This window comes from Sphingobium xenophagum NBRC 107872 (assembly GCF_000367345.1).
GTDB lineage: Bacteria > Pseudomonadota > Alphaproteobacteria > Sphingomonadales > Sphingomonadaceae > Sphingobium > Sphingobium xenophagum.
The window spans coordinates 172618-226929 of sequence record NZ_BARE01000006.1 but is presented as its reverse complement, the minus strand read 5'-3'; the positions used below and the strand labels follow the sequence as shown (position 1 = coordinate 226929).

Annotated in this window: 54 protein-coding genes and 1 tRNA gene (1 of these 55 only partly in view); 27 read left to right on the top strand and 28 right to left on the bottom strand. The window is 64.3% G+C overall.

The window, feature by feature from the left end:
• The first annotated feature begins 61 nt into the window (after positions 1–61).
• Positions 62–766 (top strand): hypothetical protein, encoded by a 705-nt coding sequence (locus SX1_RS03730; RefSeq protein WP_255209691.1) that lies wholly within the window; start codon positions 62–64, stop codon positions 764–766.
• Here the strand turns inward: SX1_RS03730 and SX1_RS03725 are convergent, their stop codons facing one another.
• Both SX1_RS03725 and recQ read right to left on the bottom strand, forming a co-directional pair.
• Positions 767–1195 (bottom strand): protein tyrosine phosphatase family protein, encoded by a 429-nt coding sequence (locus SX1_RS03725; RefSeq protein ID WP_017183772.1) that lies wholly within the window; start codon positions 1193–1195, stop codon positions 767–769.
• 160 nt (positions 1196–1355) lie between these two features.
• Positions 1356–3128 (bottom strand): DNA helicase RecQ, encoded by a 1773-nt coding sequence (gene recQ / locus SX1_RS03720; RefSeq protein ID WP_019051984.1) that lies wholly within the window; start codon positions 3126–3128, stop codon positions 1356–1358.
• A 271-nt stretch (positions 3129–3399) separates the two neighbouring features.
• Between recQ and SX1_RS03715 the strand changes: the two genes are divergently transcribed.
• Complete coding sequence (locus SX1_RS03715; RefSeq protein ID WP_167539633.1) at positions 3400–3783, top strand: hypothetical protein; 384 nt, start codon at positions 3400–3402, stop codon at positions 3781–3783.
• Between the two features lie 604 nt (positions 3784–4387).
• On the opposite strand, the gene SX1_RS03710 is transcribed toward SX1_RS03715, so the two are convergent.
• The gene (locus SX1_RS03710; protein WP_019051982.1) at positions 4388–4708 is read right to left on the bottom strand and encodes a hypothetical protein; all 321 of its coding nucleotides are present in this window, start codon (positions 4706–4708) and stop codon (positions 4388–4390) included.
• Between the two features lie 38 nt (positions 4709–4746).
• Between SX1_RS03710 and SX1_RS03705 the strand changes: the two genes are divergently transcribed.
• Entirely contained in the window at positions 4747–5871 is a 1125-nt protein-coding gene (locus tag SX1_RS03705; protein WP_019051981.1) for a serine hydrolase domain-containing protein, read from the top strand.
• Here SX1_RS03705 and SX1_RS03700 read toward each other — a convergent pair.
• Together SX1_RS03700 and SX1_RS03695 are read right to left on the bottom strand one after the other, a co-directional pair.
• Positions 5868–6656, bottom strand: a complete 789-nt coding sequence (locus SX1_RS03700; RefSeq protein WP_019051980.1) for a PhzF family phenazine biosynthesis protein — start codon at positions 6654–6656, stop codon at positions 5868–5870. The genes SX1_RS03705 and SX1_RS03700 overlap by 4 nt on opposite strands.
• Before the next feature lie 80 nt (positions 6657–6736).
• A complete protein-coding gene (locus tag SX1_RS03695) occupies positions 6737–8518 on the bottom strand; it encodes an SLC13 family permease (RefSeq protein WP_019051979.1) in 1782 nt (593 codons plus the stop codon).
• Positions 8519–8736: 218 nt separating this feature from the next.
• Between SX1_RS03695 and SX1_RS03690 the strand changes: the two genes are divergently transcribed.
• The 3 genes from SX1_RS03690 (at position 8737) to SX1_RS03680 (ending at position 11153) form a co-directional block, all read left to right on the top strand.
• Positions 8737–9258, top strand: a complete 522-nt coding sequence (locus SX1_RS03690; RefSeq protein ID WP_019051978.1) for a TadE/TadG family type IV pilus assembly protein — start codon at positions 8737–8739, stop codon at positions 9256–9258.
• A 1-nt stretch (position 9259) separates the two neighbouring features.
• Positions 9260–9808 carry a TadE/TadG family type IV pilus assembly protein gene (locus SX1_RS03685; protein ID WP_019051977.1) on the top strand — a complete coding sequence of 183 codons (549 nt, stop codon included), beginning with the start codon at positions 9260–9262 and terminating at the stop codon, positions 9806–9808.
• Between the two features lie 82 nt (positions 9809–9890).
• Positions 9891–11153, top strand: a complete 1263-nt coding sequence (locus SX1_RS03680; protein ID WP_255209697.1) for a TadE/TadG family type IV pilus assembly protein — start codon at positions 9891–9893, stop codon at positions 11151–11153.
• A 211-nt stretch (positions 11154–11364) separates the two neighbouring features.
• On the opposite strand, the gene aroC is transcribed toward SX1_RS03680, so the two are convergent.
• The 5 genes from aroC to SX1_RS03655 form a co-directional block, all read right to left on the bottom strand.
• Complete coding sequence (gene aroC, locus SX1_RS03675; RefSeq protein WP_017183542.1) at positions 11365–12450, bottom strand: chorismate synthase; 1086 nt, start codon at positions 12448–12450, stop codon at positions 11365–11367.
• Positions 12447–12830 carry an endonuclease domain-containing protein gene (locus SX1_RS25045; RefSeq protein ID WP_026149483.1) on the bottom strand — a complete coding sequence of 128 codons (384 nt, stop codon included), beginning with the start codon at positions 12828–12830 and terminating at the stop codon, positions 12447–12449. The genes aroC and SX1_RS25045 overlap by 4 nt, the downstream gene beginning before the upstream one ends.
• Positions 12831–12933: 103 nt before the next feature.
• Positions 12934–13740 (bottom strand): enoyl-ACP reductase FabI, encoded by an 807-nt coding sequence (fabI, locus tag SX1_RS03665; RefSeq protein WP_017183545.1) that lies wholly within the window; start codon positions 13738–13740, stop codon positions 12934–12936.
• A gap of 17 nt (positions 13741–13757) precedes the next feature.
• Positions 13758–14693 (bottom strand): YihY/virulence factor BrkB family protein, encoded by a 936-nt coding sequence (locus SX1_RS03660; RefSeq protein WP_026149482.1) that lies wholly within the window; start codon positions 14691–14693, stop codon positions 13758–13760.
• Positions 14694–14708: 15 nt separating this feature from the next.
• Positions 14709–15614 carry a DnaJ C-terminal domain-containing protein gene (locus tag SX1_RS03655; RefSeq protein ID WP_026149481.1) on the bottom strand — a complete coding sequence of 302 codons (906 nt, stop codon included), beginning with the start codon at positions 15612–15614 and terminating at the stop codon, positions 14709–14711.
• Between the two features lie 180 nt (positions 15615–15794).
• On the opposite strand from SX1_RS03655, the gene SX1_RS03650 reads away from it, so the two are divergent.
• From SX1_RS03650 to SX1_RS03640, 3 genes are all read left to right on the top strand, one after another.
• On the top strand, positions 15795–17138 hold the full coding sequence (locus SX1_RS03650; RefSeq protein ID WP_019051972.1) for a hypothetical protein: 1344 nt from the start codon (positions 15795–15797) through the stop codon (positions 17136–17138).
• A 101-nt stretch (positions 17139–17239) separates the two neighbouring features.
• Positions 17240–17815, top strand: a complete 576-nt coding sequence (gene pdxH, locus SX1_RS03645; RefSeq protein ID WP_019051971.1) for a pyridoxamine 5'-phosphate oxidase — start codon at positions 17240–17242, stop codon at positions 17813–17815.
• A gap of 179 nt (positions 17816–17994) precedes the next feature.
• Positions 17995–19326, top strand: a complete 1332-nt coding sequence (locus SX1_RS03640) for a dicarboxylate/amino acid:cation symporter (protein WP_026149480.1) — start codon at positions 17995–17997, stop codon at positions 19324–19326.
• Between the two features lie 86 nt (positions 19327–19412).
• Here the strand turns inward: SX1_RS03640 and SX1_RS03635 are convergent, their stop codons facing one another.
• On the bottom strand, positions 19413–20297 hold the full coding sequence (locus SX1_RS03635) for a bestrophin family protein (protein WP_019051969.1): 885 nt from the start codon (positions 20295–20297) through the stop codon (positions 19413–19415).
• Positions 20298–20442: 145 nt separating this feature from the next.
• On the opposite strand from SX1_RS03635, the gene SX1_RS03630 reads away from it, so the two are divergent.
• Both SX1_RS03630 and SX1_RS03625 read left to right on the top strand, forming a co-directional pair.
• Complete coding sequence (locus tag SX1_RS03630; RefSeq protein ID WP_019051968.1) at positions 20443–21753, top strand: dicarboxylate/amino acid:cation symporter; 1311 nt, start codon at positions 20443–20445, stop codon at positions 21751–21753.
• Entirely contained in the window at positions 21750–22346 is a 597-nt protein-coding gene (locus SX1_RS03625) for a Pr6Pr family membrane protein (RefSeq protein WP_019051967.1), read from the top strand. The genes SX1_RS03630 and SX1_RS03625 overlap by 4 nt, the downstream gene beginning before the upstream one ends.
• Here the strand turns inward: SX1_RS03625 and SX1_RS03620 are convergent.
• Together SX1_RS03620 and SX1_RS03615 are read right to left on the bottom strand one after the other, a co-directional pair.
• Positions 22343–22522: a hypothetical protein gene (locus SX1_RS03620; protein WP_017181657.1), complete on the bottom strand. Its 180-nt coding sequence runs from the start codon at positions 22520–22522 to the stop codon at positions 22343–22345. The genes SX1_RS03625 and SX1_RS03620 overlap by 4 nt on opposite strands.
• Positions 22523–22570: 48 nt before the next feature.
• A complete protein-coding gene (locus tag SX1_RS03615) occupies positions 22571–23860 on the bottom strand; it encodes an adenylosuccinate synthase (protein ID WP_017181658.1) in 1290 nt (429 codons plus the stop codon).
• Between the two features lie 236 nt (positions 23861–24096).
• On the opposite strand from SX1_RS03615, the gene SX1_RS03610 reads away from it, so the two are divergent.
• Positions 24097–24963: an alpha/beta hydrolase gene (locus SX1_RS03610; RefSeq protein ID WP_026149479.1), complete on the top strand. Its 867-nt coding sequence runs from the start codon at positions 24097–24099 to the stop codon at positions 24961–24963.
• Here SX1_RS03610 and SX1_RS03605 read toward each other — a convergent pair.
• The 3 genes from SX1_RS03605 to SX1_RS03595 form a co-directional block, all read right to left on the bottom strand.
• A complete protein-coding gene (locus SX1_RS03605) occupies positions 24960–26090 on the bottom strand; it encodes an ATP phosphoribosyltransferase regulatory subunit (RefSeq protein WP_019051965.1) in 1131 nt (376 codons plus the stop codon). The genes SX1_RS03610 and SX1_RS03605 overlap by 4 nt on opposite strands.
• A gap of 132 nt (positions 26091–26222) precedes the next feature.
• On the bottom strand, positions 26223–27803 hold the full coding sequence (serA, locus tag SX1_RS03600; protein WP_017181661.1) for a phosphoglycerate dehydrogenase: 1581 nt from the start codon (positions 27801–27803) through the stop codon (positions 26223–26225).
• A gap of 127 nt (positions 27804–27930) precedes the next feature.
• Positions 27931–29091: a phosphoserine transaminase gene (locus SX1_RS03595; RefSeq protein WP_019051964.1), complete on the bottom strand. Its 1161-nt coding sequence runs from the start codon at positions 29089–29091 to the stop codon at positions 27931–27933.
• 191 nt (positions 29092–29282) lie between these two features.
• On the opposite strand from SX1_RS03595, the gene SX1_RS03590 reads away from it, so the two are divergent.
• The 4 genes from SX1_RS03590 to dapD all read left to right on the top strand — a co-directional run bounded on the left by SX1_RS03590 (position 29283) and on the right by dapD (position 32576).
• A complete protein-coding gene (locus SX1_RS03590; protein ID WP_019051963.1) occupies positions 29283–29948 on the top strand; it encodes an extensin family protein in 666 nt (221 codons plus the stop codon).
• Between the two features lie 73 nt (positions 29949–30021).
• Positions 30022–30897 (top strand): LOG family protein, encoded by an 876-nt coding sequence (locus SX1_RS03585; protein WP_017181664.1) that lies wholly within the window; start codon positions 30022–30024, stop codon positions 30895–30897.
• 174 nt (positions 30898–31071) lie between these two features.
• Positions 31072–31743, top strand: a complete 672-nt coding sequence (locus SX1_RS03580) for a pyrimidine 5'-nucleotidase (protein ID WP_019051962.1) — start codon at positions 31072–31074, stop codon at positions 31741–31743.
• Positions 31740–32576 (top strand): 2,3,4,5-tetrahydropyridine-2,6-dicarboxylate N-succinyltransferase, encoded by an 837-nt coding sequence (dapD, locus tag SX1_RS03575; protein ID WP_019051961.1) that lies wholly within the window; start codon positions 31740–31742, stop codon positions 32574–32576. The genes SX1_RS03580 and dapD overlap by 4 nt, the downstream gene beginning before the upstream one ends.
• A 7-nt stretch (positions 32577–32583) precedes the next feature.
• On the opposite strand, the gene SX1_RS03570 is transcribed toward dapD, so the two are convergent.
• Genes SX1_RS03570 through SX1_RS03555 form a run of 4 tightly spaced genes read right to left on the bottom strand, consistent with a single transcriptional unit; the run spans position 32584 to position 35794 of the window.
• Positions 32584–33597: a DUF2891 domain-containing protein gene (locus SX1_RS03570; RefSeq protein WP_019051960.1), complete on the bottom strand. Its 1014-nt coding sequence runs from the start codon at positions 33595–33597 to the stop codon at positions 32584–32586.
• On the bottom strand, positions 33594–34529 hold the full coding sequence (locus SX1_RS03565; protein ID WP_019051959.1) for a DUF979 domain-containing protein: 936 nt from the start codon (positions 34527–34529) through the stop codon (positions 33594–33596). The genes SX1_RS03570 and SX1_RS03565 overlap by 4 nt, the downstream gene beginning before the upstream one ends.
• The gene (locus SX1_RS03560) at positions 34526–35194 is read right to left on the bottom strand and encodes a DUF969 domain-containing protein (protein ID WP_019051958.1); all 669 of its coding nucleotides are present in this window, start codon (positions 35192–35194) and stop codon (positions 34526–34528) included. Before SX1_RS03560 ends, SX1_RS03565 begins: the two co-directional genes overlap by 4 nt.
• A 12-nt stretch (positions 35195–35206) precedes the next feature.
• Entirely contained in the window at positions 35207–35794 is a 588-nt protein-coding gene (locus tag SX1_RS03555) for a PAS domain-containing protein (protein ID WP_026149477.1), read from the bottom strand.
• 121 nt (positions 35795–35915) lie between these two features.
• On the opposite strand from SX1_RS03555, the gene folE reads away from it, so the two are divergent.
• Positions 35916–36533: a GTP cyclohydrolase I FolE gene (gene folE / locus SX1_RS03550; protein WP_019051956.1), complete on the top strand. Its 618-nt coding sequence runs from the start codon at positions 35916–35918 to the stop codon at positions 36531–36533.
• A gap of 30 nt (positions 36534–36563) precedes the next feature.
• Positions 36564–37529 (top strand): NAD(P)/FAD-dependent oxidoreductase, encoded by a 966-nt coding sequence (locus tag SX1_RS03545; protein WP_019051955.1) that lies wholly within the window; start codon positions 36564–36566, stop codon positions 37527–37529.
• A 4-nt stretch (positions 37530–37533) separates the two neighbouring features.
• On the opposite strand, the gene SX1_RS03540 is transcribed toward SX1_RS03545, so the two are convergent.
• The 5 genes from SX1_RS03540 to SX1_RS03515 form a co-directional block, all read right to left on the bottom strand.
• Positions 37534–38127: a nitroreductase family protein gene (locus SX1_RS03540; protein ID WP_019051954.1), complete on the bottom strand. Its 594-nt coding sequence runs from the start codon at positions 38125–38127 to the stop codon at positions 37534–37536.
• A 66-nt stretch (positions 38128–38193) separates the two neighbouring features.
• Positions 38194–38364, bottom strand: coding sequence for a hypothetical protein (locus SX1_RS24470; protein WP_019051953.1), 171 nt, complete (start codon positions 38362–38364; stop codon positions 38194–38196).
• A gap of 213 nt (positions 38365–38577) precedes the next feature.
• Positions 38578–38838 carry a hypothetical protein gene (locus SX1_RS03530; protein ID WP_019051952.1) on the bottom strand — a complete coding sequence of 87 codons (261 nt, stop codon included), beginning with the start codon at positions 38836–38838 and terminating at the stop codon, positions 38578–38580.
• 189 nt (positions 38839–39027) lie between these two features.
• Positions 39028–39681 (bottom strand): glutathione S-transferase, encoded by a 654-nt coding sequence (locus tag SX1_RS03520; protein ID WP_019051950.1) that lies wholly within the window; start codon positions 39679–39681, stop codon positions 39028–39030.
• Between the two features lie 58 nt (positions 39682–39739).
• Positions 39740–39829 (bottom strand) — tRNA-Ser (locus SX1_RS03515).
• A 148-nt stretch (positions 39830–39977) separates the two neighbouring features.
• Between SX1_RS03515 and hspQ the strand changes: the two genes are divergently transcribed.
• The 4 genes from hspQ (at position 39978) to SX1_RS03495 (ending at position 43390) form a co-directional block, all read left to right on the top strand.
• Positions 39978–40349: a heat shock protein HspQ gene (gene hspQ / locus SX1_RS03510; protein ID WP_019051949.1), complete on the top strand. Its 372-nt coding sequence runs from the start codon at positions 39978–39980 to the stop codon at positions 40347–40349.
• Complete coding sequence (locus SX1_RS03505; protein ID WP_017181679.1) at positions 40306–41055, top strand: GDSL-type esterase/lipase family protein; 750 nt, start codon at positions 40306–40308, stop codon at positions 41053–41055. Before hspQ ends, SX1_RS03505 begins: the two co-directional genes overlap by 44 nt.
• A gap of 94 nt (positions 41056–41149) precedes the next feature.
• Complete coding sequence (locus SX1_RS03500) at positions 41150–43111, top strand: OPT family oligopeptide transporter (RefSeq protein ID WP_231377672.1); 1962 nt, start codon at positions 41150–41152, stop codon at positions 43109–43111.
• 96 nt (positions 43112–43207) lie between these two features.
• The gene (locus tag SX1_RS03495) at positions 43208–43390 is read left to right on the top strand and encodes a DUF3606 domain-containing protein (protein WP_019051947.1); all 183 of its coding nucleotides are present in this window, start codon (positions 43208–43210) and stop codon (positions 43388–43390) included.
• A 61-nt stretch (positions 43391–43451) separates the two neighbouring features.
• Here SX1_RS03495 and SX1_RS03490 read toward each other — a convergent pair whose 3' ends face one another.
• Positions 43452–45782, bottom strand: a complete 2331-nt coding sequence (locus SX1_RS03490) for a TonB-dependent receptor plug domain-containing protein (protein ID WP_019051946.1) — start codon at positions 45780–45782, stop codon at positions 43452–43454.
• Between the two features lie 119 nt (positions 45783–45901).
• On the opposite strand from SX1_RS03490, the gene SX1_RS03485 reads away from it, so the two are divergent.
• On the top strand, positions 45902–46954 hold the full coding sequence (locus SX1_RS03485; protein ID WP_019051945.1) for a phytase: 1053 nt from the start codon (positions 45902–45904) through the stop codon (positions 46952–46954).
• Between the two features lie 88 nt (positions 46955–47042).
• Here SX1_RS03485 and SX1_RS03480 read toward each other — a convergent pair whose 3' ends face one another.
• Together SX1_RS03480 and queF are read right to left on the bottom strand one after the other, a co-directional pair.
• Positions 47043–49706, bottom strand: coding sequence for a M1 family metallopeptidase (locus SX1_RS03480; protein ID WP_019051944.1), 2664 nt, complete (start codon positions 49704–49706; stop codon positions 47043–47045).
• A gap of 252 nt (positions 49707–49958) precedes the next feature.
• A complete protein-coding gene (gene queF / locus SX1_RS03475) occupies positions 49959–50420 on the bottom strand; it encodes a preQ(1) synthase (protein ID WP_017181686.1) in 462 nt (153 codons plus the stop codon).
• Positions 50421–50509: 89 nt separating this feature from the next.
• On the opposite strand from queF, the gene SX1_RS03470 reads away from it, so the two are divergent.
• From SX1_RS03470 to SX1_RS03455, 4 genes are all read left to right on the top strand, one after another.
• Positions 50510–51760 (top strand): hypothetical protein, encoded by a 1251-nt coding sequence (locus tag SX1_RS03470; RefSeq protein ID WP_019051943.1) that lies wholly within the window; start codon positions 50510–50512, stop codon positions 51758–51760.
• 74 nt (positions 51761–51834) lie between these two features.
• Positions 51835–52680, top strand: coding sequence for a sulfurtransferase (locus SX1_RS03465; RefSeq protein ID WP_019051942.1), 846 nt, complete (start codon positions 51835–51837; stop codon positions 52678–52680).
• Positions 52677–53909, top strand: a complete 1233-nt coding sequence (gene metC, locus SX1_RS03460) for a cystathionine beta-lyase (protein WP_019051941.1) — start codon at positions 52677–52679, stop codon at positions 53907–53909. Before SX1_RS03465 ends, metC begins: the two co-directional genes overlap by 4 nt.
• 4 nt (positions 53910–53913) lie before the next feature.
• On the top strand, positions 53914–54312 hold the start of the coding sequence (locus SX1_RS03455; protein WP_019051940.1) for a mechanosensitive ion channel family protein. 882 nt of this gene lie beyond the right edge of the window; only the first 399 of its 1281 coding nucleotides appear in the window; its start codon is at positions 53914–53916; its stop codon lies off the right edge, out of view.

Genomic DNA, 54312 nt, shown 5'->3' with positions numbered 1-54312 from the left:
AGCCCGGATTTCTGTTCACGCGCTAATGTTTGCATCTGCGCCCCTTCAGGAGGATTGGTCCATGCGTTTCCTGCCTGTGATAGCCGTCCTGATGGCGGCATCCGCGACCCCCGCCATCGCCCAGACGCCGCCCGATGTCGCCGACCTGGTCGGTGCCAGGGCAGCCGGGGGCGAAACCCAGCTGGAGGCGCGGGGCTATCGCTTCGTCACCACCAATGTGGTGCGGGATACGAAATGGTCCTTCTGGTGGAGCGAGCGGCAGCGGCAGTGCATTTCGGTGGCGACGGCCGAGGGCCGCTACAACGCGATCGGCACGGTTCCGGCGGCCAATTGCAATGCCGGCGGCGGCGGCGCGACACCCCGGCCGACACAGCCCTTTGAGAGGATTTCGCTGGTCTGTATCGGCGCGGGCAGCGGCCCTGCGGCGCAAAGCACGTCGGGCTATCGCTACAATCGCAAGTCGCGCAAATTCGAGCCGGAATTTGGCACGACCATGGGCCGCGAAGCTTTCTCGTCCGATCTGGAGATCGAGATTGCCGATGGCGTCGGCCGGGTGCATCCGTCCGGCAAGCTCGTGTCGCCGATCCATTCGGGCGGGAGTGATGGCTGGTGGCCGATCGCCGACCTGCTGGTGACGCCGGACCGGATTACGGGCAGCTATCGCATGAACGGGCTGAACAAGCCACGCATCGACTATGATCGCCGCACGCGCATCGTCCGTGTGCGCGCGGCGACCGACTTTACCGGGCGGTGCGAAGAGCAGTGATCACTCCGCCTTCAGCGCATCCATGATCTGGCGCACCGGGGCGATGTCATAGCCTGCCGCCGCCGCCTGCGCCGCCAGCACGTCGCCATTGTCGCCTGCCCGCGCGCGTGTGAGCGCCCAGAGCAAGGTGCTGCGCGTGCCTGAGCGGCAATAGGCCAGCGTCTTGCCGGTGCCGGCCTGCTCCAGCGCTGCGGCCATGCCGTCGAGCTGCCAGGGGGCAAAGCCGCCATGGGCGACCGGCACGGCGACATAGGCGATCCCCGCCGCCTTGGCCGCCGCTTCGATTTCCGCGCCGTTGACCTGACCCGGCTCCTCATTGTCGGGGCGGTTGTTGACGATCATCGTCACGCCCTGCGCTTTCGCCTCTGCCACCTGATCGATCGTGATCTGGGGGGAAACGAGGATATGGTCGGTCAGCTTGCGGAACATGGCGCGGTCTCCTTTTGCCGCAGCCATGCGCCGACGCAAAAAGGGATTCAAGAATAAACCCCAAAACCGTTCGGGCTGAGCGCGTCGAAGCCCTGCCTTGCCTGCGCGAAGAAAAACGGCCCTTCGACAGGCTCAGGGCGAACGGATGGGGTATGGATTTTTATATAAAAGGCCGGATCGCGGCCAGGAAGGCGTCGCCCCAGGCATCGAGCTTCTTTTGACCCACGCCGCTGATCATGCCGAGATCGCGCAGGCTGGTGGGGCGCTGTTCGGCCATTTCGCGCAGGGTCGAATCGTGGAAGATGACATAGGGCGGCACGCCCGCCTCCTGCGCCAGTTCGCGGCGGCAGGTGCGCAGCGCGTCGAACAGCGGATCGCCGACCGGATTGGCGTCCGCGCCGTTGCGGGCGTTGCGCTTGCGCCGTTCGCGCCTGGGGGGCACGAGGATGCGCACCTCCTCCTCCCCGCGCAGGATGGGCCGGGCGTTGGGGCCGAGCATCAGGCCGCCATGTTCGGTCGTTTCGAGCGCATCGCGCACCAGCAGCGCGCGCGACACCGGGCGCAATAACGCGGTCTCATCGCCCGACACGATGCCATAGACCGAAATCCTGTCATGGCCGCGTTCGCGCAATTTGTCGGTGACGCCCCCGGTCAGCACCGCCTCTATATGGCCGGAGCCGAAGCTTTGCCCGGTGCGATAGACGGCGGAAAGATATTTGCGCGCGGTTTCGGTGGCGTCGACGCTGGCCGGAGGGGACAGGCAATTGTCGCAATTGCCGCAGGTCGCCGGCGGGTTTTCGCCAAAATGGCGCAACAGGATGGCGCGACGGCAGGTGGCGGTTTCCACCAGCGCGCCGAGTGCGGCGATGCGGGTGCGCTCGCCCTGCTGGCGGGACGGGTCGAGTTCCATGATGCGCTGACGGGCGCGGGCGAAATCCTCCGCACCCCAGAAAAGATGCGCGACCGCCGGTTCGCCGTCGCGCCCTGCACGGCCCGATTCCTGATAATAGCCCTCGATCGATTTGGGCAGGCCCGCATGGGCGACGAAGCGCACATCGGGCTTGTCGATGCCCATGCCGAAGGCGACGGTGGCGACCATCACCATATCTTCGCTGGCGATGAAGGCGGCCTGGTTGCGGGCGCGGACGGCGGGGTCGAGCCCGGCATGATAGGCGCGCACGGGGCGGCCACCACGGCCCAGCGTCTCGGCCATTTTCTCGGTCGCGGCGCGGGTCTGGGCATAGACGATGCCAGGGCCGGGATGGGTGGCGACCAGATCAGCGAGCTGGCTCGACAGCCCGTCGCGCGGATGGACGGCGTAGCGGATATTGGGCCGGTCGAAGCCGGAGATGATGAGGCCATCGCGCGGGATGCCGAGCTGGACGAGAATATCATCACGGGTATGCGCGTCCGCCGTGGCAGTGAGCGCCAGGCGCGGGACGTCGGGAAATTCGTCGAGCAGCGGGCGCAACAGGCGATAGTCGGGGCGGAAATCATGGCCCCATTCGGACACGCAATGCGCCTCGTCGATCGCGAACAACGCGACCTTTGCCGAGCGCAGCAGCGACCGAAACCCCTCCTGACTGGCGCGTTCGGGGGCGACATAGAGCAGGTCGAGATCGCCATTGCGCAGGCGATCCTGCGTCTCCCGCCAGTCGGCGTCCACGCTGGTCAGGCTGGCGGCGCGCAGGCCGACCGCATTGGCCGCGCGCAACTGGTCGTGCATCAGCGCGATCAGTGGCGATACGACGACGCAGCAGCCGTCCAGCGCGGCCGACGGCAACTGGTAACAGAGCGACTTGCCCGCCCCGGTCGGCATGATCGCCAGCGTCGGCAACCCCGCCATGACCCGCCCGACCACCTGTTCCTGCACCCCGCGAAAGGCGGAAAAGCCGAATATATCGTGGAGAAGGGTGGGAATGTCGCGCTGCATCGCATGGCCTGTAGCGGCTGAGGCGCAGGGGGGCCAGTGGGTGTTGCGTCATGATGGGGGTGTTGGGCGAGGATGGGTGGAGTGGGAACGGAGTGTTGTTGGGTCGGCATCACTCAAGTCCGGCGTTGCAGAGAGCAGTTGATCTGGCCATCATCGCAACATGCAGTGCTGCTTTATCAGACTCGCTCCTGCCATGTTGTTGGTGACGCAAGGGTGCGAACGGCAACCACAGCAATTCTCGGATAACGCTATTCAAGAGATTCGAGAGGGAATGCCGGGCATCACCGAGCGATGCCTTAGCACGATTAAAAACGGTGGATTCGAAGCGATGCCGTCGGGCACGGATGAATGCTTCGAAATGACACCAGCCCGTCATTGGAAAGGCCTATGGCGGAGAGAATTCGAGAACTCCCGCTTTTGCCCAACGCCTGCTGTTTCCTGCTCCTATCACACCGCTGGCGACCGCATCTGGTTGTCTGGCAAGGCTCTAACCTCTTCGGGCACCGACGAAGGCCTTTACGAAATTGAGTTCGTGGGACGACGAACGGCTCGCAAGGGAAGCTACGGGCACTTGAGCGCATTTGACCATGAGATAATCGTTGATCAGGTAATGGACTTACGTCCGGTTTCAGAGGCGGCAACTTTGACTGAGTAAGGCCGCGAATGGGCGGTTCTGCCCTATCAGCTTACGGCTGATCAATGAATCGGATCGATCTGCCGACGGACTGCGATTGTCGCGCGATGCCAAAAGCGGCAACATCTGCCGATGAGGTTCTATTCGATCATAGGTTTCGCTTTATTCGTGAGTCTCTTTGCGCTGGGGTGCAGCCGCGCGTCACAAAACTATGCCTCCAACTGTTCCACGCCGCGCAAGAACTGGGGTCGGGAAAAGGATGGGATCGGTCATTTGAGGACAGTCCAGCCGATTTACATTGCTTCGGATGGATCGACGCTTTGGAACCAAACGGTCATTTCAGACACCACGCTTCGGCACTATATGGCGCTCATGGGTAACATGAACCCCGAACCTCAAGCCATACTCGAAGTTGCACCAAGCGCGGCGTGCAGTCGCGTGGAGGAGGTTCGCGAAATCATGGACGCCGCGCCGCTCTGCAAACGGCCACATTCGCTGTGCAGCGAGGGATGGAATTGGCGGCAATGGCCCAAATCTAGCGACTCATAAGGTCCGCGATCCGGAAGTGCGATGGTGACAATCACGGGCAAAGATGGTCACTGCCCGACCAGCGAAAACGTCCGCTTCATTCCACCGGGTCGAGCAGGCAGCCCCAGCCGGGGCGGAAGCGGGCGGTGCGGGTGGCCAGGAGGGGGACGCTGGCGTCCACGGCCTTGTCGTCCGGGCGGTCGGTCAGTCGGACCAGCGCCATGCCCGGTTCCTTGTCATCGGCGCAACTGCCCATGGCGCGCCCTTCGACATAGCGGCAGGAACAGGTCAGCCGCGCGCCATAGGCGGCGCCCAGCCGGGCCTGATCGCGCAAGGCATTCCAGTGCCAGCCCAGCGTAACGAGCAGCGCCAGGCAGAGCGCAAGGGCAAGATAAATGATCGTCCGACGACCCGGCATATTCCCGACTCGGTTGGGGATGGCTAAGGCCGCGGCTTATGAAGAGGGAATGGAACAGCGTAAAGCGGCTTGGTCTGGGTGTCGCCGTGGCTGCGCTGGTCGGCGCAGGCGGGATGTGGAGCGTGCGCGCAGCCGATCCGCAACCGCTCTATCGCGTATCATCTGACGCCGTCGTAAGCGAAACCGCGCTGCGCGCCGCGATCGACCCGCTGTTCGATGAAGCCGATATGGGCGACACGCGCGCCTTGCTGGTGATGCGCGACGGGCAGGTCATCGCGGAACGTTATGCGCCCGGCTTTGGCCCGGACACGAAATTATTGTCCTGGTCGATCGCCAAGAGCGTCACGGCGGTACTGGTCGGACTGATGGTGTCGGACGGACGGCTGGCGCTGGACTCGCCGGTGCCGGTCGATGCGTGGCGCCAGCCGGGCGACCCGCGCGGGCGGATTACGCTGCGCCAGTTGCTGACGATGACGTCGGGGCTGGACCATGTGGAGGATGGCGACCCGCTGCCCGCTGGCGACACGGTGCGGATGCTGTTTACCGATGGCGCGCAGGATATGAGCGGCTTTGCCGAGGCCAAGCCGCTAGCCCATGCGCCCGGATCGACCTTTTCCTACTCGACCGGCAGCACCATGATCCTGACCGACCTGATGACGCGGATGCTGACCAATAGCGACGATCCCGACGCGCGGCGGCGGGCGATGCAGATGTTCATCGACGGCAGGCTGAAAGCGCCGGGACGCCTGCCCAGCCTGACCCCGGAATATGACGCCGCAGGCACGATGATCGGCGGCAGCATAGTGCATATGACCGCGCGCGATTATGGCCGCTTTGGCGAATTGCTCCGTCGCCGGGGCCGCAGTCCGACCGGCCACCAGATATTGCCGGAAAAATGGATCGACATCATGACCACGCCATCGGCCCGCAACCCGGCCTATGGCGCGCATCTGTGGCTGAACCGGGAAAGCAGCGAAAGCGCGCTGATGCCGGGGCAGGCCCCCGCCAGCCTGTTCGGCTGCGTCGGCCATAATGGGCAATATATCCTCGTTTCCCCGTCACAGCGGTTGACCGTCGTGCGGATCGGCATGTCGCCGCACAAGGAACAGCGGGTGGCGGTCAAGACGGCGCTGGCGCGGTTGATCGGGCTGTTCCCGGGCTAGAGCAGGAAGCGCCCCTCTATCACGGTGCGGCACCCGCCGGTCAGGATGACCCGGTCGCCCGCCAGCGTGCAGCCCAGCCGCCCGCCGCGCGCCGAGGCCTGAACGGCGCTGATGTCGGTCTTGCCCAGTCGCGCCGCCCAATAGGGGGTGAGCAGGCCATGGGCCGATCCGGTGACGGGATCTTCATCCACCCCGCCGCCGGGCACGAACACCCGGCTGATGATGTCGCTGTCATCACCCGGCGCAGTCGCCATCAGCAGCAGGTCGCCCGCCGGGCGGAGCGCCGCGAAATCGGGCGTCAGCGCGCGGATCGCGGCGGCATCGCGATAGACGAAGAGCGCATAGCCGCCGTCCCGCCAGCGCGTTTCCAGCACATCGCCGCCCATGCCCGCCGCCAGATCAGGCAATGGCCTGACCTCCGTATCCCATGCGGGAAGCGACAATGCATAGCCCGCCCCGGCCCGCGCGACCGTCAGCACGCCGGCATGGCGGGTGCGGAAACGGATGGCGTCCCGATCGCCGATCAGCACATGGCCGCTGGCCAGCGTGGCATGACCGCACAGCTTGACCTCCACCGTCGGGGTGAACCAGCGCAGCGCATAATCCGCATCCGGATCGTCGGGGGCCGGAATCGTGAACGCGGTTTCGGACAGGTTGTTTTCCGCAGCGATCGCCTGAAGCGTTGCATCGTCGAGCCACTGGTCGAGCGGCATGACGGCGGCCGGATTGCCGCTGAAGGGCGCGTCGGCAAAGGCGTCGACCTGGGTGAAGGGCAGGCTGGGCATGGCGGCTCCTCGTTGGACAGGGCGTTCTGATGCCGGGCGGGCCGGGGCGTGAACAGGGCCGCCCGCATGGCATTGGCCGCCTATCCCAGCACCACCAGCGCGCCGCACACCGCCAGCCCGACGACGATGTTGATCGGCACGCCGATCCGCACGAAATCGGCAAAGCGATAGTCGCCCGCGGCATAGACCAGCGCGTTGGTCTGATAACCGATCGGCGTTGCGAAGCAGGCCGATGCGCCGATCATCAGGGCGATGATCAGCGGGCGCGGATCGACCCCCAATTGCTGCGCCAGCGCGATGGTGATCGGCGTCAGCAGCGCCGCCACCGCATTGTTGCTGAGCAGTTCGGACAATATGAGCGCGAAGAAATAGATGACGAACACCAGGGACCAGACCGGCACGATTTTCAACAGCGGCGTGATCCAGCCGACCATCAGCGCCACGCTGCCCGCCTGTTCGAGCGCCAGGCCGACGGCCAGCATCGCGAAGATCAGGATGAGGACGTCGCCGTCAATCGCCGCCCAGGCTTCTTCAGGGTCGATGCAGCGGGTGACGAGGATGATGCCGACCGCAATGAAGGCGGCCATGCCGATGCCGATTATGTTGAGCGCCGACAGCAGCACGACCGCCGACATGGCGACGATGGCGATCCACGCCTTGTTACGGCGAAAGGCGCGGGTGCGGCTGATGTCGACGCCGATCAGATGGGGATTGTCCTTGAGCGATCGGATCGCGTCGTCGCTGCCCGCGATCAGCAGCCGGTCCGCGCCGCGCACCCGCGCTTCCGCCAGCGCTGGACCGGGCAGATGGCGCGAACGGTGAATGCCGATGATGCGGACGCGCAGGGCGTGGAGGAAGGGAATGTCCAGCAGCCGTTCACCGATGGAGGGATGGCTGGGCGCGACCATCGCCTCTATCACCTTGCCTTCGCGCGCTGACGTGGCGGAATCGGCGGCAACGCCCAGATCAAATCCGCCCGATTCACGCAGCGTCATGATGGCGGTGCCATCCGCCCGCACGATCAGCCGATCGCCCGACCGCAACTCCTCGTCCAGAATCTCGCGCCGCCTGATCTCGCTCCCGCGCTTGAGGCCGAGCAGCACGACGGAGGGGCCGAACAGGCCCAGCGAGCCAATCTCACGCCCGATCAACTCGCTATCGTGCGGCACCACCAGTTCGGTCAGATAATCCTGCACCGTGCCGCCCGTTTCCCCGCTGATGGAGGGCGGATCGCTGGGCAACAGGAAGGACAGGCACAAAAGGGCGACGATCCCCGCCGCCGCGCCTGCCAGCGCGTAGGGCGTGATTTCGAAAATGCCAAATGACGCCATGCCCTGATCGGCGGCGATGCCTGCGACGATCAGGTTGGTCGATGTGCCGATCAGCGTCAGGCAACCGCCCAGCACCGCGATCGTGTTCATGGGGATCAGCAGCTTCTTGACCGGATAGCCGGTCGCCTGCGCCAGTTTGAACATGATCGGGATCAGCAGCACGACCACGGGCGTATTGTTGAGGAAGGCCGACAGCACAGCCGCGCCAAGCGCCACTTCGGCAAGGGCCAGCCGGGGATGTATTTTCGCGCGCGCCATGATGAGGTCGGCCACGCGATTGATCACGCCGGTGCGAATCAACGCGCCGGACAGCACGAACATCGCCCCGACGGTCAGCGGTGCGCTGTTGGAAAAAACCGAAAAGAGCGATTTTTCGTTGAGCAGGCCCAACAGTGCGAATGCGCAGGCCCCCACGACCGCGATCACCGTAGGCGAATAGCGTTCGCGCACGAAGGCCACGAACATCAGCGCCAGGATGAGCAGGCCGATTTCCGCGCGATACACGCCCATCAGCGCGATAATGAAATGCATTTGGCCCTACCCCCCGACGGCACAAGCGCCCCCGCTCGCACAACGAGGGAAACCGGACATCGTTGCACGCGAAGCTGGCGGACAGGTCCGCCGGGGGCAAGCGCGCATCCTATAATGATTGAACGAATTCACAACATCATAACCAATATGCATCAATGTTAGCGCAATCATTAGGGACCATCAGCCTTTCCGGGATGCATATGTCGTCATCTTCTTTCATGGAATCCAAGCGATTCCGGCTGCTGCAGGATCAGCGCGGTACCGCAATCATTGAATTTGCAATCGTTGCCGCGCCCTTTATCGCCCTGCTGTTGGCGGTCATGCAGACCACGCTCACCATGTTCACGCAGCAGGTTCTAGAAACCGCGGTCGAAAAAAATGGCCGGACCATTCGCGTGGGACAGGTTCAGGCGGACGGGATCAGCCAGTCCGCGTTCAAGACCCAATTGTGCAAGACATTGCCCAAATATGTCGACTGCGCCGACGTGATGATCGACATACGCACGGCAAACAGCATGGCGGATGTCGACAGCAGCGCCCTGGCATTGACATATGACGGTTCGAACAATGTCACCAACAGCTGGAAATATCTGACCGGCGGGCCCGGTGACATCGTCATCATGCGCCTGATGTATCAGATGCCCGCGATCGGCGGACCGCTGGGCTTCACGCTTGCCAACATGAAAAATGGCCGGCGCCTGCTTGTCGCGACATCGGTATTCAAGAATGAGTCCTACTGAAATGCGCCGCCTCTTCTCATGGTGGCGCCGGTGCGCCAGCGACTGCCGGGCGATCGCGGTGACGGAGTTCGCCCTGATCGCCCCGTTCATGATCCTGCTCTATCTTGGCTGCTTCCAGCTTGCCGACGCCATTTCCGCGTCGCGCAAGGTGACTGTGACGACACGCACCCTTGCCGATCTGACATCCCAATATCGTTCAGTGACGCAAGTCACCACCGACAGCATATTGCACGCCGCCAGCCAGGTCATGGCCCCCTACAACGCAAAGGCCGGCGTCTACACGATCACGCATTTGTCGACCAATCCGTCCGACAAGCCGCGCGTGGACTGGAGCCGCCGCTTTGATGGATCGACCGTGAGCGAGGGGTACAGGCGGAACGAGAAAATCGATCTGCCGGACAGCGTTTCCGAGGAAGGGTCCAGCGTGCTGATGGCCGAGATCACCTACGAATATCAGCCGGTCGTGGCGTCCGCCATGCTGGGAAAGATCACCATGACCGACACCATCTACATGCTGCCGCGTCGGTCCGACTCCATTCCGATGAATTGAGATGATGATGCGTCAATCCCCTATGCTTTCGATGGTCCGCATCGTCCGGCGCCTGCTAAGGCAGGAGCGCGGCAATGTGATCATGATCTTCGCCTTTTCGCTCATCCCGCTGGTGTTTGGCGCTGGCATGGTCATAGACTATGCGCGGGCGGCGCGCTTGCAGACCAAGATGAACGCGATCACCGACGCGACGGCCCTCTACGCCGTCAGCGCGCCGATGCTCAAAAATGACCTGGATGAAACAAAAAAGCGCGCCAATGCCTTTTTCGACGATCAGGTCGTGGGATTGAACGGGCTGATCTATGGCAAGGACGTCAAGATCAACATCACTGAAACGCTGTCCCCCACCCTGCAACGCAATGTGACGGTGAGCTATGCCGCAGCGTCGAACAATCTTTTCGGAGCCATCCTGTCCAGCGCCAGCATAGCGATTGGCGGTTCCGCCAGCGCCAAGAGCGTTACGGCGCCCAATATCGATTTTTACATGGTGCTCGACACGTCGCCGTCCATGGCCCTGCCCGCGACAAAGGCCGGGCTGACGGCGTTGACCGCTGCGACCGGCGGCTGTGCCTTTGCCTGCCATCAAACCAACACTTCATCGACCAATCCGGGCAGAACCCGCATGGTGAACGGTCAATATGTCGATTATTATTATATCGCCAAGACCGATCTCAAACTGGCGTTGCGAAGCGACCTGGTGACGTCGGCGGTCGAAAATCTGGTGGATGTGGCCAAGGAAACGGCCCAGGCCAACGGCGCGACCTACCGCATGGCGCTGGGGCATTTCGACTGGACCTATCATTCCATCGCGGACAAGCCGGTCGATCTGGATACGGCCAAGGGACTGGTATCCCAGGCGCAACTGCTGACCGTTTGCCAGAATAACCAGCGTGTGTGCGGCATCAACGACAGCGACATGCTGACCAACTTCACCACGAGCCTGACCAGCATCAATGCGATCATGCCCGTGCCCGGAGCGGGGACCAAGAAGGGGAGCGATTCGCCCCAGGGCGTCATGTTCCTGATCACCGACGGGATGCGGGACGAAAATGCGGGCGGTCGCAAGCTGGGACCGATGCCGACCGCCATGTGCGATACGATCAAGGCCAAGGGAATCCGGATTGCGGTGCTCTACACGGAATATCTGTGGGAATCGGCGTCCGATGGCTGGTCGATCAGCAATGTACGCACGCCATTCCTCAATCCGCCGGAAAAGATCAGTCCGCCACTGGAAAGCTGCGCATCGCCGGGGCTCTATTACAAGGTGACGACCGACAGCGATATGTCGGCTGCGTTGGCCAGCCTGTTCCAGAAAGCGGTGCAGGCCGCACATCTGACCAAATAGCGAGTATATGAAAAGGGCCAGCCATGGTTGCATGGCTGGCCCGTATCGCGGCGGTATGGGGACATTTTGTCGTCATGTCCGCGCCATGCGTGGTGACGTTCCCCAGGCTTACGCTCTGCCGCTGGCCCTGTGGCGGGCTTGGGTCAGAGCCTATCCTAAATTTGCCGAGTCGTCTCGCCTTTTCGGCGCAGGATCGCTTCGCTTTGGCGTGTCAGTCGGTTTCAGGACGTTCGCCGCATTGGGCGCGGTGGAGCAATTTCTGGTCGGCCAGCACCAGCGCCATCATCGCTTCGACCACGGGCACGCCACGAATGCCGACGCAGGGGTCATGCCGCCCCTTGGTGATGATGTCCGACGCAGCACCATCGCGCGTGACCGTTTCGACCGGAATCAGGATGGAACTGGTGGGCTTGAACGCCACGCGCAGCTTGATCGGCTGACCGGTCGAGATGCCACCCGCAATGCCGCCTGCGTGATTGGCGAGGAATATGGGTCCGTCTTCGCCCGGCCGCATCGGATCGGCATTTTGTTCGCCGCGCAGGCTGGCGGCGGCAAAACCATCGCCAATCTCGACGCCCTTGACCGCATTGATGCTCATCATCGCGCTCGCCAGTTCGCTGTCGAGCTTGGCATAAAGCGGCGCGCCCCAGCCCGCCGGGACGCCAGAGGCGACGCATTCGACCACGGCGCCCAGCGAGGAGCCATCAAGGCGCGCCGCATCGACCAGCTTTTCCCAACGCACAGCGGCCTGCGCGTCCGGGCAGAAGAAGGGGTTTTGCCCGATCAGCGCCGGATCGAAATGCGCATAGTCTATCGCGTCGCCGCCAATGGCGCTGACATAGGCGAAAATATCGACTTCGGGGATGACCGCACGCGCCACCGCGCCCGCCGCCACCCGGCTCGCGGTTTCCCGCGCCGAGGAACGCCCGCCGCCGCGATAGTCGCGGAATCCATATTTGGCGTCATAGGCATAGTCGGCATGGCCGGGACGATAGGCCTTGGCGACGTCCGAATAATCTTTCGATCGCTGGTCGGTATTTTCGATCATCAGGCTGATCGGCGTGCCGGTCGTCCGCCCTTCAAACACGCCCGACAGGATGCGGACCTCGTCCGCCTCGCGCCGCTGGGTGGTGAATTTGGACGTGCCGGGCTTGCGCAGGTCGAGCCAGGGCTGGATGTCGGCCTCGCTCAGGTCCAGCCCCGGAGGACAGCCATCGACGACCGCGCCGATGGCAGGACCATGGCTCTCGCCCCAGGTGGTGAAGCGGAATACGCGACCGAAACTGTTGAAACTCATATTCCCCTCTCCCCTTGGGGGAGAGGGAGGGCCCCGCCCGGCGCAGCCGGGTGGGAGGGTGAGGGGTTTTGGTGCGCCGTCATCAATATTGTCTCCAACACCCCATCGATATTGCTCATTACATCGGCATTGGCGAAACGGACGATGCGGATGCCTTCTCGTGCCAGTCTTTCCGACCGATGCCGGTCCGCTGCTTCCCTAACGGCATGGTCATCGCCGTCAACTTCGATGACCAGGCGGCGATCGGCGCAATAGAAATCGGCGATATAATCGATCAGCCAAACCTGTCGCCTGAACTTCAGGCCTGCAAGCTGGCGACCGCGCAAACTGGCCCAGAGTCGCCGTTCCGGTTCGGTCGGGTCGCATGGCGCGAACCCGATTCAGGGAGTCTGGCGTTGCAGGATCAGGTCGTCTCATTCCCCTCACCCTCCCACCGCTTCGCGGCGGGCCCCTCCCTCTCCCCTGAAGGGAGAGGGTCAGTAATTATCTGTCCAGTGCGATGTCCGGGGCGTCCTCCGCCTTCATGCCGATGACGTTATAGCCGGCATCGACATGGTGGATTTCGCCGGTCACGCCACTGGCCAGATCCGACAACAGATAGAGGCCCGCGCCGCCGACATCCTCGATCGTGACGTTGCGGCGCAGGGGCGAATTCAGTTCGTTCCACTTCAGAATGTAGCGGAAGTCGCCGATGCCGCTGGCGGCCAGCGTCTTGATGGGACCAGCCGAGATGGCGTTGACGCGGATATTTTCCGGCCCCAGGTCCATCGCCAGATATTTGACCGACGTTTCCAGCGCGGCCTTCGCCACGCCCATCACGTTGTAATGGGGGATGACCTTTTCCGCGCCATAATAGCTCAAGGTCAGGATGCTGCCGCCATTGGGCATCAGTGCGCGGGCACGGCGTGTGACTGCCACGAAACTGTAAGCAGACACGTTCATGGTCAGCAGGAAATTGTCCAGGCTGGTGTCGACATAGAGGCCGCGCAGCTCATTCTTGTCGGAAAAGCCGATCGCATGCACCACGAAGTCCAGCCCGCCCCAGCGCGTCTCTATCTCCGCAAAGGCGGCGTCCAGCTTGTCCATGTCCGTGACGTCGCAGTCGATCAGAAAATCTGATCCGACCTGCTCCGCCAGGGGCCGCACCCGCTTGGCCAGCGCGTCGCCCTGATAGGAGAAAGCCAGTTCCGCACCCTGTTCATGCAACGCTTTTGCGATGCCCCAGGCCAGCGACTTGTCATTGGCCAGGCCCATGATGAGGCCACGCTTTCCTGCCATCAAGCCGTTCATATCGTTGTTCCATTCCCTCAGATGTCCGCCGCCGGGGCATCTTCCTCTTCGGGAAATTCCGCCAGCGCCGCATTCAGTTCCGCGCCAATTACCACGCCAAGCCCGACGAGAAAGAAAAAAATGAGCGTGATCATGACACCCGCCAGACTGCCATAGGTACGGTCATAACCGCCCAGCAGCGACAGGGTCGGCGGCAGCAGCAGGGTCGTGGCGTACCACCATAGCGCGGTGGCGACCGCGCCGGGCCATTTGGGAAAGCGGCGGTCCTTGTAGGCGGTCGGCGTCAGCGTGACGAACAATGACCAGAGCGCGACGCCCACAATCCCCATCGGCACCAGTTTGGCCGACGCGACCAGCGCGATCGCATCGTCGGCCCAGGGCAATATCTGTTGCAGAAACTGGTCGATGCCGGTGATCACGACCTGAAGCGAGAAGGCGAACATCACCGCGACGACGCTGACCAATGTGATGCCGACCGCGCCCAGACGGTAGCGCCAGAAGGGCTTGGTGCTTTTCGTGCCATAGGCGCGGCGCAGAATGTCGCGAATCGTTTCAATGAGGCTGCCCACGGTCCACAGGCCGACCAGCGCGCCCAGCCACAGCAAGGGGCCGGACCGGGCGGCCAGCACATCGTTGATCGGCTGGCGCACGACATCCGCCACCCCGCTGGGCACGGTGGTCAGGAAGGCGTTGACCGCCTGTACCCCGTCCTGCGTCCGGCCAAAGATGCTGGCCACCGCCGCCGCGACGATGAAGAAGGGGAACAGCGTCATCAGCGAGAGATAGGCGAGATTCCCGGCATGGATGAACCCGTCGCTATAGGTGCCGACAGCGACCCGCTTGAAGATTTCGAACGGGTGCGATCCGGGGCGGACGCGATTGATCTGGCGGTGGATATGCCCCGCCATACGGTGGCGACGGGATTCGGGCGACAGGGGCGAAGGCATCGGCATTCCCCCGATAACGCCCTAGACGCCCAGATGGGCGCGCACCGCCCGCCGGTCCTGCCATTTTTCCACCAGCGCCTGGATCGTCGGATCATCGGCGGGGACGTCCACCATCAGGGTGACCAGTTGGTCGCCGCGCGTGCCATCCTTGCCGGTAAAGCCCTTGCCCCGCAGCCGCAGCGTCTTGCCCGACGTGGTGCCGGCAGGCACGCCCAGCATCACCGGGCCGTCGACGGTCGGCACCTTGACCTTGCCGCCCTTGACCGCTTCGTCCAGCGTGACCGGCAGGTCGAGCCGCACATTGTCGCCATCGCGGGTGAAGAAGGGGTGCGGCCGCACTTCAATCGTGACGATCGCGTCGCCAGCGCCGCCCGGCCCCTGCTGTCCCTTGCCCGACAGGCGCATCTGCGTGCCGCTTTCAACGCCTGCGGGCAGTTTCAGGTCGATCGTCTTGCCGTCCTGGAGCGTAATGCGCTGCGGCGCCAATATGGCCGCGTCGGCAAATTGCACCGCCAGCCGATAGGCGACGTTGGCGCCCCTGGGTTGCGGTGCCTGACGGCCAAAGCCGCCGCCCGCGCGACGCCCCGCGCCGCCGAACAGCCCTTCGAAAATATCGCCGAAATCGGCGCCGCCGGTTTCAAAACCGCCCGGCTGGCCGCGAAAGCCGCCGCCGCCCCCGCCGCCAAAGCCGAAGGGCGCGGTCGGATTGCCATCCGCGTCAATTTCGCCCCGGTCGAAGCGGGCGCGCTTATCCTTGTCGGACAACAGGTCATAGGCGTTGGTCGCAGCGGAAAATTTCTCGGCAGCCTTGGGATTGTCCCGATTCTTGTCGGGGTGCAGTTCCTTGGCCAGCTTGCGATAGGCGGATTTGATCTCCGCGTCGGTCGCGCCGCGCGCGACGCCCAATGTGGAATAGGGATCGGCCATCATCTTACCTGTTGCGAAAAAGCATCACTTGGCGACTATGTGGCGGAGGATGGCGCGACATTCAAGCAATGGATGCGCAACGCCCCCGTCATACCCCGCTTGGGGTATGCGCCGCGCAACGCCAATTGCTAGCCGCCGCCTGTCTCGCGTGGGGAATGCGAGTGTTTTGGGGGTTACACCATGATCAAGAAATTTGCCTGGGGCGCTGTGGCGACCCTTTCGATGCTCGGCCCGATCGCGACCAGCGCGCAGGCGCAGGTCGGCCCGCCACCGCCAACACCTCAGCAACTCGACCAGTTGCAGAGCCTGTTCCGCATTGGCGTGACGCTGGGCCTGCCGGGTGGCATCACCCGGACCGACAGCTATGGCCTGGACATTGCCAATGACGGTCAGGATTTCATGAATCCGCAGCGTTTGCGCGAACGCTATGGCGCGCAATATAATGACCTGTTCCCGGTCAGCGGCGTCATCGATTTTCGCGGCCTGCCGATCTATGGCTTTTATGACGCCAACAGCCCGGTTTTCCGCATCTCCATCCCCGCGCTCGATGCAGAAGGCGAAACCTACCAGAACCGCTTTAACGGGGTGACGCGCCAGGCGTCCTACGACCTGTTCAACGAATATCTGGACGAAGTCGACAGCGCGGAAGCCGAACGGCTGGTCCGCCTGTTGCTGAAGTCGCTGGCGCGCTATTCGCCGGTCGATCCGCTGGCGGGCAATCCCAATTCGGTGCAGAGCGGGCTGGTCCGCTCCAGCCTGGACCTGTCGTCGGGCGATTCGGCGATCGAACAGGCGGCCAATGGCGGCACCAACACGGCGGGCGATCCGTGGATCGTGGGCGCCAATTATAGCGGCGGTTCGTCAAATGGCGGGCGCTATGACTTCATGCGCGTCGATGGCCGGATCGCACGCAGCTTCCGCCTGACCGAAGGTGGCCGCGCCCTGCTGAAATTCGACCTGCCGATCAGCTATTCCGAAGTGAACGGCGCACGTGCCGCGACCGCGCAATTCGGCGTCGGCGTCGAATTTCCGCTGATCGCGCAGCGCTGGTCGCTCGAACCGCGCATCGGCTATGGCATCACAGGGTCGGATCAACTCGGCTCGCTCGGCCATATGATTTCGACGACGGTCGCCAGCCGCTATGTGCTGAACGGTCTGGGCCGGGGTCGGCTGATCATCGGCAACATGGTCGGCTATACATCGACGATGAGCACCGGCTTTACCGGCTACAACGTCAATCCGGGCCTGAAGAACTGGGCGTTCCGTAACGGGGTTGCCTATGACCTGCCGCTCAAGTTCCGCGGGTTCGGGCGCAATACGTCGGTGCGGGCCAGCTATGCGCTGACCAACTATACCGGCGACAAGCTCTATTATGACACGTTCCACGAAATGACCCTGTCTCTGGGCATCCGGGGCCGCGAAGAATCGGCGCGCAACGCCCGCGACCTCATCCGCCTGAACTTCAACCTGATCAAGGCCAGCGACTATACCAGCTGGTCGGCGGGTCTGGGCTTCCGCTTCTGACGATAGGGGGGGGTGCCTGATCGGCACCCCCTCACCTTTCGGCTCCGTTCCTTCGGCAAGCCCGTATCGACAGCGTCGCGTCCCGCCCGTAAAGACCGGGCATGACTGATCCCTTTGCCCTGTTCGACGACTGGTACGCCCAGGCGCGCGAGACCGAAATCAACGACAGCAATGCCATGGCGCTCGCGACAGCCGATGCGCGCGGTCATCCGTCGGTGCGGATGGTGCTGCTGAAAGGACATGGCCCGGACGGCTTTGTCTTTTACACCAATTTTGAGGGGCGCAAGGCGGGCGAACTGCTGGCCAATCCCCATGCCGCATTGCTGTTCCACTGGAAATCGGCGCGACGGCAGATCAGGGTGGAAGGCCCGGTCGGCCCGGTCGATGACGCCACCGCCGACGCCTATTTCGCAACCCGCAGCCGCGACAGCCAGTTGGGCGCATGGGCATCCGACCAGTCCCGCCCCCTGCCCGACCGCCAGACCTTCATGAACAGGTATGAGGCGGAACGGGCGCGGTTCGAGGGTGGCCCGGTGCCGCGCCCGCCGCACTGGTCGGGCTTTTGCGTCAGGCCGGAACGGATCGAATTCTGGCAGGATCGCGAGCATCGCCTGCATGAGCGGCGAGTCTTCACCCGCACGGGCGCGGGCTGGAGCGAAGGGCTGCTTTACCCCTAAAGGCTTTTGACGCCGCCATTCCGGACGAAGCGAGGCGCGGAAACCGCCCGCTGGTTCGTCTATGAAGATGCGCCCCGACGCGCGCCGATTGCCGCTGGCCCATGGGCCTGTTAGGTGTCGGCCTGACACATGTAAAAGAAGTGCGGAGCCGGTGGCTCCTGCGGCCTAGAGGGACACGGATGCGTAACAGACTGACCGCCTTCATTCTCACCGGCATGGTTTTGGGGGTGATTGTCGGCTTCGCGGCCAATCTGTGGGTTGGCAGCGACAAGACGCTGGCCAAGGATGTGGCCGGCTATTTCCACCTGCTGGCCGACATATTTCTGCATTTGATCAAGATGATCATTGCGCCGCTGGTATTTTCCACGCTGGTCGCGGGCATCGCCCATATGGGCGACAGCGCGGCGCTGGGGCGGATCGGCGGGCGGGCGCTCGCCTGGTTCGTGATCGCCAGCCTGATTTCGCTGACCCTGGGGCTGATGTTCGTCAACTTCTTCGCACCGGGCGAAGGGCTGAACCTGGTCCGGTCGGGCGTGGATTCGGGCGTGAATACCGAAGCGCTCAATTTCCGTGATTTCATCCTGCACGTCTTTCCGACCTCCATGGTCGGCGCGATGGCGGAAAATTCGATCCTTCAGATCGTCGTATTCTCGCTGTTCGTCGGCGTCGCGCTGACCGCGATCGGGGAGAAGGGCAAGCCGGTCGTCACCGTCATCGAATCGATGGTCGAACTGATGTTGCAGGTGACAGGCTATGTCATGCGCGTCGCGCCCTTCGCGGTGTTCGGGGCGCTGGCGTCGGTCGTGACGACCGAGGGGCTGGGCGTGCTCGTCACCTTTGGCGAGCTGATCGGCGAATTCTATATCGCGCTGGGCGCGCTGTGGCTGCTGCTGTTCGCGGCGGGATCGATCTTCCTGGGCAAGCGGATGTTCAAGCTGGTCCGCTATGTCCGCGAACCGATATTGATCGCTTTCTCCACCGCATCGTCCGAAGCCGCCTATCCCAAGATGCTGGAGCAACTGGATCGCTTCGGCGTGCCGCGCCGCATCTACAGCTTCGTGCTGCCGCTGGGCTATAGCTTCAACCTTGACGGGTCGATGATGTATTCGACCTTCGCGACCATCTTCATCGCGCAGGCCTATGGCATCGATTTGCCGATCGCGACCCAGATCACGATCCTGCTGGTGCTGATGGTGACCAGCAAGGGCATCGCCGCCGTGCCGCGCGCCAGCCTTGTGGTGGTCGCGGCCACGCTGGGCCAGTTCGACCTGCCGGTCGAGGGCGTCGCCTTCATCCTGGCGGTCGATCATTTCATGGACATGGGCCGTACCGCGACCAACGTGCTGGGCAATGCCATCGCGACGTCGGTGATCACCAAATGGGAAGGGATGCTGGAGGTCGAGGAACCGATCGACGTGCCCCACCCCAAGGCGCCGGCGCATACCGCCGCGCATGGCCGCGCCGGGCTGGAACTGGCCCCGGACATGCTGGAGGAAGAGCGCAAGGGGTAACCGACGCTATAGTGTTCCCGCGCAGGGGGGGAACCCAGTCCAAACGTCGGAACTGGGTTCCCGCCTGCGCGGGAACACGGGCGTCTCTACCACAACACCCCACGCACAGGCTTTAGCGGTTCGGGCGCGGGATCGCCGATCGACTGGAGCAGGTCGATCTCGATCGTGCGGCACATGGCGTTGAGCGGCACGTCATGGACCGTGTTGGCGAAGGGATCGACCAGATCGTCGCCGATCCGCAGCACCGCCAGGAACATGAGACCCGCGACCGTGGAGCCAAGCGGCGTCGCCAGCCCCAGCGTTTCGACCAGCCCCAGCGGCAGGAAGAGGCAGAAGAGATGGGTGAAGATGGTCGGCAGATAGCGATATTGCACCGGCAGCGGGGTATTTTTGAGCCGCTCCATCCCGCCCTGCGCGTTGGCGATGTCCACCAGCACCGCCTCCATCTGCGTCTGCTGGATCGTGTCGATCCACCCCGTGCGCCGGGCGATGTCGATGCGCCGCCCGGTGCTGTCAAGCAGTCCGTTGGCGACATTCACGCGGGCGAGCGCCAGCCCCTGATCCTTTTCCTCCAGAAAGCGGGTCACATCGTCATCGATCGGCAGCCGCCGCAACTGGCAGCGCAGCGCATTTACATAGGCGATCTGGCGCTTGACGATCTCCCGCTTCAATTCGCGCCCGTCGGGATCAGGCAGGAAGTTGCGGGTCGCGCGCGCCAGACTGCGCGATGCGTTGATCATCGCGCCCCACAGCGTGCGCCCTTCCCACCAGCGCTGATAGGCGGAATTGGACCGGAATCCCAAGAACAGCGCCAGTCCGGTGCCAAAGATGGTCAGCGGCAGTCCGGGCGCCTTGAACGGCAGCACATAGTAAGTGATCGTGACGGCGCAGTCCCACACGAACAACAGGGTCAGCGGCTTCCACACCTCGGCGGCCATCCGATGCAGGCTGGGGACGGGGTCGACGATCATGCAATTCTCCAAAGGACAGGACCGCGCCAACGCAAGAAGCGCATGAAAGCTCCCTTGATGCTATAGCGAAATGACCTGTGACTTAGGGTGCAACTCGCAGCCGGGCCGGACCGTTGGGCAGGTGCGGCAACAGGAGGACAGGCCATTGACCGGCACGAGCCAGGAACCAAGCGCTGAAACCGGCACAAGGACGGCGGCCCTGTCGCTCCAGTGGCAGATGCTGGCGGGTTTCGTCATAGGGCTGGTGGTGGGCCTGGCCGTCTATATGGCCGCGCCCGACGCGCGCTGGGTCGATCATGTCACGACCTATGTGACCGGGCCGATCGGCCAGATTTTCCTGCGCCTGCTGTTCATGCTGGTCATTCCGTTGCTGGTGTCGGCGCTGATCGTGGGGATCGCCGAAATGGGCGAGATCCGCGCGCTGCGCCGCGTGGGGCTGCGTACATTGGTTTACACGCTGATCGTGTCGGCCATTGCGGTGGCGGTCAGCCTGCTGGTGGTCGACCTGCTCCGGCCCGGTGCGGGCATCGACCCGGCCATGGCGCGGGCGATGCTGAACGACGCGGCACCGGGCGCGAAGGCGATATTGAGCCGGGGCGATGACGCGCCGCAGGGCATGGCCGCCTTCATCGCGATGATCCCCGACAATATCGTCGCGGCCATGGCGGGCAACGACATATTGGCGGTGATGGTCTTTGCCCTGTTCTTCGGCATCGGACTGATGCTGGTGCGGACGCCGCAGACGCAATTGCTGCTGAGCGCGATGGAGGGCCTGCTGGCGGTGACAATGCGCTTGATGGGGCTGGTCATCCGCCTGGCGCCGATCGCCATCGCCTGTTTCATGTTCAACCTGGCCGCCCATTTCGGCTGGGACTTGCTGATCCGCCTGTCCGCCTATGTCGGCGTGGTGCTGCTGGCGCTGGCGATCCAGATGTTCGGCATCTATTCGCTGCTGATCACCTTCATCGCCAAACGATCGCCGCTTCGCTTCTTCGCTTCCGTGCAGGAGGCGACGGTAATGGCCTTTGCCACCGCCTCTTCCAACGCGACCCTGCCGACCGCCCTGCGCGTGGCCGAAGAGGAATTGCGCCTGCCCCGCCGCATCGCCCGTTTCGTCCTGACCATCGGCGCGACCGCCAACCAGAATGGCACGGCGATGTTCGAGGGGATTACGGTCATCTTCCTCGCCCAGTTTTTCAGTATCGAACTCAGCATCGCCCAGCAGGTCATGGTGATGATGATGTGCATATTGGGCGGCATCGGGACAGCGGGCGTACCGGCCGGATCGCTGCCGGTGGTGGCGATGATATTGGGCATGGTCGGCATTCCGCCCGAAGGGATCGGGCTGGTGCTGGGGGTCGACCGGCTGCTCGACATGTGCCGCACCGCGCTGAACGTAACCGGCGATCTGGTCGCGGCGACGGTGATCGCGGCGGGTGAGGAGGACCAGCCATGATGGCAAGGATAGCGGCGGCGATCGTGGCGCTTGTCGCACTGGCCGGGCTGGTCGTGCAATTCGCGGCGACGCTGGACCAGACAGGGTCGGTAGCAGGCACGCTCTGGACATTGCTGCGCTACTTCACGGTGCTGACCAATCTGCTCGTCGCGCTGGCCTTTGGCTGGGTCGCGATCGGTGGCCGGCCGCATCCGCGCCGACTGGCAGGCGTCATGCTGGCGATCCTGCTGGTCGGGATCGTCTATGGCCTGCTGCTGCGCGGACTGTTGACGTTGAGCGGCGGCGCGCTGCTCGCCGATACGCTGCTGCACAAGGTGACGCCGGTGCTGGTCCCCCTGTGGTGGATCGCCTTTGCGGTGCGAGGCCAGTTGCGATGGCGCGATCCATGGGGATGGACGCTGTTTCCCGCGCTCTATTTGCCCTATGCCTTGCTGCGCGGCATGGCGGAGGGGCGCTATGCCTATCCGTTCATCGACGTCGCGAAGATCGGCATCGGCACGGTGCTGGTCAATGCCGTGCTGATCGCCATGGGGTTCGTCGCGGCTGGCCATGCGCTGGTCTGGATCGACCGGCGCATGGCCCGAAGCGGCTAACGCAGCTTGGCGATATTCAGCCCGTCTTCCTTGGCGCGGGCCTTCGTTGATTCCTCGGTCCGGGTCAGCGCCTTGGCAATGGCCTTGAGGCCCATGCCCTTTTTCGCCAGCAGGTGCAGCTTCTGGATCTCGTCCTGGGTCCAGGGCTGCCGGTGCCGTTCGAATTTCTCGGCCATGTGTCGTCCTTCGGAAAGATCGCAGGCTATGCCCGCCCCCCTATACCCTTAATCCGCGAACGGATCGCGCACCAGGATGGTATCCTCGCGTTCCGGGCTGGTGGATACGAGCGTGACCGGGCAGCCGATCAGTTCCTCGATCCGGCGGATATATTTGATCGCCTGCGCCGGAAGGTCCGCCCAGCTGCGCGCGCCAGCGGTCGTGTTGTGCCAGCCTTCGATCGCTTCGTAGATCGGCTGGGCCTTGGCCTGATCCTGGGCATGGGCGGGCAGATAATCGTAGGTCTGATCGCCAATCTTGTAGCCGACGCAGATGTTGAGCGTGTCGAACCCGTCCAGCACGTCAAGCTTGGTCAGCGCGATGCCGGTGACGCCCGACACGGCGATCGACTGGCGCACCAGCACCGCGTCGAACCAGCCGCAGCGGCGCTTGCGGCCGGTGACGGTGCCAAATTCATGGCCGCGCTCGCCCAGCCGCTGGCCAGTGGCGTCCTCCAGCTCGGTCGGGAACGGGCCGGAGCCGACGCGGGTGGTATAGGCCTTGACGATGCCCAGCACGAAGCCCGCCGCATTGGGGCCAAGGCCGGTGCCGCTGGCCGCCGTGCCCGCGACCGTGTTGGACGAGGTGACGAAGGGATAGGTGCCATGGTCGATGTCGAGCAGCGTGCCCTGCGCGCCCTCGAACAGGATGCGCTTGCCCGCCGCCTTGGCGCGGTTGAGCGTCAGCCAGACGGGCTTGACGAAGGGAAGGATGAAATCGGCAATCTCGGTCAGTTCCGCCATCAGCGCGGCGCGGTCGATCGGCGGTTCGCCAAAACCGGCGCGCAGCGCGTCATGATGGGCGGTCAGCCGGTCCAGCTGCGGGCCGAGATCGTCGAGATGAGCAAGGTCGCACACGCGGATGGCGCGGCGGCCGACCTTGTCCTCATAGGCCGGGCCGATGCCGCGCCGGGTGGTGCCGATCTTGCCCGCGCCGCTCGCATCCTCGCGCAGGCCATCAAGGTCGCGGTGGAAGGGCAGGATCAGCGGGCAGGTTTCGGCGATCTGGAGATTGTCGGGCGTGATCGACACGCCCTGCGCGGTCAGCTTGGCGACTTCATCGCGGAAGTGCCAGGGATCGAGCACCACGCCATTGCCGATCACCGACAGCGTGCCGCGCACGATGCCCGATGGCAGCAGCGAGAGTTTATAGACTTTCTCGCCCACGACGAGCGTGTGGCCAGCATTATGGCCACCCTGGAAACGGGCGACGACATCGGCGCGCTCCGACAGCCAGTCGACGATCTTGCCCTTGCCCTCGTCACCCCATTGGGCGCCGATCACGGTTACATTTGCCATGGATACAGATCTCCGCCCGCCGCGCGGACCGGCCATGCCCTTCGACGGGACTCGACATGCCGGTAGGATCGATTGGGCGCCTGACAGAATATGGGGCACCCGGTGCGGGCGCGGGTTAGCGGCGCGGGGCTGGCGCGTCAAGGCGGAGGGACGATTACACTTTGATACAGCGCAACAGCTTTACGTGGTGAAGCAGGCGCGCGATCCTGATTGTCCGTCGTTCGTGGAGATACGCCGTGCGGATAGCCTTGATCCTTGTCCTGTGCCTGTCGCTTCTGTCCCCCGCCCATGGAGCGCCGCTGCGCGCGCCCCCCGGCGAACAAGTGATGGCCTATGGCAGCGATCCGGCGCAGACGCTGGATTTCTGGCCGGGCAAAACCGACAGCAAGCCGAACATAGTGCGGCCATTGGTGATCTTCGTCCATGGCGGGGGATGGAAGCGCGGTAGCAAGGACAATGCCACCGGACGCTATAAATCCGTTCACTATCAACAGCTTGGATATGCTTTCGCGTCCATCGACTATCGCCTGGTGCCTGGTGCCACGGTCGAGCAGCAGGCGCAGGACGTGGCCGATGCCGTTGCCTTCCTGCGCCGCCGCGCGGCGACATTGGGGGTCGATCCGGGCCGGATCGTGCTGATGGGGCATAGTGCGGGCGCGCATCTGGTCGCGCTGGTGGGGACGGACATGCGCTATTTCGCCAAAGCAGGGCTGTCGCCCGACGCCGTGCGCGGCATCATCCCGCTGGATGGGGCGGCCTATGACGTGGCGGCGCAGATGGCGCAATCGGGCCGGTTCATGAAGGGCACCTATGAACAGGCGTTCGGCACCGATCCCGCGCGGCAACAGGCGCTGTCGCCGACTCGCCATGCCGCCCGGCCCAACGCCCCGGCCTTCCTGATCCTGCATGTCGACCGGGACGATGGCACGGCGCAGTCGCAGGCGCTGGCCGCAGCCTTGAAGCGCGCGGGTACGCCCGTCGAGATACGGGCGCTGGAGGGTCGCGGGCTGCGCGGCCATATGCAGATCAACCGGCAGATGGGCGATCCGGCCTATCCGGGCACGGCCATGGTCGACGACTGGCTGGCGCGAGTCTTCCGTTAGAAGGCGCGCAGTTCCGCGCCATCGAGCCAATGCGAACAGCGCAATGTCGCGCCATCCTCATCGCCGACCAGCGCGGCGACGGTGTGCCAGCCCTCGGCCCGCAATTCGGCGGCGCGGGCCGCATCCGCGCCCAGCGGCAGGAACAGCCGCCGGGGCGCCTTGTCGCCAAAACCAGCGTCGATCAGCGGATCGGGATAAAGGGAAAAGCCGATGGCTGGCTCCTCCTCTCCGTCGGCGCGCAGGATGGCATAGCTGCCGCCCCGGCCGATTTCGCCGATAAAGCCTTCGGCAAAGATCGAGAAGCCAAACCAGTTCTGATATTCAAAACCGTGCCGCTCGGTCGGATCGAGCGTCAGCGTGATGTCCCAGCCGATCGGCTTGGCGATGGCGCGCAGGCCCGCGATACGGCTGTCGATCGCGCCGCCAAGGCTGGCATTGAAGGCTTCGAGCCGCTCCATCGCGGCGTGGAACGGCCCCGTCGCCTCGATCAACGGCAGATAGGCCGCGGCCTGCGGCCCCAGCGCGACGAGGGCGCCTGCATCCTTGGCGTCCAGTTCGGTGCGGACCGCTTCCAGTTCACCCGCCGCCAGCGGCAAAGGCCCGGCGGCCAGCATGTCGATCAGGTCGGGCAGGGTGAAATCGATGGTAAGGCCGCTGACGCCCGCCGCCTGCAACGCCTCGATCGCGACATTGACGATCTCGACGACGGCCGTGACGCTGTCCGACCCGATCAGTTCGGCCCCGACCTGCAACTTCTCCCGCTCCGGGCGCAGCTGATTGGCTTTGAGCCGGATCACCGGCCCGGCATAGGAAAGGCGCATCGGGCGCGGCGCAGTGGCCAGGCGAGTCGCGGCGATGCGGCCGACCTGCGCCGTCATGTCCGGGCGCAGCGCCAGGCTGCGCTGCGACACGGGATCGACGGCGCGAACCAGATCCTGCGCGCGCATGGATTTGAGGCGCTGGGTCAACGTATCCTCAAACTCCGCGAGCGGCGGCATGACCCGTTCATAGCCATGAGTGGCAACCGTATCCAGAACGCGGCGGGCAAGCCGGGCGGAGGCTTCGGCCTGCGGCGGCAGGCGGTCGGACAGACCCTCTGGAAGGAGGCTGGGCGGGATCATGGTCATGGCTTGCGCCTTTAGCGGAAAATTGGCGCTAGGCCATCCCCATCCACCGTTCGGGCTGAGCCTGTCGAAGCCCTGTCCTTTTAAGAAGAACAGTCCTTCGACAGGCTCAGGACGAACGGGTAAGGGGGCAGCTTAGGCGAAGCGCAGCACCTTCACCTGCTTCACGCCGGTCAGGTTGCAGATTTCCCAGCGCAGCGGTTCGGTGACGGTGCCGTCGACCGACAGCAGCAACACCGCTTCGCCGCCCTGGTTGCGACGGCCCAGGTGGAAGGTGCCGATATTGACGTCGGCTGCGCCGAGCGTCGACCCCAGGCGGCCGATGAAACCGGGCGCGTCCTGGTTGACGATGTAGAGCATGGTGCCGTCGAGATCGGCCTCCACCTTGATGCCGAACAGTTCGACCAGGCGGGGGCTGGCATGGCCGAACAAGGTGCCCGCGACCGAACGCTCGCCGCTTTCGGTGGTGACGGTGACGCGCACCAGCGTCTGATAATCGCCTTCGCGGTCATGGCGCACTTCGCGCACGTCAAGGCCGCGTTCCTTGGCCAGGAAGGGCGCGTTGACCATGTTCACCGTGTCCGAATAGACGCGCATCAGGCCCGCCAGCACGGCGGCGGTGATGGGCTTCTGGTTCAGTTCGGCGGCATGGCCTTCCACCTCTACCGCAACGCCGGTGATCTGGTCGCCTTCGAGCTGGCCGACCAGGCTGCCCAGCTTCTCCGCGATCGCCATATAGGGCTTGAGCTTGGGCGCTTCCTCCGCCGACAGGCTGGGGACGTTGAGCGCATTGGTGATGCCGCCGTCGAGCAGATAGTCGGACAGCTGTTCGGCGACCTGCAACGCCACATTGACCTGCGCTTCATCGGTCGACGCACCCAGATGCGGGGTGCAGATGAAGTTGGGCGTGCCGAACAAGGGCGATTCCTTGGCCGGTTCGGTCTGGAACACGTCCAGCGCGGCGCCCGCGACATGGCCCGAATCGAGCGCGTCCTTGAGCGCGGCCTCGTCGATCAGCCCGCCGCGCGCGCAGTTGACGATACGCACGCCCTGCTTGGTCTTGGCCAGATTTTCGCGGCTCAATATGTTGCGGGTCTGGTCGGTCAGCGGCGTGTGCAGCGTGATGAAGTCGGCCTTCGCCAGCAGCGTGTCGAGATCGGCCTTTTCCACGCCCATTTCGATGGCGCGTTCCGGCGTCAGGAACGGATCGAAGGCGACGACCTTCATTTTCAGGCCCAGCGCGCGGCTGGCGACGATCGAGCCGATATTGCCGGCGCCGATCAGGCCCAGCGTCTTGCCGGTGACTTCCACGCCCATGAAGCCGTTTTTCGGCCACAGGCCCTGCTGGGTCTGGGTGTTGGCTTCGGGAATCTGGCGCGCCAGCGCGAAGATCAGCGCGATGGCATGTTCGGCGGTGGTGATCGAGTTGCCGAACGGCGTGTTCATGACGATCACGCCCTTGGCCGAGGCGTAGGGGATGTCGACATTGTCGACGCCGATGCCAGCGCGGCCAATGACCTTGAGGTTGGTGGCGGCGTCGAGAATGTCCTTTGTCACCTTGGTCGAGGACCGGATGGCAAGGCCGTCATACTGGCCGATCATGGCCTTCAACTCTTCGGGGGTCTTGCCGGTGATGACGTCGACTTCGACGCCGCGCTCACGGAAAATGGCGGCGGCGCGGGGGTCCATCTGGTCGCTGATAAGTACCTTGGGCATCTGTATTTCCTTTGGAAAATAGTCCCGTCATCCCCGCGAAGGCGGGGATCCATCTCCGACCGTTGCACCTGTCAATATGGTGGGAGATGGGTTCCCGCCTTCGCGGGAATGACGGCTTTGTTTTAGATTAAGCAGCCTTTACGGTCGCATAGGCCCAGTCGAGCCAGGGACCGAGCGCTTCGATGTCGGCAGTATCGACGGTCGCGCCACACCAGATGCGGAGCCCGGCGGGGGCATCGCGATAGCCCGCGACGTCGAACGCGGCGCCTTCCTTTTCGAGCAATGCGGCGAAGGCCTTGATAAAGGCTTCGTCGGCACCTGCAACGGTCAGGCAAACGCTGGTTTTCGAGCGCGAGGCTTCATCGACCGCGAGATGGCCGAGCCAGTCGCGCTCGGCTACGATCCTGTCCAGAGCCGCGGCATTGGCGTCGCTGCGGGCGATCAGGCCAGCGGCGCCGCCGATCGACTTGCCCCATTCCAGCGCAAAGATCGCATCCTCGACCGCCAGCATGGACGGGGTGTTGATCGTTTCGCCCTTGAATACGCCTTCGGCCAGCTTGCCCTTCGACACCAGCCGGAACACCTTGGGCAGCGGCCAGGCGGGGGTGTAGGTTTCGAGCCGTTCGACCGCGCGGGGACCAAGGATCAGCACGCCATGGCCGCCCTCGCCGCCCAGCACCTTCTGCCAGGAGAAGGTGGCAACGTCGATCTTCGCCCAGTCGATGTCATAGGCGAACACCGCGCTGGTCGCGTCGGCGAAGGTCAGCCCTTCGCGATCCGCCGGGATGAAATCGGCATTGGGGACGCGGACGCCCGACGTGGTGCCATTCCAGGTGAACAGCACGTCGGTGCTGAAATCGACCGCCGACAGATCAGGCAGCTGGCCATAGTCGGCGCGAATGACGGTGGGGTCGAGCTTCAACTGCTTGGCGGCATCGGTCACCCAGCCTTCGCCAAAGCTTTCCCAGGCGATGGTCGTGACCGGGCGCGCGCCCAGCATCGTCCACATCGCCATTTCAAAGGCGCCGGTGTCGGAACCGGGGACGATGCCGATGCGGTGGGTGTCGGGCAGGTTCAGCAATTCGCGCATCAGGTCGATGCAGTAAGCGAGGCGGTTCTTGCCGATCTTGCTACGGTGCGAGCGGCCCAGCGAGTCGGTGGCGAGCGCAGCGGCGCTCCAGCCCGGAGGCTTGGCACAGGGACCGGAAGAGAAAAAAGGGCGAGCCGGCAGAGTCGTCGGCTTGGCGGCAGGCGCAATACGGGCGCCGGCTTCGGTAACTTCAGTCATGTAGCTTCTCCTTACAGAGAGCAGCGCGGCGTTGGGACCGCGTGGCCCGTCGGCCGCCCTAGAGATTTCGGCGGACCTGTCAAGCCGGTTGCGAAAATGACCCAGTGCTAAAAACGGGACGAGCCGTGCCCGCCGTTAACCATCAGCAAGACTTGTCCTGCTACCATGGCTGGCTCCTGATAGAGCGGGCGATGACGATGACGATGTTTCGCGGCGCGGCGCTGGCCGTGACGATGGCGATGATGCTGAGCGCGTGCGGCGGCGATCTGGTGCCGCGTGGCCGTGTGGCGCGCGTCTCCAAGCCCGCGCGTCCGGCAGCGCCGCAGCCGATGGCGTTTCGCCAGTGTTTGGCGAAACTCAATGCGCAGGCGATCGCCTATACCCCCCTGCCCGACCGGACGTTCGGCGGCGGGTGCAGCGCGCTGAGCAGCGTCAAGCTGATCGACTTTGGCGTGCCCGCGACCAATCTGGGCGCGATGACTTGCCAACTGGCCGCCAATTTCGCCGCCTGGGCGCGCTATGGCGTGCAGCCCGCCGCGCGCGCCATATTGGGGACGGAGATCGTGCGGATCGAGACGTTCGGCACCTATAATTGTCGGCCCATCGCAGGCCTTGGTAAATTGTCCGAACATGCCCATAGCAACGCGATCGACGTCGCCGCCTTCGTGATGGCCGACGGGCGCAAGATCAGTGTCGAACAGGGATGGAACGGCGATCGGGAGACGCGCCAGTTCCTAAAGGTCATCCACGCCAGCGCCTGCAAGCGGTTCAACACCGTCCTCAGCCCCGATTATAACGCGGCCCATCGCGACCATTTTCATTTCGACATGGGCGGGCGCGGCGGGTTTTGCCGTTGAGCGCCAAACAGGAGGGCGGGTTTTGCAGGTAATCCGCCTTGGCAATGTCATCTGCGCCCCTTAAGTCGTGGGGATGACAAAAAAAGACATTGAAGAACGCAAATTCCGCCCCGCCAGTCAGGAGGCGGCGGACGCCCGCAAGGCGATCGATACGCCCCAGACCAGCAGCAGCGCCTACAGGCTGGCCTTTCAGGACACCGAATTTCTGCTGCGCGAGGATCTGCGCCCGGTCCGGTTCCAGTTGGAATTGCTGAAGCCGCAATTGTTGATGGACGAAGCGCGAATCGAATCGACCTTCGTTTTCTATGGTTCCGCCCGCATTCCCGAACCCGATCAGGTACAGGCCCGGATCGACGCTGCGACCACGCCGGAACAGAAGCGCATTGCCGAAAATCTGGGCAAGAAGGCGCATTATTATGATGAAGCCCGCAAGCTGGCGAGCATCGCAGCGCAATATCCGGTGAACGCGGCGGGATGCCGCCACTTCGTCGTCTGTTCAGGCGGCGGCCCTTCCATCATGGAAGCGGCCAATCGCGGCGCGGCCGATGTCGGCCAGACCACGATCGGCATGAACATCGTCCTGCCCCACGAACAGGCGCCCAATCGCTTCGTCACGCCGGAACTGAGTTTCCAGTTCCACTATTTCGCGCTGCGCAAGATGCATTTCCTGTTGCGGGCGCGGGCGCTGGCGGTGTTCCCCGGCGGCTTTGGCACGTTCGACGAGATGTTCGAACTGCTGACCCTCATTCAGACCGGCAAGATGAAGCCCATTCCCATCCTGCTGTTCGGCAAGGAATTCTGGAACCGGGTGGTCGATTTCGAGGCGCTGGCCGATGAAGGCGTGATCGCGCCGGCTGACCTCAACCTCATCACCTGGGTCGAAAGCGCCGACGAAGCATGGCAGGCGGTGCAGGCCTTTTATGAGGATAGCGAACCGCTGGGATGTTGAACACTCCTCTCCCCATGGGGGAGAGGGCAGCGAGAGTTGGCGGCTTTGCCGCCTGGTCGCAGCCGGAGAGGGGGTGCGTCGCACGCCATGCCCATCCCCCTCTTCCAACTTCTCCCCCACGGGGAGAAGGGTTAGTGGCTTGCCCTTCCCGGCGCACGGGACTAGGGCGCGGCCATGCTTGCCGATCTGGCCCATGTCGACACCTGGATCTTCGATCTGGACAACACGCTTTATCCGGCGAAGGCGGACCTGTTTGCGCTGATCGACGTGAAGATGGGCGAATTCATCCAGGGGCTGCTTGGCTGCGACCCGGTCATCGCGCGGCAGACGCAGAAGCGCTATTTCATGGAGCATGGCACGACCCTGTCGGGCCTGATGCACCATCATGGCATCGAGCCGCGCGACTTTCTCGACTATGTCCATGACATATCGATGGACCGGCTGGAGGTCGATGCGGAGCTGAATGCCCATATCGCCGCGCTGCCGGGCCGCCGCCTGATCTTCACCAATGGCGATGCGGACTATGCCGGCCGCGTGCTCGACAAGCTGGGCCTGTCCGGCCTGTTCGAGCAGATCCACGACATTCATGCCTGCCAATATGTGCCCAAGCCCGATCCGTCGGGCTATGCCGAATTGTGCCGCGTCCATGATGTCGACCCGACCCGCGCCGCCTTTTTCGAGGATATGGCGCGCAATTTGCGGCCCGCCAAGGCGATCGGCATGGCGACCATCTGGGTCAATAATGGCTCCGAAGCGGGCAATCATGACCATCATCCCGATTTTATCGATTTCGAGACCGATCATCTGAGGCCGTTTCTGGCCGGCATTTTTGGGGAAAGCGCATGACCGACCTGCAAAGCATAATCGACGCCGCCTGGGAGGACCGGGCCAATGTGAGCCTGACCACGCAAGGGGCGGTGCGCGATGCTGTGAACGCGGCGCTTGCCCTGCTCGACAGCGGCAAGGCGCGCGTCGCCGAGCCGACCGCCGATGGCTGGCAGGTCAACCAGTGGCTCAAGAAAGCCGTGCTGCTTTCCTTCCGCCTGAATGACAATGTGTTGATCGAAAACGGTCCCGGTGGCGGTTATTGGTGGGACAAGGTGCCCAGCAAATTCGCAGGCTGGGGCGAGGCGGAGTTCCGCGCCGCCGGTTTCCGCGCGGTGCCGGGCGCACTTGCCCGCGCGGGCGCGCATATCGCCAAGAATGCGATCCTGATGCCCAGCTTCGTCAATATCGGCGCGTTCGTGGATGAAGGCACGATGGTCGACGCCTGGGTGACGGTGGGCAGCTGCGCGCAGATCGGCAAGAATGTCCATCTGTCCGGCGGCGTCGGCATTGGCGGCGTGCTGGAACCGTTGCAGGCCGACCCGGTCATCATCGAGGATGACTGCTTCATCGGCGCGCGGTCCGAAGTGGTCGAAGGCGTGCGCATCGGCAAGGGATCGGTCCTGTCGATGGGCGTGTTCATCGGCCAGTCGACCAAGATCATCGACCGCGCGACCGGCGAAGTGTTCATGGGCGAAGTGCCGCCCTATTCGGTGATCGTGCCGGGATCGCTGCCCGGCAAGCCGCTGCCCGACGGCACGCCCGGACCCAGCCTCTATTGCGCCGTGATCGTCAAGCGGGTGGACGCGCAGACCCGGTCGAAGACTGGGATCAACGACCTGCTGCGGGATTGATCCAAATTCACCCTCCCCGCGCCGGGGAGGGTCGTTCCAGCGCCAGCAGCGCGAACGTCGCCAGCCAATGTTCCCCCATATAGTCGCCAGCGACATGGGGCAGGCTGGCGGCGATATGCCGTTCCGCTGCATCCAGCGCCGATGCCGCGACCGGATCGCCCGGTCCCAGCGCAGCGGCAATCGCGCGCCAGCACCAGCCGCGGCTGAGGTTCAGGCCATCGAGATGGGCGATCTTGCCATCGCTGCGGTCCGACACGGTCGCGGGAGTGAATAAGGTCGCCGGTTCACCCTGCGCCAGATGCGGCAGGAAGGCGTGGAACCAGTCGGCGAAATCGGCCCGTGCCAGCAGGCGGCTCATCAACAGCGCCTCACACAGAGCGGGCGAGAGAAATTCGTCGCCGCCCGGCTCCCATGCCTGGCAGGCGCGATCATCGCCGAACCAGTGCAGCGCCCGATCGCGGATCAGCGCCATCAGCGCGGGATCACGCCCTTCGGCCCATTCCAGCGCCAGCGTCAGGGCAAAGGCGATGTTGAAATGGGTGCCGACGCGCAGCGGATAGGTAAGCTTTGGCAGGAAGGCGTGGAAGCGCGCGGCGAAGGCCAGCGCCAATGGTTCCAACGCCGCCGCCCAGGGCGCTTCATGCCGCGCCAGTTCGCCATGCAGGGCCAGCGCCCACGCCCAGCCATAGGGCCGTTCAAAACCCGTAGCCGTGGGCCGCGCGAGGAACGCGAGTTCGCCCGCCACTTTGTCCGGCACCAGCATTGCGTCGGCCTGCGCCCGGATGGCGCTGGCCTGCGGCATGTCCGGGTAGAGCCGCAGCAGCCGCATCACCTGCCACCAGCCATGGACGCAGCTATGCCAGTCGAAACTGCCGTGGAAGATCGGATGATGGTCGGCCGGTTCGCGCGCATCCTGCGGCCCGGCCAGCACCAGATCCATCTTGTAAGGGTAGCGCCGTCCCAGATGGGACAGGGTCAGCGTGGCAAAGCCATTGGCCATGTCGGGGGTCAGGTGCGTCATGGGAAAGCCAGACAATAAATGAGCGCGATGTTGACGGCCAGCAGCGGCAAAGCCGTGCCGACCTGTTGCCTGATGACGCCATGCTTGTCTTTAAGTTCCAGCAGGGCGGCAGGGACGAGGTTGAAATTGGCCGCCATCGGCGTCAGCAGCGTTCCGCAGAAACCCGCCAGCATCCCGATGGCGCAGACGATCGCGGGATCGCCGTGATAGGTGCGGATCAGCAGGGGTATGCCGATGGCGGCGGTCATTACCGGGAAAGCGGCAAAGGCGTTGCCCATGACGATGGTGAAGAGCGCCATGCCAAGGCCATAGGCGATCACCGCGCCAAGCAAACTGCCCTGCGGAATCGCCTGGCTCACAAGCCCGCCGACCGCGTCACCGACCCCGGCCAGCGCAAATACCGCGCCCAGGCTGGCGAGCATCTGCGGCAGGATCGCCGCCCAGCCGACCTGATCCATCAGTCGCCGCCCCTGCTGCATCGGGACGATCGGCCCGGCGCGCAGCCACAGGCAGCCAGCCATCAGGGCGATCACCACGCCCAGCGCCAGCGCAATGAGCGTTGCCTGCTTGCCATCGACCCAGGTTGGCACGCCCTTGAAGAGCAAGGTGCCGACCAAAGCGGTGGCCGGAATGACCAGCGCAATGGCGAACAGCCCGTTGCCAAAACGCCCTGCCCGTTCCTGCCGCACCCTGTCCGGCACCATGCCGCCGCCCCGGCCCAGCCCGGACGCCGCCAGCGCCACCAGCCCCAGCACCAGCACGCCATTGCCCAGATCGCCCAGCGAATCCCCGGCCCACATCGACAGCGCCAGCAGCGCCCAGAAAGCAGCCGTCCGGCGGGCGCGCGGATTGCTGGTGTCGTTGACGCCCAGCAGCGCAAAGGCGGCGAAGATCGCGCCTGCCAGCGCATAGACCCAGTGCAGCGTGATCATGGCCGTTCCGCCCGGTTCAGGCGACGGTCGAGCCGCCACAGCCTGAACCCGTGGATCAGGAGGGCGGCGATCGCGGTCGGGATGGCCCAGACCGACAGCTGGAGCGGCTCAAGGCTGATGCCATATTGTTCCAGCAGCCCCTTGATCAGCAGGATCGACCCGATCGCCAGAAATATATCCTCGCCAAAGAACAGCCCGACATTGTCGGTTGCCGCCGCCATCGCCTTGACCTGCTCCCGCTCCGCATCGTCCAGATCGCCCGACTGGCGTTCTGCGGCGGCCTCCGCGATCGGCGCGACCAGCGGGCGCACGGTCTGCGCATGGCCCGCCACCGACGTCAGCCCCACCGCCGCCAATCCCTGCCGCGCCAGCAGATAGAAGATCAGGAAACGACCGACCGTCGCCCCGCGCATCCGCCCGATCAACCCGCGCGCGCGTTCCTGCAACCCATGCGCCTCCAGCAGCCCGACCACCGGCAGCACGATCCAGATGATGCTGACATAGCGCGCTTCGTTGAACGCCTTGCCAAAGGCGGCGAGGATCGCGAGCGGATCAAGCCCGGCCGCGATCCCCGTCACGACCGCCGACGCCAGGATGACGAGCAGCGGGTTGAAGCGCAGCACGAAACCCGCAACGATCACCGCGATGCCGAGCAGCACCCACATCAGTCGGGCGCCCTAATAGCCAGCCTCTATCGCCAGCCTGATCCCTTCCGCCCCGGTCCTGACGCCCAGCGCCTTGAGCATCGCGGCGCGGTGCATCTTCACCGTGCGTTCGGTCAGGCCCAGATCCCAGGCGATCTGCTTGTTGAGCTTGCCCGCCGCCATCGCGATCAGCACGTCACGCTGGCGCGACGTCAATGCAGCGATCCGCTCACGCGCGCCCGACGATCGTTCCGCGCCCGCCGCGTCCGGGCTTTCCACCGCCATTTGCGAGCCCAGAAAATAGTCCAGTTCGCCATCGACGCCAAAGATGGGCGCGACCATCACGGCGTTGCGGAACGGCGTGCCGTCCTTGCGGTAATTCAATATCTCCACCAGCACCGGCCGCCGTTCACGCACGCCAGCGCGGATCGTCTCGCTGAGCCAGGGTTCGGTATCCGGCCCGGACAGGAAGCGGCAATTGCGCCCGACAATTTCATCCCGCGTATAGCCGGTCAGCGCAATGAAGGCTTCATTGCATTCGACAATCGGATTGTCGGGCAGGCGGGGGTTGCTGATCACGGCGGCGATCGCGCTGTTGGCGATCATTTCAGACAGAGACATGGGCACTCACAGACTGGCGGGCGATCGGCGGATGCGGTGCCCCTTTGGGCATGTTGCCCCAAATGCCCCGCCTGCCGCAAGCAGGCTGCACCAGGCCCCTGATGAACGAAAGGGAAAGGCCATGAATTTTATCCCCACTGGCCTTGGCGGCTATGCTTTCGACGATGATGGCCGCCCGATCGTGCCTGAAGCCGTGCAGGACGCGGTGCGAACGCTGATTCGCTGGGCCGGGGACGATCCGGACCGCGAAGGTTTGCGCGATACGCCGGCACGGGTCGGGCGGGCATGGCGCGATTATTGCACCGGCTATGAGGAAGATCCCGGCCGCCATTTGGCCCGCACGTTCGAGGAAGTCGGCGGCTATGACGAGATCGTCCTGCTGAAGGACATTCCGTTCCAGTCGCATTGCGAACATCATATGGCGCCGATCACCGGCAAGGCTTCGATCGCCTATCTGCCGCGCAACCGGGTGGTGGGCATATCGAAGCTTGCCCGCGTGCTGCACGGCTTTGCCCGGCGGTTGCAGGTGCAGGAACGGCTGACCGCCGAAGTGGCGCAAAGCATTCAGGACCATCTCCAGCCCCATGGCGTCGCGGTGGTGATAGAGGCGCAGCATGGCTGCATGACGGGCCGGGGCGTGCGTACGCCCGGCGTGGCGATGGTCACCAGCCGCCTGCTCGGCTGCTTCCTCGACGATCGCGCCAGCCGCCGCGAACTGCTTGCGCTGATGGGCTATTGACGGTGGGCTATTGAAACAGGACATCACAGGGTGACGCTGGCAATCATAGGCGCAGGCATGGCCGGGCTGGCCTGCGCCGACCGGCTGGCGGAGGATGGCATCGCCGTGCGCCTGTTCGACAAGGGGCGCGGGCCGGGCGGGCGCATGTCTACCCGCCGGGTGGAAACCGCGATCGGCACCGCCAGTTTCGATCATGGCGCCCAATATTTTACCGTGCGCGACCCGCTGTTCCGCCTTCAGGTCGATGGCTGGGCCGCAGCCGGGGTCGCTGTTCCCTGGCCTGAAGCCGGGGCAGACGCCTGGATCGGCAACCCCGCGATGAACGCGCCGATCCGCCACATGGCGGCAGCTCATCGGGTGGATTTCCTGCATCATGTCCATGGCCTGCAACGCGACGCGGCCGGTTGGTGGGTGCGGCTGGACGCGGGCATGGAGGGGCCGTTTGACGCGGCCATCGTCGCGCTGCCTTCCGAGCAAGCCGCCACCATATTGGGCCTGCACGATCTGGCCATGGCGCGGGTGGCGATGACGGCGCGATCGCAACCCTGCTGGACCGCGATGATCGCCTTTACCGAACCCGTCGACCTGCCGGTCGATCATCTGACCGGCGGCGGCATCCTGTCATGGGCGGCGCGCAACAGCGCCAAGCCGGGACGCGACGGGCCGGAAGCCTGGGTCGTGCAGGCCAATGGCGCCTGGTCGGCCACCCATCTGGAAGAAAGCCCCGACACCATCGCCCCCCTGTTGCTCGATGCGCTGGGGCAGATGACCGGCGGGGCCGCGTTGCCGCCCGTGGCGTACCTTACCGCGCACCGCTGGCGCTTCGCCATGACGCGCGGCACCGACAATGGCGCGCTGTGGAACGATCATATCCGGCTGGGCGCGTGCGGCGACTGGCTGCTGGGGCCGCGCGTCGAACTGGCCTGGCTGTCTGGCCGGATGCTCGGCGCGCGGGTTGCGCAGGATTTGACGATGCCGGTTGCCCGGTCGGGCTGACGCCTTAATCCACGAAATTTCCCGGTCGGGCGAACGTCGCGATATCCTTGCGGTCGCTCGGCACCTCGCGCGCTTGCAAGGCTTCGGGCAGGGCCGACTTGTCGCCCATCCGCCCGATCGCCACCGCGGCCTCGATACGGAAACGGTCCGGCACCGCCAGTTCGGCACGGGCGGCATCGAAATCCACGCCGCTCATCGCATGGGTGTGATAGCCCAGCCGCGTCGCCTGTAGCGCCAGCAAGGCCCAGGCCGCGCCCGCATCGAAACTGTGGCTGTGCGACGGCTTGAAATCGTCCGATCCCGGCGCGGCAGTCAGCGTATCGGACAGGATATAGACCAGCGCGCCGGCATGCTGCACCCAGCTTTGGTTGAAGGGCAACAGGAGGCCAAGGAACCGGCTCCAGTCGGTGCTGTCGCGATGGGCATAGAGAAAACGCCATGGCTGGTAATTGAACGCCGACGGCGCCCAGCGCGCCGCATCGAACAGCGTATCGAGATCCCCCTGCGGGATGGGCGACCTGTCAAAGGCGCGGGGCGACCAGCGTTCCACAAATAACGGATCGACCGCGCGGGTCACGGTACGGGGACTGGTGGCCATGGAGGTTCCTTGCGTGCAGGTGAAAGACCGCCTCCATATAGGGTGGATATTGCAGTTGCGAAGGGGTCAGCGGATCGCTTCGCAGGGCTGGCCGGGCCGATTGCCCGGATCATGCGCCCGCATGAAAGTATCGGCGTCCCGCTCCAGCAAAATCACCGTGGGTTCGCGCAAGAGCGCCCGCGCCAACCGCGCCCGCAATCGGGCAAAGCGCCCGTCCTGCCCATATCGTTCGATCATGCATCCCCCTGCCGACTCACGCAGCTTATCTATCGATCCTATAGACAAAAATCGCGCAAGCAATGCTGGGCAGCGAGACAGAAATGCTTTGGGGTGGGCGGCGGCGTGGCGCGCCGGGTCCGGCACGGCAGCCGGAATCGGGTCAGGCCGGTCTGGCAGGACCGGCCACCCTGAAGATTGGGGGGCACCCTGACGCGGGTGCCTGCAACAGTGTCAGCGCTGGGCCAGCTGGACGCTCGACTTGCGGCTGATGGTCAGGCCGTTGCGGGCCCATTCGCCCTTCGACTGGCACTGGGTGACGGGGACCAGCGAACCGGTCACCGTTTCGCGGAAGCAATAGCGGTCGGTCTTGGCGTCATAGGTCACCTTGGCTTTTCCAAAGCTGCCCCGTGCCTCGGCAAAAGCGGGGGTGCTGGCGGCCGAAACGGCGAGCGTGGCGGCAACAACGGCGGCGGCGAAAGCGATGGTCTTCATGATGAATGTCTCCCTGAATGATGGTTGGCGATCCGTATTGGATCATGCCAACAACATTGCAGGAGGCGTGCCAGTTTGAAGAAATCGCGGAAAACCGTGACTTTCCGATCCAGCTTCTGAACATGACGTGAATTTTTCACTATTGGTTGGCAATATTTCCGAACTGTCCGCCATTTTTTCGCGATCGATTCAGGCAATATTTTCCTTGGCCGCTGCAGGCGGAAAAATCACCGGCGCGCCACCCTCGCGCCAGGGCGGGACGCGCAGCATCGCGGCGGCGAACAGGGGGCTATGCAAATGAATGTCGAGCCAGCGACGCAGATGGGGCAGCGGCTGCGCTTCGAACCAGGCCGGGTCGATTGCCGCGAACTGTCGGACGAACGGGAAGATCGCCATATCGGCCAATCCGCGCGCCGCGCCGCATAGCTGCGCGCTGATGTGCAATCGACGGTCGAGCACATGCAGCCAGTCCAGCGCCGCGCCGCGGTGGACCGCCGGATCGCTGCCATGGCGATCGGGATATTTGGTCCGGTCCAGATGCATCTTGAACGGGCCGTCATTGGCGGCGATCAGGCCAGCATCGTCCCGCATCAGCCATCCTTCCGGATCGGTCCGCCCCAGCGCCCAGCGCATGATGTCGATACTCTGGTCGATCGCCTGCCCATCGGGCAGCACCAGCACTGGCACGGTCGCCTTAGGCGATGCCTGCCGCAACGCATCCGGCTTGTCGCGCAGCACCACTTCGCGCAGCGCAACCGCCTGCCCGCTCACCAGCAAAGCCAACCGGGCGCGCATCGCATAAGGGCAGCGGCGGAAGCTGTAGAGAATGGGAAGCGACGACATGGGAAACACCGCCCTTATCGCGCAAAAGCACCACGACAGCAATGGATCGACAGAAAACTGGCGGAGAGGCAGGGATTCGAACCCTGGGTACCGTCACCGGCACGCCGCATTTCGAGTGCGGTGCATTCGACCACTCTGCCACCTCTCCGCAGAAGGCCGGGACATGCGGCTTTTCGCACAGGAAAAGCCCGTCCCAACCGGGTCGAGCGCGGCCATTAGCGAATGAATCCCGCCTTGCCAAGCAGGCTTGTCGGTATTTTTCTTGTGTGGCGGGCGAAGGCTCCTAAATTGGACATATGAGAAACACGATTCAGATTTTCGGCACGGGCGTCAGCGCGCCGCCGATTGTCCATGCCCGCTTCAGCATTGGCGACGTCGTCAAGCATCGCATGTTTGGCTTTCGCGGCGTCGTGTTCGACATTGACCCGGTGTTCGCCAATAGCGAGGAATGGTATGACGCCATCCCCGAACATGCGCGGCCAGACAAGCAGCAGCCATTCTACCATCTGCTCGCCGAAAATGGCGAATCCAGCTATGTGGCCTATGTCAGTCAGCAGAATCTGATCGCCGACGACAGTGACGAGCCGGTCGATCACCCTGCCATTACAGGTATGTTCGGTGCCTATGCGGACGGCAAATATCGCCTGCGCCACCTCCATCGCCACTAGGGCGACTGCCGCGCTGCTGCTGGCGCTCGCCGTGCCCGGCGCGGCTGGCGCGCAGGCGCAGGATCGGCCGCCCAATCCCGACCCCGCCTTTCCTTTCGCGCGGGAGATCGAGGCCTTTGCCAAGGCCAATGCCAAAAGCCCGCCGGTGGATGGCGCCACCCTGTTCCTGGGCAGTTCCAGCATCCGACTGTGGGACATAGCGGCAAGCTTTACCGACATTCCGACGGTCAATCGCGGCTTTGGCGGGGCCAGCACGCCCGATGTGTTGCGCTATTATCGTCGCCTTCTCCCGCCGATCGAACCGCGCACGATCGTCGTCTATGTCGGCGAGAATGACCTGGCTGCGGGCGCCAGCCCCGACCGGGTCACCACCGACATATTGACCCTGCTCAAGCGGCTGCGCAGCGACTATCCGCGCGCGGCGATCGCCTTCCTTTCCCTGAAACCCAGCCCGATCCGCTGGACCTTATGGTCCAAAATGGCGGCGGTGAATCAGGCGATCGCCCATCGCGCCGCGAAGGAGCGCTTCACCTTCCTAGACGTCGGCAGCCTGTTATTGGCGCGTGACGGCCTGCCCGACGCCTCGCTCTTTCGCCCGGACGGACTGCATATGAACCCGCGCGGCTACCAGCGCTGGACGCGACTGGTCGACAATTGGCTCGATCACGCCACTCAAACGCCAAATGCGACAAGAAAGGCCTCCTGAGCCACCCGATTGCACTTTCCGATTGATCCATAGCCAAGCAACATTATTACAAGTCCAGGCGACAAGCGCCAAGCCAAGGGGATAAAGGGTGACAATGGAGAAGGCACAGGCCAGCGCGATGGCCGAACTGACGCTGCGCGGGGTGATCCTCGGCGCGCTCATCACGCTCATCTTCACTGCCGCCAACGTCTATCTTGGGCTCAAGATCGGGCTGACCTTCGCCACATCGATCCCCGCCGCCGTCATCTCGATGGCGGTGCTGCGCCTGTTCGCAACCGGCACGATCCTGGAAAATAATATCGTCCAGACCATCGCGTCGGCCGCAGGCACCTTGTCCGCGATCATCTTCGTGCTGCCGGGGCTGGTCATCATCGGCTGGTGGCAGGGCTTTCCCTACTGGCTTTCGGCCTGCACCATCGCCCTGGGCGGCATATTGGGCGTCATGTATTCCGTGCCGCTGCGCCGCGCGCTCGTCACCGGATCGCCCCTCCCCTATCCCGAAGGCGTCGCCGCCGCCGAAGTGCTGAAGGTCGGCGCCGGATCGCGGCTGGGCGAGGAAGAAAATAAGCGCGGCCTGTCCGCGATCCTGCTGAGCGCGCTGGCCGCCGCTGCCTTTTCCATCGTCGCCAAGACCCGGCTGCTGGCTGAGGAAGCCGCAACCTTCTTCAAATTCGGTGCAGGCGCGACATCCATGTCGACCAGCTTTTCCATGGCGCTGATCGGCGTTGGGCATCTGGTCGGCCTGTCGGTCGGCGTTGCCATGTTCGTGGGCCTGCTGATCAGCTGGGTCGGCATCGTCCCCTACCTGACAGCGCCCTTGCCCGCCGGCGCGGACCTGGCTGATCTGGTCGGCACCACCTTCCGCATGAAGGCGCGCTTCATCGGCGCAGGGACGATCGGCGTCGCCGCGATCTGGACCCTGCTCAAAATCCTTGGCCCCATCGTCAGCGGCATCCGGTCCGCCATGGTCGCCAACGCCACGCGCAAGGCGGGCAACGCCGGCCTGCTGGAACTGACCGAGCGCGACCTGCCGATCGGCATTGTCGGCGGCACCATCATTGCGTCAATGCTGCCCATCGGCGTCCTGCTGTGGATTTTCGCCCAGGGCGGGCCGATCGCGGCCAATCCCATTCCGGTGATCGCGCTGACCTTGGCCTATGTGCTGGTCGCGGGCATCGTCATCGCATCGGTCTGCGGCTATATGGCCGGCCTGATCGGCGCGTCCAACAGCCCGATTTCGGGCGTCGGCATCCTGGCCGTGCTGGGCGCGTCGCTGATGCTGGCGGCGATCTACGGCTCCGGCGGCGATCCCGATCGCGCGCAGGCCCTGGTCGCCTATGCGCTGTTCACCACCGCGATCGTGTTCGGCATCGCCACCATTTCCAACGACAATCTGCAGGATCTGAAAACCGGCCAGCTGGTCGGCGCGACCCCGTGGAAGCAGCAGATCGCACTCATCCTGGGCGTGCTGTTCGGCGCGCTCGTCATCCCGCCCGTGCTCGACCTGCTCAACAGCGCCTTCGGTTTCGCCGGGGCGCCGGGTGCCGGTCCCAATGCCCTGCCCGCCCCGCAGGCCGCGCTCATTTCGGCGCTGGCCAAGGGCGTGCTCGGCGGCGATCTCGACTGGGGATTGATCGGCATCGGCGCGGGGATCGGCGCGGTCGTGGTGCTGGTGGATGAATTGCTGGGCAAGGCAGGCAAGCTGCGCCTGCCTCCGCTGGCGGTGGGCATGGGCATCTATCTGCCGATGGCGCTCACCCTGCTGATCCCGGTCGGCGCGGTGATCGGCCATCTCTACAATCGCTGGGCGCTGCGCCAGTCGCACCCGGAATTTGCCGAGCGGATGGGCGTGCTGATGGCCACGGGTTTCATCGTGGGCGAAAGCCTGTTCGGCGTCGCCTTCGCCGGGATCGTCGCGGCGACGGACAGCGATACGCCCCTCGCGCTGGTCGGCGAAAGCCACTGGGCCATTCCCCTGTCGATCCTGATCTTCGCGTCGGTGATCGGCGGCCTGTACGCCAAGCTGAGGCGCTGGGCTTCCGCGCCTCTGGCCTGACGGCCTCCGTCAAGCCCTGTCCTAAAGGGAAGCGGAAACGGATCGCTATTTGTGCATTGCTGATACTTTGGGAAGACTCACTAGACGGGCGCAGCGATGATCAACGACCATAACCAGGCAGGGCCGCCGGACGTAAACCATGTCAGTCTGGATGATGCCGAGGCGGTCGACTATTGGACCCGCCGTTTCGGCGTATCGCGCGAGGAACTGGAGGAAGCGGTCGATACAGTGGGCGAAAGCGTCGACGCCGTCGCGGCCTATCTGAACGTCGCGCCCTGACGCGAAAAAAGGGGCCGCGGCGGACGCGGCCCCTTTTCCTGCATTCCAAAAGCGGAGAAGGTCAGAAGGCGTAACGCGCCATGATCTGGAATACGGGGCCGGCCTTTTCGCTTTCCAGCTCATATTCGTCGAAATCGCGGTCGATCTGGTCGGCCAAATTGTCGAACTTGTTGAACGTCTCGCGCTTGGCGCCGTTCAGCAGGTTCGAGCCGACCGCGCGGATCGTGAAGGTCTTGCCAATCCGCTTTTCGACGAAGATTTCCAGGTCCGCGCCATAGGTGGTGGTCACTTCCTCCGCGATCACCCGGCCATATGCGCTACCCTGCTTGCGATAGGTCGCGCCGAATGCCGCGCCAGCCTGCGGGAAATCCTGAATGAAGCCGAAATTATAGACATATTTGGACTGGTCGTTGAACCGACGCTTGCCAGCAAAGTCGCTGATCTCGCTGTCCAGCAACGACAGATTGCCAAAAATGCCGGTGTTGGGCAGGCCGATAAAAGCCAAGTCGCTCGACAGGTCAAACTCCACGCCCCACACCTTGCCATTGCCCACATTCATCGGCTGATAGACGAATGTGCCTTCGCCTGCCGATCCTTCGACGCCGGTATTGGTCAATTCGATCAAATCCTTGACGTCGCGGTAGAAGAAGTTGACGCCAAAAATGCCGCGAGAACCCAGCCGATGTTCATAGCCAACATCAAAGCCCCAGGCGGTTTCTGGATCAAGTTGCGGGTTGCCCAGCAGATCGCTGTCGCCCACCTCTTCTTCCAGCGTCGCAGGCGACAGATAGTTGAATTCGGGGCGACGGTTCGTGCGGGCCGCCGATGCGATGATCCGGTTGCCGCCTCCCACATCGATCTTGACCGATGCTGACGGCAGCAGCTTGGCATAGTCGTTCGACTGGACTCGCAGTGCCGCAGCGGCGGTCTCGTCCGTGATGGTCAGGTCCGTGCTTTCATAGCGCAAGCCGACTTCCCAATTCAACACCGCGCTCTTGCCTTCGAACAGCGCAAACACATCGCGACGATCTTCTTCAATGGTGTTGAGGCCACCTGCGATCGGTTCCACGGGCGCAAAACCCGTGTTCAACGTAGTCGGGTTCTGGTTGAACTGGTCCCAATTGTTGCGGACGCTGGCGACGTTGAAGCGGTTGCGGATCGTGCCGATCGTGGTTTCGCGATCCTTGTTCTGGGTAAAGCCGCCAATGATGAACTTGATTGCTTCTCCCAATGGAACTGCGTGCTCCAGCTTTACCGACACTTCCTTGTCGACAATGGCTGACTGGGTCAGATCGGCGGTCAGGCGCGGCGTCGCCCGGTCGAAATCCACCTCATATTCGGTTTCGTCGCGATTCTCGTCGAATTTCGCAAAGCTCACCCGCACGCTGGTTTCGCCAAGCGACCATTTCTGGCTCAGCTTGCCGTCGATCGAATAATTTTCCTGATCGATCTTGGCGACATTGGCATTGTCGCTCAGCAGATTGCCGGTCGGGACCGGGCCGGTGATCGCGCTTGGGTCATCATATTCGAAGCTGCGCTCGGTTTCGGTGCGGTCGGTCTTTACGTAAAAGCCATTGAGCTTGAAATTGGTGTCGCCAGCGTCAATCTGATAGGTGCCGTTGAAGCTGTAATCCTTGCCGTCGCGGGTATCGCTCTGATCCTCGCGATTGTCGAAATCGTCCGCGGCGTAATCAGGGTTATTCTCCGGCGAATCGCCGTAGCGCAGGCTCTTCTTCTGCTTGGGGTTGTGCCGCCCCTGCAAATTCGCGCCCAGCAGCAAACGGCCCGGACCGACCTGACCGCCCCAGACCAGGCCCAGGCTCGGCTCGATTTCCTTGTCGTCATAATGCAGCGCGCCGGCGCGGATATAGCCGCCATTCAGCTCATAGCCGTCGCGCAGATTGATGTTGAGCGTACCCGCAACCGCGTCGCCCGTGCGGCGCGCGGAGGAGGAACGGACGATCTCGACGCTCGAAATCAATTCGGCAGGGATGCGGTCGAGGAAGAAGCTGCGGTCGGCGGCCGATCCGGGGACACGTTCGCCATTGATCAGGATCTGCGTATAGCCCGGCGGCAGGCCACGCAGGCGCGGTGCATCGCTTTCGATCACATCGGACAGGAAGGTGACCGATGGAACCCGCTTCAGGGCGTCACCCGCAGTCAGCGGCTCGAAGCGCTGGAAATAATCGGTGCCGTATTTCAGCACGGGTTCGGGCGTATCGGTACGGTCACGATAGCCGATGCCAGCGATGACGACGATGTCGGCGGCCTGGGTAATCGGCCCGTCCGTCCGCGCAACTTCGTCAGCAGCAGCAGGTGCCTGCGCACCAGCGGGTGTCGATACCAGAGCAAGCGAAGCACAACCTAGCATCAGCCACTTATTCGCGACCATATAATCCCCCTGTATTGTACAGATACATTGACGATCGAACTATCTCTTGTATCTAGCCCGTCTGCATGGGCCGCTAGGAGGCGTTGGTGACTATATCGCGAAACAAATATTACATTTCGATGATTCCCTATTTCACTTTTATTACACTATCGGCTTGTGCAACTGTCGAAACCGAAGTCCCGGTGTCGGTTCGCATCGCCAATGCCACGCCCGCCGTCTCCGTGACTGCACGCGGCGAGACTGCGCCGGTCGGCACGACCAATGCGGACGCGGCGGACGATCCCGCGATCTGGCGCAATGCCGCTGATCCTGCCGCCAGCCTGATCGTGGGCACGGACAAGAAGGCGGGTCTTTACGTCTATGGTCTGGACGGCAAGGTGCGCGACTTTCTGGACGCGGGCCGGGTCAATAATGTCGATCTGAAGGATGGGGTGACGATCAACGGCGAGCGCGGCATTCTGGTCGCCGCCAGCGACCGCAGCGCTGTTGCCAATGCCAAGATCGCACTCTTCCGGCTCGATCCGGCCACCGCCAAGCTGACCGCGTTGGGCAAGGTCGATGGCGGCGCTGGCGAAGCCTATGGCATCTGCATGGGGTCCGACGCTGACGGGCTTTACGCCTTCATCGTGCTGAAGGACGGGACGATCAATCAGGTCGCGCTCGACATGTCCGGCGCAGCGCCCATGGGTCGCATCGTCCGCACGCTCAAACTGGGTACGCAATCGGAAGGCTGCGCCGTCGATGACCGCACGGCACGCCTTTATGTCGCGGAGGAAGATGTCGGCCTGTGGCGTTTCGATGCGCGCGCGACCGGCCGGGCCACGCCCGTGCTGATCGCGGCGGCGGATGGCAAGAATCTGGTCATGGATGCCGAAGGCGTCGCCATCGCGCCCATGGGTCAGAAGGACGGCTATGTCCTCGTTTCCAGCCAGGGCGACAATGCCTATGTCGCCTATCGCCTGTCCGACGACGCCTATGTCGGCCGTTTCCGCGTGGTCGATGGCGCGATTGGCGGATCGGAAGAAACCGACGGCATCGAACTGATGCTGGGCGATTTCGGCCCGCAATTCCCCGGCGGGCTGTTCGTGGCGCAGGACGGCCACAACGCGGCGGCGGCGCAGAATTTCAAACTGGTGGCGTGGGACGATATCGTGAAGGCGCTGGGGCTGTAATGCCCCTCCCTTCAGGGAGGGGTTAGGGGAGGGACTGTACACGCCCTCCCCCGCCCCCTCCCGCAAGCGGGAGGGGAGCGATCAACTTTTACTTTTGGCCCGCAAACCAGGCCGCCAGCGGCGCCTTCAGCCGATTGCGCGTTTCGATCCGCGTCTTGATCGCGGCGATGGACCGATCCACCACCTTGCGCGATTCGGGCGTCAGATATTGGGTCGCATAGGCGTCCAGTTTGGTCGCCATCGCCGGGTCCGCCGATCCGCCACCCAGCCGCGCTAGCGCTTGGCTGCGCGCCGACACGTCGATCAGCGCCTCATATTGCGCCCGGTGCGCCAGCACATAATCGACCGCCAGCATCGGATGTTCAGCGCCGACCTGCGCGATGATCGCCGCGCTGGTCGTCTTGCCCGGCTCGTCGGTCAGCGCCAGATCGAGCGCCTGCTGACCCAGCTTCTCATCCTTGGCCGCGCCCAAAAGCGCGAACAGGCTGCTCTTTTCCAGATCGGTCTTGGCACCCTTGGCCATTGCGCGCAGCTTGTCCCAGGTTGCCTGGTCCGCATTCTTCGCGATGATCGCCAGCCACACATTGCGCAGCGGTCCGTCGAGCGCGGCGGGATCGCTCGCCAGCGCGGCAAAGCGACGGTTGGCTTCGGCGACCACCGCCTTGTCACCCATATCGCCCAGCGTGGAGACCAGCGCCGATCGCAGCACCGGCACCTGCGCGCCTTCGCCCGCCTTCGCATCATAGCCGATGGCCGTGAGCGCCGGGGTCAACTTGGCCGACGTATAGGCCGCGACCTGGCCCTGCGCCGCCTTGTCGCTTTCCAGCATGGCATAGGCACTGTCGAGATAGCCCGGCACCTCCGCCAGCACGGCGGGGCTGGCGGTCATCGGCACCGCGTCGATCAGGTCCAGCGCCAGCCCGATCGGCTGATAACCGGCCAGCCCCAGCTGGAAATTATCCGCCAGCAATCCGGTCTGGTCGATCGAGGCCAGCTTGGTGAAATCCTTGGCCAGCGCCTGCACATTGGCGGCGGGATAGAGCGAGCGATAATAGCCCGTCTGCCCCGCATTGACGACATAGGCGCCGCAACCGGGCAGCGTCATCTGTCCCTTGCCCTGCAGGATCAACCGCTGCGGCGCGCCGCCGATCGTCTGCGCCATCACCGGCACATTCCATTTCAGCGGCGCCTTGCCCTTGGCGTCGCGGCTATATTCGCCCTGGCTCAGGCTCAGCACCGTCTGCCCGCCCTGGCATTGCGCGCTTTCGACCGTCACCAGCGGGATGCCCGGCTGGCTGGTGAAATCATGGGCGATCGCGACCAGCCCCTTGGCGCCCGCACCTTCGACTGCCTTCCACAGGTCATCGGTCACGGTGTTGCCATAGGCGTGCGCCTTCATATAGCTGCGGATGCCATTCTTCCACACATCCTCGCCGGCAAAGCCCTCCAGCATAGTGATGACCGCCTCACCCTTCTGGTAGGTGATGGCGTCGAACGCCTGATTGACCTGATCGACCGTGGTGATTTTCTGCACGACCGGATGGGTGGTCGCGAGCGAATCGAGGCTCATCGCCGCCTCGCGCCCGTCCACGCGGGTCAGCAGCATTTCCCAGTCGGGTTGCAGCTTGTCGGTCACCTTGGTCGCCATCCAGCTGGCGAAACCCTCGTTCAGCCAGAGATCGTCCCACCAGGCCATGGTGACCAGATCGCCGAACCATTGATGCGCCATTTCATGCGCGACGGTTTCGTAGATGCGCCGCTTGGTCGCTTCGGATGTGAAGCGCGGATCGACCAGCAGCGCACGTTCGAAGGTGAAGATGGCGCCCCAATTTTCCATCGCGCTGAAAAACTGGCTCTGGCCCGGCCCGGCAACATTGTCGAGCTTGGGCAGCGGATAGGGCACGCCGAAATAATCGTTGAAATAGGGCAGGATGTTGACCGACGCGTCCAGTGCCAGCGTCGCCTTGCCGCTATTGCCCTTGCCCGTGATCACGCCCACTTCGGTCGCGCCCGACATCTTGGTCGCCCGCTCCAGTTCGCCAAGGCCGAAGAAGAGCAGGTAGGAGGACATTTTTGGGCTGGTGCCGAACGTCACCTGGGTCTTGCCGCCGCCCAGATCCTTGGTGGTTTTCACCGGCATATTGCCGACCGCCAGTTCGCCGGTCGGAATGATCGCGCTCAGATCGAACGTCGCCTTGTAGCTTGGCTCGTCCCAGCTCGGCACGAAGCGGCGCGCATCGGGCGCCTCGAACTGGGTGAACAGCGCGCGTTTCGCCTGGCCTTCATTATTGGTATAGTCGAGCGCGAACAGCCCGTTCGCCTGCGTGTTGATGACACCGGCATAGGTGATCGCCAGCTTATATTGGCCCGGCGCCAGCGGCTTGCCGAAATCCAGCGTCACGGTCTGCGCCTCGGCATCCACCTTGGCGCTGCCCTTCATCGCCTTGCCCTTTGCCGGGGTCAGCATGACGTCGCCAATGCTGAGGTCAGCGGCGTTCAGCACCAGGGTGGGCATCGCCTTGCTGACTGTGACGTCGATCATCACCTTGCCGGTGAAGGAGAGGTTCGCCGCATCGGGCGTCACTTCAATGGCATAATGGGTCGGCGCAGCGCCACGCGGCAATTGGGTGGTGATTCCGGCAGCGGGACCGGCGGCGGTACCGGCCGAAGAACCAGATTGCGCCAGCGCGGGCGTGGCAAGGGCGATGGGTGCGGCCGCGATCAGCAGCGGCAGGATTTTGGCAAGCGACATAGGATTTCAGACTCCGACACGTCAGACAGGCTTGGGTCCGATCGGACCGGCACCGTGATGAAACGCGGGATAGCCCGTTTCGCTGCATCGGTCACGCGATGACATAGCGTCGCGATGTCGCTGGTCGAACATTGTTGTGCGTTCGTCAAACAGTGGGAGGCGTATGCCGCCGCCCTCCGTTCGCCCTGAGCCTGGCCAAGGGCCGCAGAGCGACGAAGCTTCGACAGGTTCAGCCCGAACAGATCTGGTTCTTCATCCCCGCCCGCGATAGCCGGGCACATCCTGCGCGGGCAGCCATAAATCCTGCGGCGGCGCGCCCGATTGCCAGAAAACATCAATGGGGATGCCCCCGCGCGGATACCAATATCCGCCGATACGCAGCCAGACCGGCTTCATCTCCGTAAACAGCCGTTCGCCGATGCCCACCGTACAATCCTCGTGAAAGGCGGCATGATTGCGGAATGAGCCCAGAAACAGCTTGAGCGATTTGGATTCGACGATCGTGTCGCCGGGCGCATAATCGATCACCAGATGCGCGAAATCGGGCTGGCCCGTCACCGGGCAGAGCGATGTGAATTCCGGCGCGGCAAAGCGGACCAGATAATTGCGGCCGGGGCGCGGATTGGGGACATAATCCAGCACCGCCTCTTCCGGGCGGGCGGGCAGGGCGCTGGTCTGGCCCAGATGGAGCGGGGTCAAGGCAGGGTCGGTCATGGCGCTGCCCTACGCGATTGCACGGCTGGTGTCATCGGCTTCTCATTGTTCACTTGCGGTTCAGCCGCGCTTGTGCCTTGGCTCGGCCCATGGGGTATCATCGTTCGTTCCTGTTCGCCACGCCGTTGCTGCTTGCGCTGCCTGTTCATGCCCAACAGGCGGAGGACGCACCGCCGGTCTTTACCCTGCCCCCCACCAGCGCGCCGCAACCGGCCAATCCCAACCGGCAGGGACCGGAACTCGACGTGTTCCGCGCGCCCGCGACAACATCGGCCCCGCCGCCGGTCATAGCGCCGACGATCACGCCGACGCCTGCGCCCGCCCAGCCCGCGCCACAAGTTCCCGCTCAACGGACCGCGCCACCGCCTGCCCGCCCGTCGCGCGCTACCCCGGAACAGGCGGCGCCCCGTGCGGCAGCGGCAGCGGAACGCGCAGCGCCTGAAGCTGAAAGCAGGCCCACCGCCACTCCAGGGCCGGAACAGACCCAAGACCCAGCGCCGGAATCTACGCCCGCGCCGCAGCCTGCCCCGACGCCTGCCGCCAGTGCGCCAGAAGAAGCACCGCCGCCCCCCGCGAACGCGAACACCACGCCCTGGCCGTGGATCATCGGCGGTGCGCTCTTGCTGCTGGCGCTCGCCGCCTTCATCCTGCTGCGCCGCCGTCGCCCGACTGCACCGGATGCGGCAGAGGTGGACATCGCGCCGCCCGCGCCTGTTCCGGCTCCCGCCCCGCCCAAAGCCGCGCCTGCGCCAAAGCCCGCGCCGACGCCCGAACCCGCACCCGAACCTACACCCGCCGCCGCGACACCCGACGCACCCGATCGCCCATGGCTGGACATGGCGCTGGATCTCAGCCTCGCGCGCTATTCGCTGGTCGGCATGACCGTGGGCTATACGCTATTGCTTCACAATCGGGGCGACACACCCGCGCAGGACGTGCTGGTGCGCGGCATCATCGGCAATGCAGGGGCGCAGCAACAGGCGCTGCTCCAGTCCTTCTTCGCCCAGCAAAGCGGGCTGCCGCTCCATTCCGCCATGGCGATCATGCCTGGCGAAACCCGGCGGCTGACCGGCGAGTTGCGGCTGATGCCCGACGAGATCGTGCCGGTGACGATGGGCCAGCGCAGCCTGCTGATCCCGCTTGCCGCCTTCGACGCCAGCTATCACTGGGGACCGGATGGGGGCGAGCCGCAAGGACATGGCCGCACCGCCCGCGCCTTCATATTGGGTCAGGAGCAGGAGCCGCCCGCCGACCGGCTTGCCCCGTTCCGCCTCGATCAGGGACCACGGCAATATCGCCGCCCCGCCACCCGCGCCGCAGGGGAACTGGTCCCGTCCTGATCCCCCTTTCCAGCCCAGCCTGCGCGCCCTACTAATAGCTTGTAGCGCCACGAAATCAGGCCAAAGGGCATTGCATGGACATTCTCGTTTCGACCGACTGGCTGGCCGCAGAACTGGGCAAGCCGGACCTTTGCATCCTCGACGCCAGCCTGTTCCTGCCCGGCACGCCGCGCGACCCGCGCGCCGAGTTCGAGGCCGCGCATATCCCCGGCGCGGCCTTCATGGACCTGCCGACCCTCAACGACCCCGACGATCCGACCCCCGGCATGCTGCCGCCAGACACGCTGATGACGCAGCGCGCGCAGGCGCTGGGCATCAACGCCGACAGCCGCGTCATCGTCTATGACAATAGCCCCACCCACAGCGCGGCGCGCGGCTGGTGGATGGTGCGGCTCTATGGGCTGGGCGCATCGGCCGCGATTCTGGACGGCGGCCTGCCCAAATGGGTGGCGGAGGGCCGCGCGACACAGAGCGGCCCCGCCACCCCCGCAACCGGCAACGCCATCGCCCACCGCGCCCCCGGTCAGGTCCGCACCAAGGCCGACCTGATCGCCAATCTGGCAAGCCATGGCGCGCAAGTGCTGGACGCGCGCGGCGCGGGTCGCTTCACGGGGGAAGAGGCCGAACCGCGCCCCGGCATGGCATCTGGCCATATCCCCGGATCGCGCAACCTGCCCTCCGCCGCGTTATTCAATCCCGACAACAGCATGAAGACGGGGGACGATCTGCGCCAGTTGCTGCAGGACGCGGGAATCGACCTGGACCGCCCGGTCATCACCACCTGCGGCAGCGGCGTGACCGCGGCGATCCTGCTGGCGGGCCTCGAAATGCTGGGGAATCGCGACGTCACCCTTTATGACGGCAGCTGGTCCGAATGGGGCTATGATCCCGCCACGCCCAAGGCGACCGGCCCGGCATGAGCAAGGGGGGATCGGACAAGGACGCGCGCAAGCCGCTGACCAAGCTGGCGCAGGCGGGGCGAAAGCCCGAATGGACCGGCATGCCCGGCCAGCCCGGCGCGATCGTCAGCCCGCCGGTCTGGCGCGCGTCGACCATCCTTTATGATGATGTCGCCCATCTGCGCCGCGCGGCAGGCAGCAGCACGCATGAGCGGCTGTTCTACGGGCGCAAGGGGACGCCGACGGCCTGGAGCCTCGCCGACGCGCTCACCGAAATGGAACCGGGCGCGGCGGGCACGATGCTGTTTCCGTCGGGCGTCGCGGCGATCGCCTGCGCGCTGATGGCAGTGCTCAAGCCCGGCGACCGGCTGTTGATGGTCGACAGCGCCTATGACCCGACCCGCAACTTCTGCACCCAAATGCTTGATGGTTACGGTATCGAAACGATATTTTACGATCCGCTCGATCATGTTCAGCTTAGTGTCGCCTTAGCCGATGAGAGGGTCCGCGCCCTCTTCCTGGAAAGCCCCGGCAGCCTGACCTTCGAGGTGCAGGACGTGCCCGCCATCACCGCGCTCGCGCGCCAGCATGGCGTCACCACCCTGGCCGACAATACCTGGGCGACGCCGCTCTATTTCCCCGCACTGTCCCATGGCGTCGACATCTCGATCCTGGCCTGCACCAAATATATTGTCGGCCACAGCGACGTCATGATGGGCAGCATCACCGCCAACGACCAATGGTTCGCCAAAGTCCGGCAGACCGCCTATCTGTTGGGACAGATGGTCAGCCCCGACGACGCCTGGCTCGCGTCGCGCGGGCTGCGGACGCTCGGCGTACGCCTCAAACAGCATCAGGACAGCGCGCTTGCCGTTGCCCGGTGGCTGAACGATCAGCCGGAGGTCGCCCGCGTCCTTCACCCCGCTTCGCCCGACTGCCCCGGCCATGCCCTGTGGCAGCGCGATTTCAGCGGATCGACCGGCCTGTTCAGCTTCATCCTGAACGGCGGCGACGATGCGGCCCGCGCCGCCCTGATCGACGGCCTGGCCCATTTCGGGATCGGCTATAGCTGGGGCGGCTTTGAAAGCCTGGCCCTGCCGATCGATCCCGCCCGCTACCGCAGCGCGACCGTCTGGCAGGCGCAGGGACCGGCCATCCGCCTTCATATCGGACTGGAAGATCCAGCCGACCTGATCGCCGATCTCGCCGCCGGCCTTGCCCGTTTCCGCGCCGTCCGCGACGGGGCGTAGGGCGATGCTATCGGGCATAGACTGGCTGTTGGCCCGTGTCCCCGACGACAGCGGCATCATCCATCCGCTGATCGCACTGGCGTTCGCGCTGCTGCTCCACCTGGCCGCCGCCGGGTGCGCCCGCTTCATCGGCCCCCGCCTCCAGCCGCGCGCGCAGGTCATGGGACCAGCCTTCGCCCTGCGGCTCCGGGCGATGCTGCGCTATGCCATTTCCGCTTTCATGATCGGCATCGCCGCCGCCTTCTGGCCCCATGATTCGGTCGGCCACCTGGTCCTGGGCATCGGCCTTGGCCTCTCGGTCGCGCTGCTCGCCGTCTATGCGCTGCGGACCCTGGCCATTCCCCGCTGGGCGGTATTGCCGCTGGCGCTCCTGCTGTTCCTCAGCATCGTATCGGGCACCAGT

Bases quoted from the DNA above. Each gene is read 5' to 3' on its own strand.
- SX1_RS03685 (WP_019051977.1), top strand. From the start codon at position 9,260: ATGCGCCGCCTCTTCTCATGGTGGCGCCGGTGCGCCAGCGACTGCCGG.
- SX1_RS03680 (WP_255209697.1), top strand. From the start codon at position 9,891: ATGATCTTCGCCTTTTCGCTCATCCCGCTGGTGTTTGGCGCTGGCATG.
- SX1_RS03705 (WP_019051981.1), top strand. From the start codon at position 4,747: ATGAAGAGGGAATGGAACAGCGTAAAGCGGCTTGGTCTGGGTGTCGCC.
- SX1_RS03605 (WP_019051965.1), bottom strand. From the start codon at position 26,090: ATGACCATGATCCCGCCCAGCCTCCTTCCAGAGGGTCTGTCCGACCGC.
- SX1_RS03530 (WP_019051952.1), bottom strand. From the start codon at position 38,838: ATGAAGACCATCGCTTTCGCCGCCGCCGTTGTTGCCGCCACGCTCGCC.
- SX1_RS03595 (WP_019051964.1), bottom strand. From the start codon at position 29,091: ATGACTGAAGTTACCGAAGCCGGCGCCCGTATTGCGCCTGCCGCCAAG.
- SX1_RS03540 (WP_019051954.1), bottom strand. From the start codon at position 38,127: ATGGCCACCAGTCCCCGTACCGTGACCCGCGCGGTCGATCCGTTATTT.
- aroC (WP_017183542.1), bottom strand. From the start codon at position 12,450: ATGAGTTTCAACAGTTTCGGTCGCGTATTCCGCTTCACCACCTGGGGC.
- SX1_RS03710 (WP_019051982.1), bottom strand. From the start codon at position 4,708: ATGCCGGGTCGTCGGACGATCATTTATCTTGCCCTTGCGCTCTGCCTG.
- SX1_RS03585 (WP_017181664.1), top strand. From the start codon at position 30,022: ATGACAAAAAAAGACATTGAAGAACGCAAATTCCGCCCCGCCAGTCAG.
- SX1_RS03715 (WP_167539633.1), top strand. From the start codon at position 3,400: ATGCCGGGCATCACCGAGCGATGCCTTAGCACGATTAAAAACGGTGGA.
- SX1_RS03465 (WP_019051942.1), top strand. From the start codon at position 51,835: ATGGACATTCTCGTTTCGACCGACTGGCTGGCCGCAGAACTGGGCAAG.
- SX1_RS24470 (WP_019051953.1), bottom strand. From the start codon at position 38,364: ATGATCGAACGATATGGGCAGGACGGGCGCTTTGCCCGATTGCGGGCG.
- recQ (WP_019051984.1), bottom strand. From the start codon at position 3,128: ATGCAGCGCGACATTCCCACCCTTCTCCACGATATATTCGGCTTTTCC.
- SX1_RS03495 (WP_019051947.1), top strand. From the start codon at position 43,208: ATGATCAACGACCATAACCAGGCAGGGCCGCCGGACGTAAACCATGTC.
- SX1_RS03700 (WP_019051980.1), bottom strand. From the start codon at position 6,656: ATGCCCAGCCTGCCCTTCACCCAGGTCGACGCCTTTGCCGACGCGCCC.
- dapD (WP_019051961.1), top strand. From the start codon at position 31,740: ATGACCGACCTGCAAAGCATAATCGACGCCGCCTGGGAGGACCGGGCC.
- SX1_RS03725 (WP_017183772.1), bottom strand. From the start codon at position 1,195: ATGTTCCGCAAGCTGACCGACCATATCCTCGTTTCCCCCCAGATCACG.
- metC (WP_019051941.1), top strand. From the start codon at position 52,677: ATGAGCAAGGGGGGATCGGACAAGGACGCGCGCAAGCCGCTGACCAAG.
- SX1_RS03500 (WP_231377672.1), top strand. From the start codon at position 41,150: ATGGAGAAGGCACAGGCCAGCGCGATGGCCGAACTGACGCTGCGCGGG.
- SX1_RS03580 (WP_019051962.1), top strand. From the start codon at position 31,072: ATGCTTGCCGATCTGGCCCATGTCGACACCTGGATCTTCGATCTGGAC.
- folE (WP_019051956.1), top strand. From the start codon at position 35,916: ATGAATTTTATCCCCACTGGCCTTGGCGGCTATGCTTTCGACGATGAT.
- fabI (WP_017183545.1), bottom strand. From the start codon at position 13,740: ATGAACGGCTTGATGGCAGGAAAGCGTGGCCTCATCATGGGCCTGGCC.
- SX1_RS03485 (WP_019051945.1), top strand. From the start codon at position 45,902: ATGATTCCCTATTTCACTTTTATTACACTATCGGCTTGTGCAACTGTC.
- SX1_RS03505 (WP_017181679.1), top strand. From the start codon at position 40,306: ATGCGGACGGCAAATATCGCCTGCGCCACCTCCATCGCCACTAGGGCG.
- SX1_RS03620 (WP_017181657.1), bottom strand. From the start codon at position 22,522: ATGGCCGAGAAATTCGAACGGCACCGGCAGCCCTGGACCCAGGACGAG.
- SX1_RS03655 (WP_026149481.1), bottom strand. From the start codon at position 15,614: ATGGCCGATCCCTATTCCACATTGGGCGTCGCGCGCGGCGCGACCGAC.
- hspQ (WP_019051949.1), top strand. From the start codon at position 39,978: ATGAGAAACACGATTCAGATTTTCGGCACGGGCGTCAGCGCGCCGCCG.
- SX1_RS03730 (WP_255209691.1), top strand. From the start codon at position 62: ATGCGTTTCCTGCCTGTGATAGCCGTCCTGATGGCGGCATCCGCGACC.
- SX1_RS03615 (WP_017181658.1), bottom strand. From the start codon at position 23,860: ATGGCAAATGTAACCGTGATCGGCGCCCAATGGGGTGACGAGGGCAAG.
- SX1_RS03480 (WP_019051944.1), bottom strand. From the start codon at position 49,706: ATGTCGCTTGCCAAAATCCTGCCGCTGCTGATCGCGGCCGCACCCATC.
- SX1_RS03635 (WP_019051969.1), bottom strand. From the start codon at position 20,297: ATGATCGTCGACCCCGTCCCCAGCCTGCATCGGATGGCCGCCGAGGTG.
- queF (WP_017181686.1), bottom strand. From the start codon at position 50,420: ATGACCGACCCTGCCTTGACCCCGCTCCATCTGGGCCAGACCAGCGCC.
- SX1_RS03490 (WP_019051946.1), bottom strand. From the start codon at position 45,782: ATGGTCGCGAATAAGTGGCTGATGCTAGGTTGTGCTTCGCTTGCTCTG.
- SX1_RS03650 (WP_019051972.1), top strand. From the start codon at position 15,795: ATGATCAAGAAATTTGCCTGGGGCGCTGTGGCGACCCTTTCGATGCTC.
- serA (WP_017181661.1), bottom strand. From the start codon at position 27,803: ATGCCCAAGGTACTTATCAGCGACCAGATGGACCCCCGCGCCGCCGCC.
- SX1_RS03660 (WP_026149482.1), bottom strand. From the start codon at position 14,693: ATGCCGATGCCTTCGCCCCTGTCGCCCGAATCCCGTCGCCACCGTATG.
- SX1_RS03570 (WP_019051960.1), bottom strand. From the start codon at position 33,597: ATGACGCACCTGACCCCCGACATGGCCAATGGCTTTGCCACGCTGACC.
- SX1_RS03640 (WP_026149480.1), top strand. From the start codon at position 17,995: ATGCGTAACAGACTGACCGCCTTCATTCTCACCGGCATGGTTTTGGGG.
- SX1_RS03555 (WP_026149477.1), bottom strand. From the start codon at position 35,794: ATGTCTCTGTCTGAAATGATCGCCAACAGCGCGATCGCCGCCGTGATC.
- SX1_RS03520 (WP_019051950.1), bottom strand. From the start codon at position 39,681: ATGTCGTCGCTTCCCATTCTCTACAGCTTCCGCCGCTGCCCTTATGCG.
- SX1_RS03590 (WP_019051963.1), top strand. From the start codon at position 29,283: ATGACGATGACGATGTTTCGCGGCGCGGCGCTGGCCGTGACGATGGCG.
- SX1_RS03470 (WP_019051943.1), top strand. From the start codon at position 50,510: ATGGGGTATCATCGTTCGTTCCTGTTCGCCACGCCGTTGCTGCTTGCG.
- SX1_RS03565 (WP_019051959.1), bottom strand. From the start codon at position 34,529: ATGATCACGCTGCACTGGGTCTATGCGCTGGCAGGCGCGATCTTCGCC.
- SX1_RS03560 (WP_019051958.1), bottom strand. From the start codon at position 35,194: ATGTGGGTGCTGCTCGGCATCGCGGTGATCGTTGCGGGTTTCGTGCTG.
- SX1_RS03695 (WP_019051979.1), bottom strand. From the start codon at position 8,518: ATGCATTTCATTATCGCGCTGATGGGCGTGTATCGCGCGGAAATCGGC.
- pdxH (WP_019051971.1), top strand. From the start codon at position 17,240: ATGACTGATCCCTTTGCCCTGTTCGACGACTGGTACGCCCAGGCGCGC.
- SX1_RS03625 (WP_019051967.1), top strand. From the start codon at position 21,750: ATGATGGCAAGGATAGCGGCGGCGATCGTGGCGCTTGTCGCACTGGCC.
- SX1_RS03690 (WP_019051978.1), top strand. From the start codon at position 8,737: ATGGAATCCAAGCGATTCCGGCTGCTGCAGGATCAGCGCGGTACCGCA.